The sequence below is a fragment of the Francisella sp. XLW-1 genome (genome assembly GCF_008711455.1).
In the GTDB taxonomy this organism is placed as follows: domain Bacteria; phylum Pseudomonadota; class Gammaproteobacteria; order Francisellales; family Francisellaceae; genus Francisella; species Francisella salimarina.
The window spans coordinates 1-57,671 of record NZ_VXKP01000002.1; the positions used below are offsets into that span (position 1 = coordinate 1).

The window sequence follows — 57,671 nt, forward strand, 5'->3', positions numbered from 1 at the left end:
GGCTCCGGCCAGGTGAAAGTAGGTAATCGCCATCTTATTCAAATATCAAAGACTTATCGTGATAAGCAATACAAAAAGCCTCATAAATATATGGGGCTTTGTGTTTTTATAACTAACAAATTTAAATTATCCTTATCAATTTGTTTATATACAAAATAGGGGCTATCCTAGATAACTTTACTTTAGACTCTCTCTAACCCAGTGTCTAATTAGCTTTAGTTGCTCTTTAGAATCACTGTGATTAAATCTCCACTCACACTCCTTTAAAAACAAGTGAAAATGCTCCCTAGGGATACCATTTATATGATTATGCTTCTTAGCGAATAACTTACTATGGTTAATTCTATAGTGTTTAAATTCTGAAACATCTAAGGATTATAGCTCCTAAACGTATCTGTGTAAACGATACTATCAGGCTTAACTTTTTCTCTAATTATAGGTAATAAAGTATCACTCTTAGCATCTGGAACGATTACAGTATATACCTTACCATTCCTTTTAAGTAAGCCAAATACAGGGACTTTACCACCAGCTCCTCTACCTCGTTTTCCTTTAAGAGTTCCTCCAAAGTAACTTTCATCTACTTCAATTTCTCCAGCAAACATTTCTAAATGCTCACTGTTTTGATAAATAAGTAATCTTAATCTATGAAAATAATAGCTGGCTGTAGTTTTATTTACTGATACTAATTCTGATGCAGTTCGTGCTGTACTTCCCGCTATAAATAACTCTATTAATTTGTCTTGTTTGTATGAACTTAATCTACTTTTTCTTATCAAAACCATCCTAACATAACTTAGTTATCTAGGATAGCCCTTCTTTATTAATAATAGTAGGAGATGCATATAGGTAGGTAGAATATGATATCAATAATATGTACATTAATAGTTTTTGCTACGTATAATTTTATTCTTTGCTTGCCAAAAAATATTCAAGAGCTAATTGGTATTAGTGAAGATATATTAAGTATAATGAAAATATAAATAGAATGTAAGTAATTGGAAATGCAAATCTAGAGAATATATCTAGTCTCTTTGCAAAGCTTTGTTTATCTAGTTTTATCAGCCAGTATACGATTAGACTTTCTAGGACTGTTGAAAATAGAATAGTAAAGGATAGTAATAAGAAGCCGTCTGTGAAGGTTAGATAGTCAATATCTGGCATTTCCCCCTCAATCAAAAACTGGTATGCGATAACGGATAAAATCCCTATAAACGCTATATTTAACCTGTCTGATAATGCTTTAGTGTCCATCCAGAATACGGCCCACATTGCTAATACTAATAGTGTCAATGGGATTAATACTTTTAAGAGAATATTGGTAGGCTTTCTTTCCAATGAAATACTAAACTCTAGCATTGACACTTTCTCTGACTTTCCATAATAGTATTTTGTAGGATTTGTATTTACTAAATTAAAGTTAGTAAGGTGCCATTCTGCTATATTTACATTTGGATGGTCTTTAACGTAATCTTTAACAGTAATCCTATGATTTGGTTCTACTACCAATTTTACTTCGTTAGAGTCGTATCCAAACGGTATTATGTATGCTTTTAAGGTCTGCTTATCAAATGGGAATTTCTCAAGTTGCATAGGTGTTTCAAGATGTAGTGTTCGTTGTTCTGTATATACAACATTTCCATCAGGATAAATTTTTATTTGTCTTGCTTTTATTTGAGGAGACCCAACTTCATTTATTATTGATATTTGAGGTTTCCAACCTTCAAAAATTTCATCATATTGAAAGTCTCCTTGATATAAAATGTAAGGAGTTTTTTCTTCATTTGCATTAAACTTTAATCTTGGATCATTCCATCTGAATTTGAAAATAACATCAATTTGTAATTGCTCATTAACTTCATCTAAGCTTTGTATATCAGTAATGAATGCAGAAGTCTTTACAATTGTAGGTTCTTGTGGAGGAATGCTGCCATATCCGAACATATTTTTATAATAAGCTAAAGATATAACTAGCAAAAAAAATAATTTTAAAAGATTATTGTTAAGCATGATTACTAATTAGTTTTTATTCTTTATAGATATTTTACTAAACTAGTATATTCAAACCAAATTTTGATCAATATTAATTACTAAATACATTTTTGTATTAAATTAGAATATGATTAATTGAATAATGTTGATTATTATATTGATAAAAGGCTTCATGATAGTAAACAATAAATTAGATCCGTTAAATGGGATTAAAACTAAAGCAAATAAAATATAAAAGCCATATTTTTGTAAATTACTATACTTATATGCTATGGCTTTAGGTAAAAAAGAAGCTACTATTTTACTACCATCAAGAGGAGGGATTGGTAGAAGATTTAGGATCATAAGCACAATATTAATCATTACGCCGTAAAAAGCCATTCCTTGTATATAGGGATATGAAGTTATATATTTTGCTATTATTGCCCATATTATTGCCATTAAAAAATTCGCTAGAGGGCCAGCAATGGCTACAAGAGCAATATCAAGTCTAGGATTTTTTAAGTTGCTGTGATTTATTGGGACTGGTTTAGCCCAACCAAAAATAAAAGGAAATCCGGAAGCTAAAGATCCTATCAGCATTAACCCTGGTACTATGATAGTGCCAATTAAATCTATATGAGAGACTGGGTTTAAACTAACTCTTCCCAATTTATATGCAGTATTATCACCTCTATATTTTGCAATATAACCATGCGCAGCTTCATGTATCGTTATTGCAAATATTAATGGGATTATAGCCATTAGAGATGTTATTAAAATATGGTTAAGATCCATACAACATGTTTTAGAAATTTTAATTTTGCAATTATAGTTACTAGACGTATAAATATAAAGCTAAATAATTAAATTAATAAAAAAATCTACAATGGTGCATATAAATACTTAATATTTAATATTTAGTGTGGTATAAATTTAAGTGTAGCTTAATTAATATTGAGTTTAATTAGATTTTATTAAATTTGTAAGGAGTGTTTCTATGAAAAAAATAATAACTGTAATTTTGGTATCTTGTGTACTAGCTTCATGTGTATCTACATATGAGCCTGTACCAGCAGATAAACAATCTCAACAATAAAATGAGGAGACTATTATGAGAAAAAATATTTTTAGAGTAGCAGTTATGACAGTACTTTCAATGATTTTGATGTCTTGTGTTGTCAAGCATGAGTGTCCAACTAAATTAGATGCAAATGGCAATAAGTATATGGACAGAAATGCCTGTGCACAAAATACATATTTACTAGGATTTATTCCGTTAGGTTAGATTCTTGGAGGCATAAAATGCTGATACTTAAATATTTTTTGACAGTATTTTCTTAAGATTTCTTTAAAAAGGTGTGTCCTATAAATTATAAGATTTTATCAATAAAATTAAACTTCTAAATTTGCTGTATAAAAGGCTTGTTGCAGATAATAAAGTAGGTAATATCCTACCTGTGGGGGTCGATTTGTGTTTCATTTTATTTATAGGAGACTCGTTATATGGCAAATCAATATTCGGGAAATTTTGAACAAATTGTAAAAAATAGATTCAACTGTTCAGCAAAAGAAGTTTTGTTAAAATGTCAAAGAGAAGGTTTAAGTTATCAGGAAGCTGAAAAGGTTCTGGGATTTAAGCACGTAACTATTAGAAAGTGGGCGAAGAGATTTGATATTAAGTTGCCAGCTAGGTTTAGATTTGATGAAGATCGTTTTGGTCAAAGCAAAGAGATTGCTTATGTGAATGAGTGTAAGTCAAATAACATTAATAAGGCTAATATCTTTAGTCGTTGTTGGATAAATATGAATCTCTATTCAGCAATCAAAGCTAAATCCTGATTAACTGAAATTTCTGTATTATTTTCGCTTTGGCAAAATGTTATGCTGTCATTAGGAGTTAAAATGATAACTGTTGAGCCAAAGTTAAACCAGCCAAGTGTATCTCCTTTTTTGAATTCTATATTAAAGTTGTCACTGTTGTAATCCCAAGTTTGTACATCTCTATAGTAGCTTGGGGCTACTTTGCCGTGCCAAACTGTTTCGATACCGGCAACAAGTAAAGCACCTACAAAAATCACTGCAACTTCACCAATTTCTGTATTGAAGTAACAAACTAATCTCTCATTTTTTGCAAATAAATTATCAACATTTTTTGCAGTGGTTTGGTTTACAGAAAAAAGCTTACCAGGTATATAAACCATTTTTGTGAGCTTGCCATCGATAGGCATATGGACTCTATGATAATCTTTGGGAGATAGGTATATAGTTGCAAATTTTGTGAAATTGGTTGTTGAACTATCAGCTATTAGAGCCTTTAGTGTAAAGGTTTTTCCCTTAGCTTGAATTAAACTGCCATTAGTAATATTTCCAAACTCACTTAGAACGCCATCTGCAGGAGAGGAGATAACTTTTTTATCTGAAGATATAGGTCTTAATCCATCTTTTAATTCTCTTATGAAGAAGTTGTTAAAAGAAGAGTATTTATTTATATCAGTCTCTTTAGCCTCATTTATATTGATTTTAAACTTTTTTATGGCTAAATTTATTAGATAATTTTTTAGATGTCTATTTTTTGATTCTGCTAATCTACTAACTAGTCTCGATGTTAAAGAATGAGGGATTATGTATTGCAGAAATATAAAAAGTTTATCTTTCATTGTTCTTTTACTCTTGAAGCTTTTATTATTATTAGTATAGCACTGTGTTATAATGTTTAGTTAATTTAATTAGCTAGTTACTATATATTTGTAGATGAAAAAAAGTTTCCAAATTTTCATTTTAGTGAGTCTTGGTTTATTGTTACAAAACTGTGCAACTAATGATGTAGATAATGATTTCACTGCTGAAAGTCTTTCTAATGAGAGCTTTAGCTGGGATATATTTAGAAATAGGAAGTATGAGTATGCTAAAGTTCAGGTTAAAGAAGAGCCTTCTTTGATAATTCCTACAGGTTTAAATGGTGAAAAAATCAAACCAGCTTTAAAGCTTCCTGATGGTGATGATAAGTACGCTAGGTCACAAGTTCCTAAAGCATATCAGCAGATGTTACCTCCAAATTATACAGTCAAGTTCGATATGGCTAAAATAATAAGTGATCAGATATCAAAAGTTTCCATAAGTGTTGTTTATGATGATTCTGGATCTTTGAAACTTGTATTTAGAGAGCCACTATCTATAACCATAAATTTACTAGATGACTATTTCAAAGATCATCCTAATAGTTATACCGTAACATCTGAGAAGGATGAAGTGTTATCGGGACATTTGATTACAGTTAAAGATGCTCAAAAAGATAGAATATTTGTTATTAAGGCACGTAAAATTGATGAGCTCTCTAGTTTGGTTAAAATAAATGCTGTCTTTACTGGAGATGGTCAGTCTCAAGCACCTGATCATATTTCAGAAGGTGTTAGATTACTAAGTGATATTCGTAAAGAATTAAATAATACCGAATTAAAAAGCGATAATAATCTAGAAATTGCTAAAAAAGCAGAGTTGGATATGGCGGCTTCTGAAGCTAATGCGAGTAAAGGGCAGTCAAGTTTAGGAGGATTGTTAGGTTCTGCTAAGAAGAGCAAGTTCGGTTTTGGTTCATATGATAGAACTATTGATAAATCTATACAGCAAGATGAGACAGACCAGATTCAAAATCAGATGAAAGATTATACTAAAATTACTGCGCCATCCGACAATAGTGTCTACGATAGTCAAGCACAAGCACAAGAGTTAAATACATAGGTGATAGAAGATGTATGATATTTCAGTTTTTATCGGAAGATTTCAGCCTTTTCATAGGGGGCATCTGCATAACATATTAGTAGCTTTGGAAAATAGTAAGAAAGTTATTATAAACGTAGGAAGTTCATTTAACGCTCCAAATATAAAAAATCCATTTTCATTTGAATTTAGAAGGCAGATGATTATAGAGGACTTAAAATTGGCTGGTATTGATTTATGTTTGATTGAAATTGAACCACTAGCAGATTATTTCTATCAAGAGCAAAAATGGGAAGAGTCTTTACGTCAAAATGTCTATAAGTACGCTAGGCTAGATGAAACTATAGCTATTGTTGGACATATTAAGGATGAATCTAGCTATTATATTAAGAGTTTTCCAGAGTGGGGATATATACCAGTAGATAATTATAAAAATTATAATGCCACAGAGTTTAGAAAATATTTTTATAAAGGCGAAATCCTTGATGAGTATATGTGTAGTCGAACACTAAATCAGGGAACATTTAAGTTATTAAATGCTTTTATGCAAAGCGTAACATATCAAGATCTGGTTGCTGAAAATAATTATGTTGTCGACTATAAGTATTCATGGAGAAATGCGCCGTATAAACCAAACTTAGTTACAGTGGATGCTCTAGTTATAGTAAATAATCATATTCTTCTAGTCCAAAGGAAAGGTTTTCCTGGTAAGGGTTTGTGGGCATTGCCAGGTGGATTCTTGGAGTGTGAAGAGACCATATCTCAAGCGATAGTAAGAGAGCTGTTTGAAGAAACAAATATAGATTTAAGTATTGAACAATTATCTTTAGCAAAAAGATTTGAAAAAGTTTTTGACTATCCTGATCGTTCTGTTAGAGGTCGAACTATTAGTCATGTTGGTGTTTTTGTGTTGGAAGAATGGCCGAGTTTACCAATAATAAATGCCGCAGACGATGCTAATAAAGTTCAGTGGGTTTCTATAGATTCAATTATAAATAGTATGTATGATAGAATGCTAGAAGATCATTATCAAATTATCACAGTTCTGCTAGAAGAGTGTGGTGTATAGGGATATAAGGAGTTTTTTGTTATGAGTTTATCAGTTGTTATTTTAGCCGCAGGAAAGGGTTCAAGAATGAACTCTAATAAGCCAAAAGTTTTACAAACTTTAGCAGGAGAAACCTTAATTAGGCATGTGATAAATAGAGTTGAACCTTTAAAGCCCAATAATATAATTGTTGTTACAGGTCATCTAAAAGAGATGGTTGAAGAAGAACTTACAGATAAAGGTGTTACCTTTGTAGAGCAAAAAGAACAGTTAGGAACAGGGCATGCAGTACTACAGGCCTTACCTCAGATTAAAGAGGATAAAGTCTTAATTCTATATGGTGATGTGCCTTTAATATCTACAGAAGTCTTGGCTAATTTGATTAAATCAGCAAGTAATGATCTAGCTGTTCTTACCGCTGTTGTAAATAATCCGACGGGACTCGGACGTATTGTAAGAGATAAGTTTGGTGCAGTAAGCCATATAGTCGAAGAGAAGGATGCTACAGATGGACAGCGCCAGATCAAAGAGATAAATACGGGTATATATTGTGTATCTAGAGATCACTTGGAAAAATGGCTGCCTAATCTAGGCAATACTAATGCACAAGGTGAGTATTATCTTACAGATATAGTAGCAATGGCAAGAGAGGATAACATCTCTATAACGGTAACTCACCCTGTTGAAGAATTTGAAATACAAGGTGTTAATGATAGAGTTCAACTTGCACAACTTGAAAGACAGTGGCAGAAGCATATTGCTGAAGTAATAATGTCAAAAGGTGTTAGTGTTGCGGATCCTAATAGAATAGATGTGCGCGGTAAACTTGAGGTTGGCAAAGATTGTTGGTTAGATGTTAATGTAATCATTAAAGGGCAAGTGAAGCTTGGCAATAATGTTGTAGTTGGAGCGAACTGTATTCTAAAAAACTGTACTATAGAAGATAATGTTAAAATAAAAGCTAATAGTATGGTTGATGGATCCATTATTCGTGAAGGAGCTATTGTTGGGCCTTTCGCTAGAGTTAGACCAGAATGTGATGTCAAGGAAGGTGCTGTTATTGGAAACTTTGTTGAAACAAAAAAAACTATTTTAGGAAAGGGATCAAAAGCATCACATTTGACATATTTAGGTGATAGTGAAATCGGAGCTAATTGTAATATTGGAGCAGGTGTAATAACTTGTAATTATGATGGAGTTAATAAGCATAAAACAACAGTAGGAGATTATGCGTTTATCGGATCTGATTCACAGTTAATTGCTCCAGTTAATATTGGTCCTGGTGCAACTATTGGTGCTGGATCAACTATTGCAAAAGATGTTCCAGCTGATAATCTTGCTATCTCAAGAGCAAGACAGCGTCATATTGATACTTGGCAGAGACCTGTCAAAAAAAGACGATAAGTAAAAAGTAAGGTATATAATGTTATGTGTGGGATAGTAGGTGCCAATTCTACAAGAAATGTTACAAATATTTTGATTGAGGGACTTAAAAAACTTGAATATCGTGGTTATGATTCTGCTGGCTTAGCAGTAGTTAATGATTATAATCAAATAGATATGTGTAAAGAAGTGGGTAAGGTTGTTGAGTTAGAAAATGCTGTTGATGACTTATCAGATTTCAAAGGTAATATAGGTATTGCCCATACTAGGTGGGCAACTCATGGTAAACCTTCAAAAGAAAATTCTCATCCGCATGCTTCGGAGAAATTTTGCATAGTACATAATGGTGTAATTGAGAATTTTGCTGAATTAAAAAGATCATTAATTAAAGAGGGCTATCATTTTAAATCAGACACTGATACTGAAGTTGTGGCTCATCTATTAGATAGAGAATGGGATGATTCTAAATCTATTATTGAGAATATCAAGCTTATAACTAAGCTTTTAAAAGGAGCATATGCCCTAGCAATAATTTCACAGAAGTTTTCTGATAAGATCGTTGCCGTTCGCTCAGGCTCTCCTCTAGTTATAGGAGTGGGTATTGATGAGAATTTTATTTCATCTGATACATTATCGTTATTGCCAGTTACTAATAGATTCTCTTATCTTGATGAGGGCGATATAGCTATTATATCTAAACAGGATGTTGAAGTCTTTGATAGTAAAGGAATACCTAAAAATTTAGAAGTTGAAGAATATAACTACTCATCTTCAAGTGCTACTAAAGATGGTTATAAGCACTATATGCTTAAAGAGATATATGAGCAACCAGAAGCTATATCAAATACTATCATGGCATCATTAAATGATGGTGAAATTAGTTTAGATAATTTTGATACAAAAGCTCAAGAGCTATTTGAGAAAACTAAACATATAAGTATAGTTGCATGTGGTACTAGTTATAATGCTGGTATGACTGCTAAATACTGGATAGAAAAGTATGTAAAAATTCCATGTAGTGTTGAGATAGCTAGTGAGATTAGATACAGAGATAATATAGTCGTCGATGGTTCATTATTTGTTAGTATCTCACAATCTGGAGAAACTGCGGATACTTTAGAATCTCTAAGAAAAAGTAAAAAGCAGAACTATATTGGTAGTATGTGTATTTGTAATGTACCAAATAGCTCTTTAGTACGAGAGTCTGATATTGCTTTTATGACAAAAGCAGGTGTTGAGATTGGTGTTGCATCAACAAAGGCGTTTACAACACAGTTAGTAGCATTAGCAATATTTACACTTGTAATGTCTAGATTGAAGGAAAGTTTATCAAATGGTGAGATTGTAAAATATACTAAAGAACTTAATAATATCCGTGCATTAGTTATGGGTGCATTGAAATTAGACCCTGAAATAGACGAGATAAGTGAATACTTCTCTGATAAAGAGCATACAATATTTTTAGGAAGAGGATTGTATTACCCAATAGCAGTAGAGGGCGCTTTAAAGCTCAAAGAAATATCATATATTCATGCTGAAGCTTATCCTTCAGGTGAGTTAAAACATGGACCACTAGCATTAGTAGATAAACATATGCCAATAGTTGCTATGGTACCTAATGATGATTTATTAGACAAAACTCTTTCTAATCTTCAAGAAGTTCACGCTAGAGGAGGAAAGCTAATTCTTTTTGTAGATAAGGCAATAAAAGATAAAGTTAGCTTTGATAATAGTATTGTCTTGGAATTAGATGGTGGACATGATTTTAGTGCGCCAATAGTATTTACAATACCACTCCAGCTTTTATCGTATCATGTAGCTATTATCAAAGGGACAGATGTCGATCAACCTCGAAACCTAGCTAAGTCAGTTACTGTAGAATAGTGATGCTGTAAATTCTGATAGCATTCCCTAAATTATTTTATATAAAAGGTATTCATTATGGATTTTAATAAATCTTTGTCATCTGAAAATATTAGACTTGAAATAATGACTAGAGGAGATTTTGATAGGTTATACAATATAGCTAAAGATCCTGAAATATGGGCTCAGCATAATGATAAATCACGTAGTCAAGTAGATGGGTTTAAAAAGTATTTTGATGATGGTTTAAAAAATCCTCAAAATTGTTATCTGATTTTTCATAATAAAGAACTTGTTGGTTCTACTAGATACTATGAGTATGACTGTATTAAAAAATCAATAAAAGTAGGTTATACATTCTATGCTAAAAAATATTGGGGTACAGAGCTTAATAAAAAAGTTAAAAAACTAATGTTAGACTATGCCTTTGAATCAGTCGAAAATGTACTTTTTGATGTTTGGTATAAAAACATTCGTTCGCAAAAAGCTGTGTCCAAATTAGGAGCTAAACTTTGTGAGAATGATACTTCTCGTGAAAGACTAGTTTTTATATTAAATAAAAAAGATTGGGAAAATTTAAGAAATGATTAGATGTAAGCTCTTCTTTGAGCTATTCTAGCTCTTTTGATAGCTTGACGTTTTGCTATCTTTCTTTTTTCAGTTGGCTTTACGTAGTGCTGTCTATCTCTAAGCTCTTGCTTGATACCAGCTTTTTCGCAAGCACGTTTGAAGTTTCTTAGGCTTATGTCAAATGGTTTGCGCTCGTCTACTCTAATACTTGGCATTATAGTACCTCAATATTTATAGCTTCAGGGCCTTTTCTACCTTCTTGAGTTTCAAAAGTAACTTGTTGACCTTCAGCAAGTGTTTCACCATTAAGTTTTGAAATATGTACAAATACATCTTTACCACCATTCTCAGGAGTGATGAAGCCAAATCCTTTTTGATCGTTGAAAAACTTTACTGTACCTTGTGATTTATTATCCATTTTTATTCTCTTTAGTTATTTGTTTAGTTAGTTCTAGCACATTACTGCTAATTATTGTATGGATTTATGAAATGACAATTTAAGAGATTAAGCAAAAACTGAAATTAAATACTCAGAGAAACTTACTCATAAAGATTCCCTGGTTCCTTACTGTATAGATTGTATTATAAAATAGTGCCAAAAGATACAATTTAGAATAAAATATTTAAAACTCACTAAGTACATCTGAAGTAGTATTTAGTCTAGCTTAGACCTTTTAGCTTGCAGAAGATCTTTTGCACTTGACCATTGCTGTACTCGAGGTTCTAGATTTTTGATTTTTTTATCAAATTCTGCCTCAAGATTTATATTGTATAGATTAGCAATTTCAAGAACACATACCAAAACATCAGTTAATTCTGATTTGATTTTTTCATTATCTAAAGTTTCTTCGTAGATTTCTTTCTGCATTATTTCATTAGCTAGCTCTCCAACTTCTTCTGTAAGAGCAATAAAGCTAGCTAATCTTGGGTGAGAAATATCTTTAAAAAGCCTATCTATAATTTGTTGAGCTTCTTTGATTTGCATGAGATTTTTTAAGAGTTAATTTCTGTTATTATTTATTCTACAACACTTATGTCTACAGAAGGACGTAAAGTTGAGCAAACAGCTAAAGCTTCGTGTACTGGATGATCAGCGAACTTTTCAAAAGGAGCATTTGCGCCTGCCTTAGTGTTGATGCATGGGATAGTCTGTTGCATCAAGTTGTAGTCAAATCTAGGCGCCCATTTACGAGATCCAAGTCTAGCTGTAGTTGAACAGTTATCAACCATATGAGCAACACCTTTGAAGTGCATATATGGATTTAGTGAATCTACAGCTTCAATGATAGACTCATTGACAATCTCAGAGTATGCATGACCTTTTTGAGCTAAAACATCAGATTGAGCCATTATACAAGCTATATATACCCCTGCTGTAATTGGATCAATAGGAGTTGTGTGCTGGTCACGTTCAGCTCTTACCTTTTCACCAACTTTCCATAGTTCAGTTTTGTCAATTTTGCCCATTGGTAGACGATCATGACGAGCACCAGCCATTACAACTGAGCGAATTTCATTACCGCTTTCAACATCTTCATAACACTCAATTAAGATATCAAATAGAGGAGTGTAAGCAGCATTGTAAGCATTTTCAAACTTTTGCTTGTCTTCGGCAGATTCTAAGCTTTCATACACTTTTTTCATTCCTTGCGTAGAGATAATCTTAGAAATAGGTCCAGTGATTGCTTCAGCAGTACGTCTGAAAGCTTCTTCTTTGTCCATACCATTATCAGTGAAGTAGCGATAAAGCACTTCGATGATGCCATGTACACCACCAAGTAAAACACCTCTTTCACCAAAGATATCAGAACGATATTCCATTTCCATAGTTGTTGGGAATACAAATGGTGCACCACAAGCTATAGCCCAAGCTAGAGCCTGTTCAGTTGCTCTACCGTTAACATCTTGATATACACCAATACTGCTGTTGATACCGGCACCATTTACTATCTTACCTTGCTCGTATAGGCGGCGAACGGAAGGCCCCATACCCTTTGGACACATTGCAACGATATTTATATCATCTCTAACCTTGTAGTTAATGCTCTCAATAAAGCCAATTAAGAAACCATGAGAGAAACCTAGAGTTGCTCCAGGTTTAACAGCTGCAAAAATCTTATCGTAAAGTTTAGCTTGAGCGGCATCAGAGATTAGGATAATAGCCATATCTGATTCTTTAATAACATCAAACATTTCGCCTAAGGTACCATTTTCTTTAGTGAAACCTACAGCTTCAGCTTGTTTTTCTGAGTTTGAACCAGCACGTAAGCCAACCTTAACTTTGATGTCTGTTCCCTCTAAAGAATCACGTAAATTCTGTGCTTGAGCTGGACCTTGAGATCCCCAACCGATTACACCAATCTGCTTAATTCCCTCAAATGCTTGAGGAAGTTTTTCAAATAGATGACGACCACCAGCAACGATAGTCTCATTTTGTCCACCTAAGTTATATTCTTTAACTTCAAAAATATTGCTTTGAATCTTCATTTTATTCTCCAGTATTAAGCTTTTTTATTATTAGTCTAACTACAAAGTTATACAAAGACTTGCTTGAAATAAAGTGAAAAATTTGCAACTATTTATTGCAGATAGTGCAATAAAACATAAGTATGATTGACAAAAAAGAATTAAAGGCCTTTAAAATTTTGGCTGAAACTCTGCATTTTAGTAAGGCAAGCGAGAAGTGTTTTTTAACACCGTCAGCATTAACCCGCCTTATCCAACGTATTGAACAAGAGATGGAAGTGGTACTTTTTGAGAGAGATAATAGAAATATTAGACTAACAGATGCTGGTAAGATTTATTATCAATTTGCTAAAGATATGCTACAAAAATATGAAGATCTAAACTGTATATTACACCCTAAAAAAGGTCAGGTAATAGGCGATATTAGGCTATCTTGTACCGTAACGGCATCATATGTGGTTTTACCAAATATCATTAAAAAGTTACATATCAATTATCCAGGCATAAAAATACAGCTAACTACAGGTTCAATAAAAAACTGTACTAGCCAGCTTGAAGAGGATGCAACAGATGTAATTATAGCTATTTTGTCAAAAGATATTCCTAGTAATCTTTGTGTTAAAGAAGTGTTGACTACAAAAATGGTAATGATCGCTCCTGCTGTAAAGAAAGTTAATAATTTAAAGCAAGCAATTAAAAATATACCTTTTATAAAGCCAGCCCATTATATTGGTGGTAGTAATTTAGATGAGTGGTTTAAAAAGCAAGATTTAAAACCTGAAATATATGGTGATGTGGATGGTAATGAGGCTATCTTGTCACTGGTATCATCAGGTATTGGAACTTCTATTGTGCCAGAGGTGATATTAAGACACAGTCATCTATCTAAATCTGTAAATATAATAAAAACTCAAGGTTTACCAAGTATATCTGTTGGAGTGGTAATGAGAAAAGAAGCTTTATCATCGCCTGTTAAGAAGATGTTTTGGGAGCTTGTTGAAAGTTTGGGTGTCATTGAAATTTAAATTTCTTATGCGTTAAACAATTTTTTAACATCCTTTTGCTGTATCTATATATTCACTTGTTGATAGTTTATAATGTATATCTAAATTTTTTGATAAAAGTAGTTGTATTACATGAGTGAAATAATAATAAAAACTCCAGAAGAAATAAAGAAAATGAAAGTAGCTGGTAAATTAGCAGCAGAAGTTTTAGAAATGATAACTCCTTATGTAAAAGAAGGTGTGACAACAGCAGAGCTAGATCAAAGGTGTCATGATTATATAGTCACGGAGCAAGATGCTTATCCAGCACCATTGAATTATCATGGTTTTCCAAAATCTATTTGTACATCTATAAATCACGTAGTTTGTCATGGAATACCTGCCGATAAAAAACTTAAGAAAGGCGATATCTTAAATATAGATGTTACTGTAAAAAAGGATGGCTATCATGGTGATACTAGTAAAATGTTCATGATTGGTGAACCATCAGTTATGGCTAAAAAATTAGTTGAGGTTACTCATGAATGTCTTTGGAAAGGTATAGAAGTAGTAAAACCGGGTAATCATTTTGGTGATATAGGTGCAGTAATAGAAAAACATGCTAAGAAATTTGGATACTCTATAGTTGATGCTTTTTGCGGTCATGGAATAGGCGCAAACTTTCATGAGCCACCGCATGTTATGCATCATGGTAAAGCTGGAACGGGTGCTAAGTTTGAAGAGGGTATGATTTTCACAATTGAACCGATGATAAATGTTGGTAAAAGAGCTGTATCTGTTTTAAAAGATGGTTGGACAGCTGTAACAAAAGATAGATCTCTTTCAGCTCAGTGGGAGCATACAATCTTAGTTACGAAAGACGGTTGTGAGGTCTTAACATTAAGAGAAGAAGAAAGAAGCTAAAATGACAAAACAAGTAACTCAAAAGCTCGTAAATCAGAAATGTGAACTTTTACGTTCGCAGAATGAAGAAATCACAGTCAATAAAGTTAGAAAGCTTATTGGAGAGGGTGTTTCTATTATTGATTTGGTTGAGAAGGTTACTTTATACAAAGACAATAGAAAACAAGCTATTGCAACTGGAGATTGTGAGCAGGAACTAACAATAAATACAGTTGCTAAAGATGAGTTACTAGAAGCTATTAAATCCACACTTAAAGAGTCAGATATTAAAGAAGATAAGCTCGCTTATGCTTTGCGTAGCAATATAAAGCAGTATATTGATAAAGAGATATCTAAAAGCATAAATAAAATAAAGCAAAAACAAGTAGAGCTATCTAATAAAAATGATAGTTTAGAAATAGCAAATCTTACTTTAGATAGGTGCTATAAAGAGTTACTAGAGAAATACAATGAATTAAAAGAAGAGTCATATAGTTTGAAACAGAGCTACAACTCTAAGTCTATAAAATATATGGAGAAAGAAGCTAGTGAGAAGATGATGCTGGCTTGGGAAGACTTTAAAGGAGTTAAGGAGCAGTTATCAAGTCTTGGTGCGTATGCTAAAGTAGCTGTCTATGACAAAAGGGGAGTGATTGTTATAAAATTCCCTGCTACAGATTTTCTCACACAGGAATGTCGAGCAGGTGTTAGTAGATATTTAAAAGCAAAAACTGTCTTTGACTATAATATTCAGGCTTGGGTTCTTTCTGGATTTAAAGATATACTTAAAACATTGGATTTTTTACAAAGAAATAAGTTCGTGTTCTCAAAAGAGCTAGAAACAATAGCTTATCTGAGAAGACAAAAAAGCTAAGAAACTATTTCTTTGTATACCAATATCTACTTATCTAGTATAGAACGTCTTGTTGATATATAATTTATTGATAAATATTTATATTTTTCTGTAAAAAATGGATTTATTCTCAAGCTTAGAAAGTACTCAGTCTGTAGGAGAGTTTTCTGAACAAGCATATTTAAATTATTCGATGTATGTAATATTAGATCGAGCACTACCTCATATTTCTGATGGGCTTAAGCCCGTTCAAAGACGCATTATTTACGCGATGAGTGAAATTGGTTTAAGCCATTTGTCAAAATATAAGAAATCTGCTCGTACTGTTGGTGATGTACTAGGTAAGTATCATCCACATGGTGACAGTGCTTGTTATGAAGCAATGGTGTTGATGGCGCAGAATTTCTCATATCGCTATCCATTTATTGATGGGCAAGGTAACTGGGGCTCAATTGATGATCCAAAATCATTTGCTGCAATGAGGTATACTGAGTCGCGTTTATCTAAGTATGCAGTATTATTGTTAGATGAGTTGAAAAAAGGTACTGTTGATTGGGTCAAAAACTTTGATGGTACAATGGATGAACCAAAACTTTTACCAGCACAAGTACCAAATATCCTCCTAAATGGAGCAGTGGGAATTGCGGTGGGGATGTCAACATATATACCTCCTCATAATATTACAGAAGTAATAAATGCTTGCTTGCATTTGTTGTCTAATCCCAAAGCTAGTATTGAAGAAGTATTAGAAATAATTGAGGCTCCTGATTATCCCGGTGGGGCTAATATTATCAGTAGCAAAGAAGAGATTGCTGAAGTATATAAGTCTGGTAATGGGTCTATACGTCAGCAAGCTGTATATGAGTATGATAATCATGGTAACGTGATAATTACTCGATTACCTCATCAAGTTTCAAGTGCTTCGGTAATGGAGCAAATTGCTAATCAGCTTAAGCAACAAAAGATCACATGGATTAAAAACATCCAAGATGAATCAGATGATAAAGAGCCTGTCAAAATAGTTCTGTATTCAGCATCGACAAAGAAAAATATCCAAAAAATTATGGGGCATCTATTAGCGACTACTGATCTTGAAAAAAGTTTCCGTGTAAATATGAATATGATTGGTCTGGATAATAGACCTCAGGTTAAAAATCTCTTAGATATACTTAATGAATGGTTAGAATATCGTAAGCGTACATTACGCAGAAGAATACAAACTAGTTTGGATAAGGTTTTAGATAGGCTACATATCTTAGAAGGTTTGTTAATAGCTTTTTTAAATATTGATGAAGTTATTGATATTATCAGAAATTATGATGATCCAAGTTTAGAACTCCAGAGTAGATTTGCACTTTCTGAAATTCAGGCTGAAGCAATTTTGAATATTAGACTACGTAAATTAGCGAAAATTGAAGAAATTGAAATTAAAAAAGAGCAAAAAGAGTTACAAAAAGAGAAAGAGTTGCTTGAAGGGTATCTAAACAGTGAAGTTAAGTTTAGAAACCTAATGAAAAAAGAACTAAAGCAAATTCTTGCTGACTTTGGTGATAGTAGACGCTCTAAAATAATTCAAGCTGATAAAGCACAAGCTCTAGAAGAGAAAGATCTTATGCCTAGTGAGAGAGTAACGGTTATCTTATCAAAAGCTGGCTGGGTAAGATGTGCTAAAGGTGATAATATTGATCCTAAAGGTCTAAGCTATAAGCCTGAAGATAAGCCATACCTATCTACTTCAGGTAATAGTAATATTAGGCTAATTTTCTTTACTAAACTTGGCAAAGCATATTCGATGTATGTTGATAAATTTCCATCAGCTAGAGGGTATGGCGAGCATATAACCACATATATTCCTTTAGATAGAGAAGATGAAATTATCAGTATGGAGTTTGTTAATGTTTCTACGTATTTCTTAATTGTTAGTACTAGCGGAAAAGGTTTCGTGATACCAGCTGAAGATCTGATAGCAAATAAAGTTACAGGTAAGAATATATTTGATGCTGATGATGTCTTTAAGTTTATACCGTATGATAAAGGTTTGAAAATGCTTGCAGTTAGCTCACAAGGTAGAACTATTATTCGTGATTTTGAAAGTTTTGCAGTACTTAAAAAAGGTAAAGGTAAAGCTATAATTAAACTAGATAAAAAAGATAAACTTAAATTTATAGAATTATTCAAACCAGAGCAAGAGCTTACTCTTAGTGCGGGTAAGAGGTTTATTCGTATTGATAATAAAAACTTTGAAACATACTATACAGATAAGCCATCAGGTGGAGGTGTATTATTACCTCAAGGATTTAGAAAGATAACAAAAATAGATATAGAGAGTGTAGAATGAAAAAAATAGCAATATTAGGGGCTATGGAGATAGAAATCCAGCCGATATTACAAAAGTTAGAAAAATACGAAACTGTAGAATATGCAAATAATAAATATTATGTTGCTAACCATAATGGTATAGAGCTTGTTGTAGCTTATAGCAAGATTGGTAAAGTTTTCTCAAGTTTAACTGCAACAATAATGATAGAACATTTTGGCGCTGAAGCAGTTTTATTCACAGGTGTTGCTGGAGGGCTTCAAGATTTACAAGTGGGTGATATGATTGCTGCAACTGCTACAGTTCAACATGATGTTGATATTACAGCTTTTGGTTACCCTTATGGCAAGATTCCAATTTCTGAAGTTGAGATTGAAACATCAGTAGAACTATTAGAGCAAGCTAAAATTACTGCAAAAGAGCTTGATCTGAATCTACATACGGGTGTGATTGCTACTGGGGATCAGTTTGTTCATTCAGCTGAAAGAAAAGCGTTTGTAGTAAAAGAGTTTGATGCGAAAGCTATAGAGATGGAAGGAGCTAGTGTTAACCTTATTTGTAATGAGATGAATGTTCCTAGTCTTATATTAAGAAGTATATCAGATACGGCTGATGGCGATGCTCCTGATAATTTTGATGAGTTTGCAAAAATGGCAGCAAACCGATCAGCAGAGTTTGTAATGAAATTGGTTGATAAAATAAGATAGTAATATGGTTTTTAAGTTAGGGGAAAAACTTTTAATATTGTTGCTAGTATTAGTATCGACCTATAGTTATAGCTTGACAGATAAGCAAATTAAAAATGTTCAACAGGCTATAGATCAGCTACAGCAAAGAAACTATCAAGATTATTTGATAGCTAAAAGTGAAAGTAAAATCTCTGATAAAAAAACAAAAACTTACCTAAAGTACAAAGAGATATCTCTGTATCCTGATAAATTCTCTCAACAGCAAATCCAAGATTTTTTTAAAACTCATAAAGATGAGTATTGGGCATCTGAGTTATGTGATGATTTAGCAATATACTATGCTAAAACTAAAAATTGGAAGATGTTTGAGAAATACTATGATGGCGATTTGCAAACCGTAGGGCAGTGTTGGGTTGCAGATAATCAGAATAAAATAAATAAAAAGAAAGCAATAAAGCAGTTTGCAAAATATTGGCAAAAAAATAAGTTTAATGCTCCTGAGTGTGTTGGACTAGATAAAGATGTAAAAAAATACACTAAAAAAGAAAAGCAATGTATATTAGATAAAGCATATAACCTTGCGTTGAGTAATGATTTTGGCGATTCTTCTAAACTTTTATCAAAGTATGTAAAACAAGATCAAGAGTATGCTGAGTATATAAATCAATGGAAATATGTTAACTATAATCTTAGTGTTAGTACGTTAGATAAATTCATAAGAATATATCATATGTATCCAAAGTTTACAGAAGTGATTTTAGATATTGCTAGTGATAATGTAAAAACTGATGCTTTGAAATATGCTAAGGTTTGGCAAAAGTTAAAGTATAGAAAGTTTCTGAGCTATAAGATACAACAACAAATAGATGAGAAAATAGCAATTGCTCTTGCACAAAAGCATGATAGTAATGCTAAACAATGGCTATTAAAAATTGATAAAAAGCATATCTCTAGAATTGCAGAGCACTGGATCTTAAGAATTGACTTGTATAATTCTAACTACAGTGGTTATGTTGAAGATTATCTTGGTAGTTCGAAACAAGTACAGCAAGGAGTAATATGGAAGTATTGGTTAGCTTATAGTTATCAAAAACTTGGTATGCTCAAAAAAGCTAGACCAATATATACTGAATTAGCTAAGGCTCCTTATAACTACTATGCATACCTATCAGCAGACGCTATGGGACTAGGTTATAACTACGGTGATAATAACTATAGTGCTATATCCTATTCTGAAATCCAGAAACTTGAATTAGATCCAGATGTCAAACATGCTATTGAACTACACAAACTAGGTCAGTTTGAAGACTCCGTAAAACTTTGGAAGTGGCTGAATCGTAACAAGTTCTCGAGTGGACATAGAGATGAAATTCCTCTTTTGGCACAACTAGCTTGGCTTTATGAGATGTATTATCAAGCAATATTTAGTATGCAAATTATGGGCATTGATAGTCATGTGCACTTATTATATCCAGATGCATTTGATGATATAGTACAAGAGCAATCAACTAAATATGATTTAACTCAATCGTTAATTTATTCAATAATGAGAAAGGAGTCATTATTTGAAATTGAAGCAAAGTCATATATTGGTGCAAAAGGTTTGATGCAAGTCACGATACCTACAGTTAATTTTATATCTAATAAGTATAAATTAGGATATAACATCAGTAACTCATCTGATGAAGTATTTGATCCTTATATAAATATCAAAATTGGCTCAGCGAATTTAGATTTTTTAGATAGTTTATTTAAGAACAATTTAGTTCTAGCTATTGCTGCTTATAATGCTGGACCTGGTAATGTGAATAAGTGGCTCACAAATAAACAAGTGCCTGTAAAACAATGGATTGAGAATATACCATTTGGAGAAACTCGCCACTATGTGAGAAAAGTATTAGTTAATATGGTTGTTTACAATAATGTTATTTTGAAGGATAGTAAAAAGATAAAGTTGAGCAATCTACTAAATACAGAAGTATCTAATAAATATAATTTTAAAAACTGATTTCGTATAGTAGTGTTGGGCTTTTATCATTAATAATGTTAGTATTTCTATCTAAATGATTCCTTATATTATTAAATTTCAATGAAAAAAGTTATTATAGGTAGTTTAGCACTTTTGTCTATCAGTGCCGGCTATACTCTCACAAGCCAACAAGAAAAATATTCTCAGCAAGCAATTAAAGCCTTAGATAAAGAAGATTATAAATCTTATTATTACTTAAAATCAAAACTGAAAGAAACAAGTATATATCCATACCTTCAATACAAAGAAATAATCGCAGATCCAGCTATTTTTGAGCCGGCGACAATTGATGATTATTTAAGAACACATCAAGATAGCTATTGGAATAATCAAATCAAAGAAGATCTTGCTAGTTATTACGCTAATAAAAAAGATTGGCAAGACTTTAAAAAGTATTACGCTGGTGGTTTAGGGATATCAGGGAAGTGTTGGTCAATGCAGGCTGAATATGAGTTAGGCAATAAGTCTAAAGCTATAGATGAGTACGGACAGCTTTGGCAAAATCGTGTCTATATGCCATCAGCGTGTAATGATATGCAAAAGTATTGGGATAATTCTGAAGATAAGTCAAGAGACTATCTAACTACAAAGGCATATACTCTAGCTTTTGCTAATAAGTTTGATGATAGTTTATGGTTACTAAACACTTATGTTAAAGATAATAAAGATTATGTGAACTATATATCAGCATGGCGAAATGCGATAAAAAATCCTAATAATCTAGACGATTTTATAAGTAAATTTCACAATTATAGAAATTTTGACAAAATATTCGTTGATATATCGAAAGATTTAGTTAGAAAAAATCCTGAGAAATATGCAAAAATATGGGATAGTTTAAGAAATAAAAGGTATCTTAGTAATCAGACCAAGCAGCAGTGTATTTCAGCTATAGCAGTTAGTTTTGCTAGGTCACAATCACCTCAAGCTAAACATTGGCTAGCGAGGGTTGATAAAAAATATCTTGATACCACTGCATGGGAATGGTTATTGAGAGTTGATTTATATAATCAAAGTTTCAAAGACTATATAAAAACATATAATCAATTACCTAAAAAGTCTCAACAGGATGAAGCATGGAGATATTGGTTAGCATATAGTTACGAACAAACAGGGCAAAAAGCAAAAGCTAATGAAGTGTTTGAAAATTTAACTAAGACCCCTCTGGATTACTATTCATTCCTAGCATCTGACAAGCTTGGTAAGCCATATAACTTTGGTAATGATAATGCTGATAAATTAGATAGTCGCGAAGCCAAGAAGCTTGAATCAGAAGAAGCTATTCAACAAGCGATAGATTTATATCAGATTGAGCAATTTAAGGATTCTACAAGCCTTTGGAAATGGACAATACGTAATAAACTTAAGAATAAAGATATTACACAGATCAAAGAGCTAGCTAGATTAGCAGAAGATAATAAAATGTACTATGCTGCAATATTTAATATGGCTGTAATTGGTAAATACAATAATATTGATATGTTGTTCCCAAAAGCATTTTTGGCTACAGTTGAGAAGAATGCTAAAAAATTTGGCATAGACCAAGATCTTGTATTATCAATAATGAGTAAAGAGTCATTATTTGATGTTGAAGCCGGATCATGGGCAGGAGCAAAGGGGCTAATGCAAGTAACAGAGCCTACAGCCAAATTTATTGCAAAGAAATATAAATTACCTCTTGTTGGTAATAAATCTGAAGGCATGGCTAGCCAGATATTTATACCGGAGAATAATATTAAGCTTGGTACAGCTAATTTATATTTCTTGGAAAAGCTCTTTGATAAAAATCCTGTATTGGGAATAGCTGCTTATAATGCTGGTCCAGGAAATGTTGCTAAATGGTTGAATAACAAAGAAGTTCCGGCAACCATTTGGATAGAGAATATTCCATTTGGTGAAACTCGTCATTATGTTAGAAAGGTTCTAATGTATATGATTGTATATAATAATTTTGTATTTAAAGACAAAAAGAATCATATTAGTAATTTCTTGGACTATAAAATATCTGATAAACAGAGCTTTAGAAAATAAACTCTTAAAAATCTAAATAGTATATTATAATCAATGGTAATTATTTCGTTACAGTATAAAGCTAATGCGTGTAATAAGTGGTGTTAAAAGAGAGAATTTATTAGCATACTTTCTGACATACGTTGGGTATATGACTCTAACAATCTCAATGACCTTAACACCATCGTTAGCATCTAATTTGAATTTATCTAATTATGTAACTCAGATAGCTATGAGTCTATCATTTTTTATGTTTAGTGTTTCTGCGATTTTATTTGCGACTTTATCAGATGTTTTTACAGCAAAGAGAGTACTATTTTTTTCACAGAGCTTTTCTATATTTGGTTTAGTTTGTATAGGACTATCAGATAGTATCTATACTGTATATATTGGTTTTGTGAGTTTGGGGCTTGGTACAGGATGTTACTCGTCTATCGCTAGAGCATTGATATCACGTAATGCTGACAATAATAGCCAAATGAAAAAAGCATATTCGGTTTTATCAGTAATGATAATAGTTGCACCTATAGTTAGTACATATTTAGCTTTATTATTGATTCCGATTTCTTGGCGAGCAGCTTATTTTTGTATGGCAACAATTGAAGTGGTATTATTTATTTTTTCAATAAAGATATTAACTGCTGATGCTCAAAGACAAATCGTAATTCCAGCATCTAAAATATTCTCTGGCTTTGCTCATGCACTATCTCAGCCTAGATATTTGTTAAATGTAATGATTGTAGCGATACTCTTTTCTTTTTATTTAGGTGTCTTGATGAGCTCATTTAAAGGTTTGTTAGTTGATGAATTAAATATGTCGATGGATGTCTTTACTATAGTATTTTTGGTAACATCTTTACTATATATTCTTGGGATATTTAGTTATCGCATTAAGGCAGATAGTAGTCATAAGAAACGCTATAATCTAGGTATTTTGGCTATTATATTTATCTTTATAGCTCTATATAGTTTTTTAGAAATATCATCATATAGTACTGTGATAACCTTGCATTTAATATGTTATTTTTTAGGCTTTTTTATACCAATGGCTACAGGTGCTGCTATGAGTAATATTACTAAAGGGCATGGTACAGCAGCAGCGATGATAACATTCTCAGTGGCACTGTGTATGTCAATATGGGGATTTCTAAAAGCACACTTTAATATGTCAAATTATCATTTTATACTATTGGCTTTGTGGATTAGTTTTAGTTTAGCACTATTGCTTAAGATTATTATAGTTTTCATCTTGGATAGAAATCAAAAATAAAATCGTAAATTTTATTTCTGGCCTTAATCAATACTAGATTCAAGCTGAATTTTTTGTGTCGGAGCAAACTTGATTCCCATATCACTGCCAATTTTCAAAACTTCTGAGATTAGGAACAACAAAATAAAAGCAATTTTCAAGAACCCATGAAATAATGAGTATTTTAAGTTTTTTGACATACTTATGTACTCAATAAAAGGTGTTCTTCCGGTGATTCCAAATTGACAGTATCTCATATGCAATTTATTTAGCTAGGTATTCTTTTTTAGAAAGAATATTGTAAGCCTGATGTTACAAAATTCTGAGAGTCTCCAGAGAATGAAATGGTATATGTATATGTTACTTTTAGACTAAGGTTGTCGATATACTTGATAGGGAACATTACACCTACTGGGAAGACTGCAAATCCTCCCCATGTATTATTTGTATCTAAATAGCCACTAGGGGCGTTACGTTGGTTGTCTATACCGTTAATATTAGTATGTCCTATTCCAAGTCCAGCGGCAGTATAGGCGGTTATATAGTTATTTATTTTGTAATAGTATTTTGCAGCCCCAGCAAAGTAGTTATTAACTTGGGTTGTATTATATTGGCTAACAAGAAAGTTTTGGTATACAAACTCTACAGCATAAGATTCGCTAAATCTATATCCTAAGTTAGCAACTACAGTTCCACCACCTTTAGACATGTTGGTTTGTTGTCCCCAACCACCATTAATTGCTACATATATTGATGGTTTAAATGTTTTCTTAGTTATATCGTCAAGATCATTAATGTTATAGTAATTTGGAGGTAGGTTGATAAAGGCCTCTAGTATCTTTTTCAAGCTTACTGGAGTCTGATTTAATATTAGTATCAAGTTCAGTATTTGCTAACGCTTGGTTTGCTATCAAAAAAAGAATTATACTAAATAAGAGGCTTTTTGTTTTCATACCTATCAATAAAGTTTTTAGGGTATGAGTTACTCTGAATAATTAGCATCAAACTGAATTTTTTGTGATGGTGCCAACTTGATACCGATTTCTTCAGCCAAATCTAGTACGCTCATAATAAATTGTTCCCTCTGTTCTAGCTCTTCTCCCCAATTTGTAGATACAAAGAAAACATAGACCAATATTTTGATAGATGCAGGTTTTAAATCATTTACACGTATATAGTATCCCTCTTTTCTCATATGAGGGGTATTTAATACTAGTTCATTAATACCATCAACATAAGATCTAAGTTTAGAGGTAGGTGTTGATTCGTCAATTTCAAGAGTAGTCATATATCTTCTATATATTCTCTCACCCATATTATTAATTTGTGAAGTTGCAAAAGCATAGTTCGGTATAATAAGAACAGAGTCCTCGAAAGTTCTAATAGTTGTACTTCTTAGTCCTATTTTTTCAACTATACCTTCTTTGTCTTTTATGATTACCCAGTCCCCAATTTTTATAGGTCTTTCCATAGCTAGGATTATTGAGCCAAAGAGATTTTCAATTGTATCTTTACCAGCTAATGCAATAGCAACACCACCGATTCCAAGAGCTGTTAAGAAGTGAATCATATCAACCCCTAGCTCTTCGATTATGATTCCGGCAATTATTAATATAATAATAAGATTAATTACTTTATTAGCTATTACTATGGCAAATGCAAATCTTGCAGATCTATTTTGGTCCTTAACTTTTTTGTAAGAAGAGATTATGAATGAGCATAGTACATTCATAATCTCTGTACATAAGAACATTATTACAATTCTATATACAATTTTAAAAATTATATTGAAATAGTTGGAAGCATTTGTGAATATGATTAATGAGTTAAAAAAGAAAAAATATGCAGCATACATTGATACTATTAGTGATGTCGCAATATTTAATTTCCTCACTGTTTTATAATCTTTATTTTCAAAAAGACTACGTGTGATTCTAAATATAGGTTTTAAAATTATAAATAATACTTTAAAAACTACATAAAATATCATTAGTGAGATTATTGATATAATACTAATATACAGATTTGGTCCATACTCTTTTAGAAGGCTAGGAATATTTTCCCAGATAGAGTTACGTAGATTAGATCCAAAAGGAGCTCTTATATTGCTATCTAAATCATCTAAAAATATACTTACCCCATCTATCTGAGCATTTTTAGGGAAAATCCAGTTTTTAGTCTTGCTATCCTTATTTGTAATATTTTCTAAATATATACTTTTGCCTGAAATAGGTGAGGTGTAGACCATTACTAAATTACTACCTGGAAGAACTTCTCCAGGTATCTTTCGTATAGTGATTTTAGCAGTTTTGAAGACTCTATCCATACTGAAAGCTATAAATGAAGCAAAATCTTTTCTAATATTTTCACTAATCCAGCTAGTATCCATTATGTTTAAAGCATCTGCCATTTTGAACTTATATGCATCATTAGCTCCAAATATGAACTGCATGTATGATAATACTGGCATTGATATATTTCTTATATTATCTTCGCCTAGGCTCTTTTCTTTTTTGAAGTCGGCAAATTTCTTGAGTGTATTAGTGTCTGTGAAATTTTCTTTTGTAAAATACCAATTTCCATGACTATTTTTTGCTAAATAAAATGTTTGTTTGTCATTACCTTTACCTAGCGTTAAATCTAGTTTATTTCCTGTGGTATTAATAGGTACATCACTTATTTTAAAATCGGTTTTTAGTATGGCTACTAGCATGGTATCAATATCTATATCTTTTTCACTGCTAGTATAATCATTAACTTTTACAGGTTCAGGAGAGATAGTGTTTATCACATCATAATAGTAATTATGGTATCCCATCCATAGACTCAAAGCTTTGTATGTGAAATTAGTAAATAAATTTTGAGGTGTTTTATTATTGAATTTATCCATTTCACTCTTACTCAAGAACCCGAATGCCCCATCTTCTAGAGCTTTATACTGAGTCTCTGATAAATATGTAGCATTAGTTATTGGTTTAATATATGCATATGCGGATAATATAAACAAGATGAGAAAAACTATTTTTAAAAATAGTAGGGCTTTAGACAGATTCTTTTTTTTATTCATATTTTATAAACTTTAAGATAAGTAACTAAGTGATTTTAGATTAATGAAAAAAGCTATGCAATTTATTTTTAGCCTTGTGTATTGATAAGGGTAGGAGATATTAACTAAGTTATCATACGTAAAGAGATATGATTTTAAATATTATTTATAGTAATATTTGTAGCTAAGTTTATAAATGATAAGTAACTAAGATGTTTTCTCACCTTCGTATCCATACTGGATTTTCTGTTGTCGATAGTACTGTTCGCTTGGGTGATCTCTTTGCCAGAGCAAAAGATAAGAATATCCCTGCAGTAGCACTGACGGACGTATGTAATTTATTTGCTGCAGTTAAGTTTTATAAACAAGCTTTGTCAAATGGAGTTAAGCCTATCTTTGGTGTAGAGCTAAAGATTGATACTGAGTTTGGTGTTTGTGATCTGGTTTTATTGGCAGAGAATAATCAAGGCTATCAAAATATTGTTGATTTAGTTTCAAAAGCATATCAAGAAGCTGAGAGGTTTGGCTCAATTCCACTAATTCCCAAAAGTTGGTTGAAAGATACTAAATTAGATAATGTTATTTGTTTAAATGGTGGTCAATATGGCGAATTTGGACAAGCTGTATTGGCTAAAGATATTGAAAAAGCAGAGCAAGTAATAGCTGAAAATATCGCAATATTTGGTGCTGATAACTATATCGTAGAGATTCATAAGCTGGGATATGAAAATGAGGGCTTATATAACGAGAAAGCGCTTGAACTTGCAAGTAAGCATAATCTCATAGCAGTAGCGACAAATTTGACAGTGTTTATGGAGTCAGATGATTATGATATCCATGAAATCAGAGCTTGTATCAATGAAAAAACAACAATTCTTGATGAGTCGCGTAAATCTAAATTTACAAGAGAACAATATCTAAAATCAGCTGATGAAATGTATCAAACTTTCTCAGAGTTACCAGTATTGTTAGAGAATACTTTAGCAATAGCAAAACGCTGTAATGTAACATTTGATTTGGGTAAACCATGTTTGCCAACGGTAGATATTCCAGATGGTTTGACAGAAAGAGAGTACTTTTCAAAGCTATGCTATCAAGGTTTAGATAAACGTTTAGCAAAAATTTTAGAAAATAGACCAGCTGATAAGCATGAGCATATTATAAAAGTTTACAAAGATAGACTACAACGCGAGATCGATATTATCTGCGATATGGGCTTTCCTGGTTATTTCTTGATAGTTGAAGATTTCATTAGATGGTCAAAAGAGAATGATATACCAGTAGGTCCAGGGCGTGGTTCTGGTGCTGGCTCATTAGTAGCTTATTCATTGCTTATTACCGATATTGATCCTTTACCGTATGGTTTACTTTTTGAGAGATTTCTAAATCCTGAAAGGGTATCTATGCCTGATTTTGATATTGATTTCTGTATCCAAGGTAGAGATAGAGTTATCAAATATGTAGAGCAGAAATATGGTAAGCAAAGTGTTGGGCAAATTATCACCTATGGCACTATGGCTGCTAAAGGTGTGGTGCGAGATGTAGTGCGTGTGATGGGGCAGAGTTTTGGTTTTGGAGATAGGATTGCTAAGCTAATACCAGAAACACCAGGTACTACATTTAAAAAAATCTTGCATGAAGGTGAACCTCTATATGATGAAATGCAAGCAGATGAAGAGGTAGCAGAGATTGTTGAAAAAGCTCAAAAATTAGAAGGTTTACCACGAAGCTTGGGTAAGCATGCCGCGGGTATTGTGATATCGCCAACTGTGATATCAGATTTTGCACCTGTATATTGTGAAGATAAAGGTGGAGATATAGTTACCCAATTTGATAAGGGCGATGTGGAAGATGTTGGTCTTGTTAAGTTTGACTTCTTGGGTCTGAAAAACTTAACAATTATCAAAAATGCTATTGCAAGCATCAATGCTAAGAGATCAGCTAATGAAACGCCTCTAGATATTTCTGATATTCCTCTTGATGATGGAAAGACATTTAAACTGCTTCAAGCTGGTAAAACTATCGGTATATTTCAGCTAGAGTCACAAGGTATGCAACAGATTGTCAAAGATCTAGGTACATCAAACTTTGAGGAGATTATCGCCTTAGTAGCACTATATCGTCCTGGTCCGATGGAGAATATCCCAACATTCGTAGATCGCAAACATGGCAGAAAGCAAACTACTTACTTGCATCCATTACTAGAAGAAGTGCTTAGAGAGACTTATGGTATCCCAGTTTATCAAGAGCAGGTAATGCAAATGGCGCAGAAGCTAGCTGGTTACACTCTTGGTGGAGCAGACTTGTTGCGTCGTGCGATGGGTAAGAAAAAGCCAGAAGAGATGGAGCAACAGCGTAAAATCTTCAAAGAGGGTGCCGCTAAATATCATAATATCGAAGCTGGACTTGCTGATGAAATATTTGACCAAATGGAAGCCTTTGCTGGTTATGGTTTCAACAAATCTCATGCTGCGGCTTACGCGTTAATTGCTTATCAAACTGCTTGGTTAAAAGCTCATTATCCTGATGAATATATGGCTGCTCTTATGTCAGGAGATATGGGTAATACAGATCAGTTGGTTAAATTTATTTTAGATGCTAAGAATATGGGTATAACAGTCTTAGCACCAAATGTAAATAAGAGTGTCTATGACTGTATTGCAGCTTCAAAAGGAACAATCTTATTGGGTCTAGGTGCTATCAAAGGTCTTGGTGGTGAAGCAATTAAAAGTATACTTAATGAGCGTGAGGTAGGTGGTGAGTTTAGTTCTATTTTTGACTTAACTCGTAGAGTGGACTTGCGTAAGGTTAATAAAAAAGCACTCGAAGCCTTATGTTTTGCAGGAGCTATCAAGGATATATCTAAAAATAGAGCAACAGCTTTTAACTCTATCGAAAAAGCTATCAAAAACGCTGGTTATGTGAATGAAATGGCTGCTGCTGGGCAAAATGATTTATTCGGTTTCACAGAACAAGAGAGTGATACTGATACAGAGCTTGAAAGAGAATGTATTGTAGAGGAGTGGAATCTTAGAGAGCTTTTGATTAATGAGAAAAAAGCATTAGGAATGTATTTCTCAGGGCATATTATTGATGGTGAAAGTCATTGGCGTAATCATGTTAGCTTTAGTGATCTTGAGAAAATCCAAAAACCAAATATGGATGGTAATTCAGTCAGAATAATCGCAAGTATGATAACACCTCCAGCTAGACGAAAAACTAAGACTGGTAGAGTTCTGTATATTATTAATATTGATGATGAATTTGATAGAGCAGATTGTCTAGTTGGTGAAGATGTGTTTGCTGCAGTTAAGGATAATATCCAAGTTGATGATGTGGTTGTAGTAGAGGGTAAAGTTAGCTATGATAAACAACGAGAGTGCAATAAACTAAGTGTTGATAAGGTACAACCGATATCACAGTATATTGATGAGAATTTTAGTAAAGTTGAGCTGAATCTTAGAAGTCAAAATGTAAACCCTACAAACCTAAAAAAAGTATTAGATAACCTCAAGAAAAATATAGCTACTACTGATATTCAAAGAGAAAATGTCTTAGAGATAAAAGTATCTCTAGATGATGTTGATGCTAAGTTTGAATATTTTCGAAAGCCATTCTCGGTGTATGAGTTTGTTAATGATATTAGTAGGTTAATAGCTGAGGGTACTACTGTTAGTTTGAGTGGGCTTTAAAACATATAAAGTCATTCTATGGCTTGAGCATAGAATCTAAAGAAAGGTTTAGCAATGGCATTTGTGTATATTCTTGCGAGTAAATGTAATGGAACGCTACATGGGCGCGGAACACTTGGGCAAATAATATAAAAAATTACAGAGGTAAAAAATGCGATATGTAGTGATACTGATAATATTGGTTATTCTAGCTTTACTTTTTTTGTAGAGGAGTAGATAGATGTCTAAATTTTTAAAGTATATCTTTATTATTGCAATACTAATAATCACAGTGTCATTTGTTATAAGTAAGAAAGATAATGAGATAGTTCCGACAGTTGTTAGCGTTCAAAAAATCGGTGAATTATCTACATTAAGAGTCATAGTCAGTGGTAATTCTTTATATGTCTCTGATAATGGTACATTAGTAGAAAATACTGCTAAATATAGCTACAAAGCATCTGCTACTTTATCAACGAATATTGATGAATCTGATATCAAAATTGATGCTAAAGATAAAACTATAACACTAAGAGTTAAACCACCCAAAGTAACATCCGTTACAATAGATTTTGATAAAACTAGGCAATTAAGTAGGCAAGCATATACATTTAAGGTATTGCCTAGATTAGGTGTTATAAATACAGATCCTGATAATCATCTGGCAAATATCGCATATAAAGAAGTTCAAAAACTTACAGATAATGAAGCTTCATCAAAAGAGCATATCAAAGAGGCGAAAAATAAGTTTGTTAGTTTGATGAATAAACAGTATCAACCATTAGGTTGGAAAGTAGTAGAGGATTGGGTAGGGTAATTTTTGAAACTTTCTTTGGCTGATATGTGAAGTATTAAAAATGTGCTAGTATTTTAAAATAGTAGGCTTGATTTTATATTTTAGTTTTGGATACTACGGTCAAGTCGTAGTATGACGACTGGTGGATATATGTTAGGTTTTAGTAAAAAAGCTGTCATTCTACAATCGGTTGCTGAGTGGAGTCGAAGTATGATCGTAGAATCTAAAGATAGAGAGACTTTCTAGTAAGTTTGTTTGATAATGGGATGAGATAAAAAATGAAGTATTGGTTGGTTGGTGCGGACTTAGGATATGATAATACCGACGATTATTTGGAAAATAAGTATTGGGCAGATGGATATTATAGTTCTGGGGATAATAGAAATGAAGCTATACTAAGGGAAATTAAGAAAGGTGATAGAATTGCTATTAAATCTTCATTTACTCAAAAAAATAACCTTCCGTTTGAAAACAATAACAAATTTTGTTCAGTTCTTAGAGTAAAAGCTAGAGGAGTTGCTCAAGATGATTTTAGTTTAGTAGATAAGAAAGTTATTGTTGTTTGGGAACATGATTTTAAACCTATTGATTTATATGGTGTATCGTATCGTAAGACAATAGCAGAATTAAATAATAGAGAGCATATAGGATTTATCTTTGAAGGTAAAAAGCAAAATATAGATGAAATGAAAGTTTCTGATTTACAGAATATATATGAGGGCTTTAATGATATGTTAGAAAACGCTAAAACAATTTTAACTGACAAAAAACAAATAATCCTATACGGTCCAGCTGGTACAGGTAAGACTTATAATACAAAAAATATTATTGTGAATCATGCCTTTGATAATGTAGATGAAGATAAAATAGATGAAAGATATAAAGAGCTACAAGATCAAGGCAGAGTAGAATTTGTAACTTTTCATCAATCTTTTGCTTATGAGGATTTTATCGAGGGGATAAAACCAAATTTAAACGAAGAAGTTGAGGGTAATATTTCTTACAAGGTTGAAAATGGTATATTTAAAGAACTTTGTGAAAAAGCAAAAGAAAACTATATAAATAGTTTTAAAAGTACTCAACAAGTTAACCATGAACAACAAATAAAGCAAAAGTTTATATCTTTTGTAAATGACTCTATAGAAAATGAAAGAGAATTTTCTAAAACACAGAAAAATAAAACTTTCACAATAATATCTATAGATAGTCAAAGTTTAGTTATTAATTCTGATGATAGTAAATATAATAATCATCGAATAGAAATTAAGTTAAATGATTTTTATACAGCTTTAGGCTATGAAGAAAGAGAAAAATTATCGACATCTAAAGAGTATGCCTTAAAAATCTTTAAAAGGACTACTCAATGGCAAGTAGATACTTATATCTTAAATATTTTAAAAGAATTTGATAAAGAATCTAAAAGTTTTAAAGATATTACAGAGACAAAAGAGGATAATAAGCTTAGAAACTACTACCTAATTATCGATGAAATAAATCGTGGTAATATCTCAAAAATCTTTGGTGAGCTAATTACTCTTTTAGAATCCAGCAAACGACTTGGTGAAGATAATGAGCTAACTACAACACTCCCATATTCAAAAGATGAGTTTGGTATACCACCAAATCTATATATTATTGGCACAATGAACACATCTGATAAAAGTATCGCTCATTTAGATATTGCTTTGCGACGTCGTTTTGGTTTTGTTGAGATGTTGCCAAAATATGACCTTAAAGATGGTAATGGAGAAAATTTATTAGATGATTCTTGTGCAAAATTATTAGAAGAGTTAAATCAAAGAATAGAAATACTTTTAGATAAAGATCATCTAATAGGGCATAGTTTTTTCTGTGGTATTTCAGAAAACGAAAGTAATTTAGATAATAAAATATCGACAATTATGCAAAATGAAATAGTGCCTTTGCTAGAAGAGTATTTTTATGGTGATTATGAGAAGATACAGTTGGTTTTGGGTTCTAAAAATATAAATAAAGAAGTCAAAAAGCTTGGAGACTACGAAAAAGAAATCTATAAATATTGGTTTGATTCAGAATCAAATTTAGAAAGTTTTGATATCGATTTAGGAGATGTAAAAGAAAGTAAAACTAAAGATGACTAAGTTAAACTGTTTGTCATTCTACGACTTGATCGTAGAATCCATCTTTAGTTGTAGAGATTTTTGTTTGATTGCGAATGGATCCTATGGTCAAGCCATAGGATGACTTTTTAGTGGTAATGATTGGAACTACTAACCGCTTATGTGAATGTATGAGAATTTTGTCATTCCCGCGAAGGCGGGAATATCAGATAGCCATAAGATCCCAGTGTCAAGCACGAGGATGACGATGAATATAGATAGTAAAAATTGGTAATGGTTTATGAGTTTGAAAAATGCTAAAACTATATTTGAACATCAAGAGTTAGAGTGGTCTAAGGTTTCTAATAAATCTAAAGCTATAAAAACTCTCGAATGGTTAGAGAAACAGCAAAACTTCAAACCATTTAAATACACTGCAAAAGGCATCAAGGCTAGGCAGTTTGTAGGAGTTATTTCTCTAGGTGGTCAGTTAGTCCAAGTTTTACCAAAAGTTTTTTCATCAGATAGGTCACTGAGCGGAGTCGAAGTTCCGAGTAATAATTCTATAGATGATAATGTCACAGGCTTAATGTACCTTTTAAAACTGACTAAAAAGCTAAAGATTAATGAAGTTGAGCTAGCTAAATTATGTATGCATACGGATAGCATGCTAGAAATTTTTATTAGGCTTTTTGCTGATAATTTATTAGAGTTGCTGCAAAATGATTATCGTAGAAACTATGTGTCACAAGAGGATAATCTTAAATTTGTAAAAGGCAAAATCAACTTTACAAAACATCTTCGCCATAACTATATAGATAAATCAAAATTCTATTGTAACTATGATGAGTACGAGTCAAATATTCTTTTAAATCAGCTCCTGAAAGCAACTATCAAAAAATGTATATCATCTACAAAATCTAGCTTTGCAATATTGCAAAAATGCGATCAACTTTTGACAGATGTTGATGATAAAAGATTTACAAATCCTAATATTTGTAACAGAGTTAAATTCACTCGTCTAAATCAAAAATATGAATATGTTTTTAACTTAGCTAAACTTTTGCTTTTTGGAAATTCTCCAAAGTTGACAACTAACGATAATTATACATTTTCAATAATGTTTGATATGAACGCATTATTTGAAGAAGCAATTTTTGAGATTTTAGATAGTAACAAAAGTGATTTTGACATAACCAATATTAAAGCACAAAGCCCACAGAAGAAAATCTTTGATGAGGGTTGTTTGGCTAACTTTACAATGAAGCCAGATATTTACATCAAGAAAAAAGATGGTTCGATAATAGTGCTAGATACTAAGTATAAGCTTATAGAGAGTATTAGATCAGACTATAACTCATCTCAAAAGCAAGTTTCTCAAAGTGATGTATATCAGATGTTTGCCTATAGTCAGTATTATAAAGCTGATAGATGTATTTTGTTATATCCACGATTTGAAAAAGAAATTGAAAATAGTGAGTTAAAAACTCTTAAAACAATGCTTCCTGATTTTACGCTAAGAATATCAACAATAGATCTACATTTAGCAGATAATGTTAGTTACAAGGGATTTGTTGAGTTATTAAAAGAAAAACTTCAAAAGATTTTAAAAGCCGAAAACCTAAGCGAATAGTGATTCTTTAAAATCTAACTAAAAGCCTTTGAGTATTGATGACTAAATAAAGATTTATCTTTTATTTTGCTAGAAGCTTTATAATAATTTCTAACACCTAAAATCGGTACAAATACCTCAATATAGAATGTTAATATTCCAGCTAATGACATTGCAATTAAAAACATATTTTGAGAAAGACTCATTAAAACTAGTGGTGGCAAATAAGTGCATATTAAGACCTTACTGTAAGCATTTTGTCCAAAAGCATCTTTTAGCGCATCGATTACACCTATTGAGATACAACAGAAAGAGCCTATCATAGATATTAATTGAAAAGCGCTTAACATATTGTTAATAGTGTATGACTGAGTAAAAAAGCTAATACTATTATTAAAAGCTATAAGCTGATTTTTACTATTATAAATACTCATCATTCCATGGTTTCCGTCAGCAGGTATTGTCAAAAAAATTGCCAAAATCCATGCTATATAAATCAGCGCTATGACTGTCGTACTAAAGATAAGTAACGCAACAAAAGATTTAAAAGAAATACGATTATCATAAAACTTTACTAAACTTGGGATAATAAAGTGATAACCAAAAGCATTAAATAATACAAATAAGAATGAAAATGCTCCTATTGATTGAATAGGATAGTTATCAATGCTAAGACTAATTTTGCTTGTAGAATAAAAAATTAGAAATATAGCTATAATAATAAGCGAGAGTTTAGCTGCGACAAATACAACATTACTCTTGATTATAATTCTAGAGTTATAAGTTGTAATTCCACCTAGTATAAATACTAGAATCACACCAGACAATAAGTAACTTAAATTACTGTTTTGTGCAAAGTATAAGCTTACGGATGAACTAATGCCAGATATGTAAGTGGTCAGTGTTAAATATAGTATTAATAGATAACCTCCAAAAACAGTAACCTTAGCTCCTTTAAAGTTTAAGAATTTGGTAGATAGTGAGAAATATGTATTGTGCTTAACTGGGAGGTTATAAGATATTTTTAATATACATAATCCTGTAAATGTCATTATTAGCCATACTAAACATATTGCCAATAAGCTTCCCACAAATCCTAAGTTAACAGCAGCTATAGGTAAACCTATGATGCCACCACCTATAGTCGAACCAATAATCAAAAATACACCTATAAACCGCTTCATATTTCATTATTTTGAATAATTATTCATATATGATAGTTTAAAAACATCTCTTTTGGAATATTTTTTATCATGGAAGTGAGATTTTTATTATTTTCTTGAATAAAAATTCACAAATTAGTTAAGCTTATTAGATACTACCTACCGTGATAATATAATCTTATAGACTATTGTAAATTTGTCCTAAAATGCAAAATACTCTCCAAGTGGGTTGGTTCAAAGTTATTACTTTGATTGGATTTTTGTACTATACTTATTAGCAAGATTAAAAGTAGATTTTTATAATGAAGTATTATAAGCATATAGATGGTCTTAGAGCACTAGCAGTGTTAGCTGTAGTGTTATTCCATTTAAATATTAGTTGGATTAAGTCAGGCTTTCTTGGAGTTGACATATTTTTTGTTATTTCAGGGTTTCTAATAACTAGTATTATTATTCGTGATCTAGAAAATAAAACTTTTTCTATCAAGAACTTTTATCTAAGAAGAATGAGGCGTATTTTGCCTGCATTAATTGTGGTGCTTATATTTTCGACAATTTTTGCATGGTTAATTTTATTACCTCAAGATTTAAGAGATTATTCTAAGTCGTTAGTTAGTGCTTTAGGATCATTTTCAAATTTATATTTCTTTCATTCACTAAGTTTTGGCTACTTTAGTACCGACTCAGAATTGATACCTCTATTGCATACTTGGTCACTAGGGATTGAAGAGCAGTTTTATATTTTTTGGCCATTGTTTTTGATAGCCGCTTTTAGTATTCCTGTTAAGCTAAAAAACCAAGTTGAGATGTCTATACATCATAAACTATTGTATGGTTGTATAATTTTGACCATTTTGTCATTGGTTTCTTTGATATTTTTAAATGGCTCAGCGTATTACTACTTTCCGGTCACAAGAGCCTTTGAGTTATTGTTTGGCTGCTTTTTGGCGATATATTCAGTTAACAAAGAAATTACTCTAAGCAAGTTGACAGCAAATGCCCTAGGATTAATATCTGTTGTATTGATGCTAGTACCTATACTTTTTGTAAAAGTATTTTATCCAGGTTTGGGTATGATAGAAGCTTGTCTTGGGGCTGCTTTATTTATATATGTAGGCTTGAATAATAATACCTCTTTCATACATAGAATTTTCTCACTTAAACCATTGGTTGCAATTGGTTTAATATCATATTCATTATATTTATGGCATTGGCCGATAATTGCTTATGTCAATTATCTGAGTATTGATAGTACTTACCTTATCAAGGCTATTATTCTTATCGCTAGTTTTGGCTTAGCTACACTGACTTATTTCTTAGTAGAGAAACCTTTTAGATATAAGTTTAAGATGCCATTTTCTAAAACATTAATTGTATTATGGATAATCCCAGTATTACTAGCATCTTCATTTGCCTTATGTACTAGATATATCAAAAACTTTGCTGTTAATATTCCACCACCAATTGTAGATCTTCGTAAATTAAATGGTATTTATGGTTTTGAGAGAGTTGATGAGAATAAATGTTTTTTACAAAACTCATCTCCAGAGTTTACATCAAAAATGCTGCCTCCTGAAAGTAAATGTTTAATAGGTGATGCTTCACAAGATAAAGATACAAATATACTATTTATTGGTGATTCTCACGCTCGTGCAGAGTTTCCGATGTTGGGGGTATGGTTATCAAATATTCATAAAAGTGCCTACTTAGTATCTCAAAGAAGTACTCCTTTTATAGAAAATCTTCCTAATACAGAATTAGGAGTATCAATGATTGATAGAAACAATGCGTTGAAAGACTTAATAAGAAAGCAGTCTTTTAAATATGTTGTTTTGGGTGGTGATTGGTCTGAGAAAAGTAATCAACCTTACATCTCAGGCATTGAAGAATCTATAAAATTGATAATAAAAAATCATGCCGTTCCAGTAGTAATACTGGATACACCAAAACTACCAAAAGGTTTTAATAACTATTGTATTGTTTCAACAGCTAAGTTTATTTTATTGTTTGATCCTCATCATTGTGAACTACCTTTGGAGTATGTGCAAAAGCAACAAGAAAGGTTTATTAAACTGATTTATAAGCTTAAAGCCAAGTATCCTGAAATGGTGTTGATAAATCCTAAAAAGGTCTTATGTAATGATAGTTATTGTAAGACCTCTCTAAATGGTATACCTGTATATTTAGATGGTCACCACCTAAATTACTTAGGTTCTCAAGAGATAGCTAAAGAGTATCTTAAAAAGTATGGTAATCCTTTAGCGCCTATAATTAAGTAAAGTTAGGAAATGTAGTTTTTAGTATGAAATCACAATTTATACAATACAATGACTCAAATAATGAGGTGCTATATCAAAGGTGCAAACCTGTAAATGATATTCAAAGTTCTGAAATACAAAATATCATAGCTGAAATGTATGAAAAAATGCAAGGCAATGGTATAGGACTTGCAGCTAATCAAATTGGCTATCCTTATCAAATATTTATGATAGAGTTTGATAGTTCTAATGCAAGATATCCATTAAGTTTTGATAGTGTACCTTTTCAAGTTTTTATAAATCCTAAAATTACAAAAGTGTCTGAGGAACGAGTTAGTTTTTGGCATGGCTGTTTAAGTGCTTTAGGAGAAAAAAGAGGTAAGCTAGCAACATATAAAGAGATTGAGTATGAAGCATATAACCAGCATAGTAAGAAAATTACAGGTAAGTTAGATTCCATAGCTGCAGTAATATTTCAACATGAGTTCAATCATCTGCTTGGTTCTGTGTATGTTGATTTTGATACTGAATATATGGATAACGAAGAGCTTCAATCAAGATTTGCTAGCGGAGAAATCAACGCTTATGAAGACTGTGGTGATGAAATACCATTGATCATAGATGATTATGTTATCGGTAACGATATTTAGGAAGTGCCTGTTTTTTGACAAAACTCTTAAATATAGAGTTGACATAATAATTAATGAGAGTATTATATCACGCATTGACGATAATAGCAGTCTGGAACCACCTGACCCCATTCCGAACTCAGAAGTGAAACGGTCTTACGCCAATGATAGTCTGGCAATGCCCAGGTGAAAGTAGGTAATCGTCAAATCTTTTTCAACTTTTTATCTTTTTTTCAAAATATTTTAAGTTTTTTTTCGAAGGAAGTTTAAATATAGCTGACCGAAGTTAGTTTTCAAGTTAGTTATGTATAGACTCGTTATATAGCTTTATGTGTCCAGTTGTGTGGGGCGGATCAACATAAACCTTCTAAATCAAAACCTAACTAAGCCAGCCATATTTAGAACAACAAATTAGATATTATTGATGCTGTTACTATGTAAGCTATAGTTAGTCCACCTAAATATATTGGTAAAGCACAAAACTGAGATTTCAAATTTCTTCTCATATTTATCCACTTACATGTCTTTTTGTCAATGAGGCATATAATATAGCAATATAAATATTTCAACAATTAGTAAAAATTAACAAGGCTAATCAAATTTTGATAATTAGATATTTTTTGAAAAATTCAGCTAAGTTTATTTGAAATGTTTTTAGCCCCTTAATATGTTATTATACATGGTAATTTTATTTGCAAAACAAAGCTTAAATGTTTAGAAGTCTTCCTCTTTTTATAGGGTTAAGGTATATCCGTGCTAAGAAGCGTAATCGGTTTATATCTATTATTTCTGCTATATCTTTTTTGGGTATATCTTTGGGAGTCGCTGTATTAATTACAGTAATGTCTGTAATGAATGGTTTTGATCAGCAAATCAAAAATAGAATTTTGATGATGGTACCACCTTTGAAAGTATATCAGATGGGTGGGCAAGTTACTGATTGGCCAAAATTAGCAAAAAATGTTGAGAAAAGTGCGCCAAGTGTTACAGCAGCAGCTCCTATCGTGGAGTCTCAAGGATTGTTAAGTGCAAATAATGGTGGTAGTACAACTGCTTTTGTACAGATACAAGGTATAGAACCAAAATATCAAACTAAGGTTTTACCAATTGGTGATCATATCATAGAAGGTAAGTTATCATCACTAGATGATAATGAGGGGTATAATATCGTTTTAGGTAGTGCTTTAGCAAATAGCTTAGGTGTTACCGTAGGAGATAAAGTTACTTTAATAGTCCCTAAAGTAAGCTTAACACCTGCAGGGATGATTCCTAGAATCAAGCAATTTAAAGTATCTGGTATATTCTCAGTAAGCTATCAATACGATGCTTATTATGCGATGATTAATATCAAAAATGCTCAAAAAGTATTTGAGACTGGTAATTCAGTATCATCTCTTCAATTAGGCCTAAAAAATATCTACGATGCACCTCTCGTGAAAAATAAACTTAATGATGGCGCTATACCTCCGTATTATTTCACTCGTGATTGGACTGATGAAAACAAATCTTTCTTTGATGCTTTAAAAATGGAAAAGACAATGATGTTCTTTATCCTGTTGCTAATAATTACAGTTGCTGTATTTAATTTATTATCATCTTTAGTGATGGTTGTGACTGATAAGCGAAGTGATATAGCTATTCTTAGAACAATGGGTATGTCATCAAGACAAATTATAACTGTGTTTATCTACCAAGGATTTATAATTGGTTTAATTGGTACAGTTATAGGAGTTCTATTGGGGATTTTACTGTCGACTTATGCTACAGAGATTGTTAATTTCATCCAGCATGTTACAGGGAAACAATTCTTGAGTGCTAGCGTATATCTGATTAATTATATCCCATCGGAACTTATGTGGTCAGATGTATTTAAGGTTACTTTAGTTTCTATGTTTTTAAGTTTCTTAGCGACACTTTATCCTGCTTGGAGTGCTTCTAAGGTTCAACCAGTGGAGGCACTTAGATATGAGTAATGTAGTTTTAAGTTGTAAGAATGTCTCAAAAAGCTACACAGAATTTAAGACAGATATAGCTATACTAAAAAATGTAAACCTTGAAATTAATAAAGGAGAAAAGGTCGCTATATTGGGTCTATCAGGATCAGGTAAGACAACATTGCTAAATGTTTTGGGTGGACTAGATAAATGTAGCTCAGGTGAAGTAATGCTTATGGGCGAGAGATTTGATAATCAGTCTGTTAATAAGCGTGCAAAGATGCGAAATAAGCATTTAGGCTTTATCTATCAGTTACATCATTTATTGCCAGAGTTTACAGCTATTGAGAATGTAATGATTCCATTAGCTATTACCAAAAAATATACTAAAAAAGAGTCAATAAAGCTTGCTAATGAAATTCTAACAAAAGTTGGTTTAGAGCATAGGGCACATCACAAACCTGCCGAGCTTTCTGGTGGTGAGCGCCAAAGAGTTGCTATTGCGAGAGCTTTAGTTACCAATCCTAACTGTATCTTAGCAGATGAACCTACAGGAAACTTAGATAGCCAAAGATCTGAAAGTATATTTGCTTTGATGCAGCAGCTTAGTGATGATTTTGGAACTAGCTTTGTAATTGTTACGCATGATGAGAGACTAGCTAGTCGTATGAATAAAATCTATAGATTAGTAGATGGTGAATTAGAATTAGTTGAACATACTAACTAATTTATTATTTACTGATTTTCATTAGCAAAAAATATTTTTATCTGACTCACTTTTAGTATACTGCATAAGTATATAGTCTATAAGTGGTAAAGCTAATGAAGACAATTGTATTTGTATATAAAGACTCTTTAAAATCCTATAAAGAAAAATTTTTACTAAAGATTGAAAAAGATCTACAAAGTTATGAATATCATACTTTAACAGTAGATGATTTATCTGAGGTTGTAGAGATTCTCGAAGATAATTCAAGAATATGTTGTATAGTCCTTGATAGAACTAGTTTTAGTATTGAAGCATTTCATAATATTGCCCATCTTAATACTAAGTTACCAGTATTTGTGGTTTCTGATTATAGCCAAAGTATCAAACTCAATTTACGCGATTTTAATTTAAATATTAACTTCTTACAGTATGATGCTTTAGCTGGTGAGGATTCTGATTTTATCCATAGAACTATCACAAACTACTTCAATGATATTTTGCCACCTTTAACTTATGAGCTGTTTAAATATTCCAAATCTTTTAACTCATCTTTCTGTACACCAGGACATCAAGGAGGTTATGGCTTTCAGCGTTCGGCAGTGGGCGCTTTATTCTATGACTTTTATGGTGAGAATCTTTTTAAGACTGATTTATCTATTTCAATGAAAGAGCTAGGAAGTTTATTAGATCATTCGGAAGCTCACAAAGATGCAGAAGAGTATATTGCAAAAGTTTTCCAAGCTGATAGATCGTTGATTGTTACCAATGGGACATCAACAGCTAATAAGATAGTTGGTATGTATAGTGTTGCTGATGGCGATACAATTCTTGTAGATAGAAATTGCCATAAATCAGTTACACACCTAATGATGATGGTAGATGTTAATCCAATATATCTAAAACCAACAAGAAATGCTTATGGCATAATTGGAGGTATACCTAAAAAAGAATTTCAGCGCCAAACTATCCAAGAAAAAATTGATAATAGTAGCATTGCAGATAAATGGCCTGAATATGCTGTTGTCACAAATTCAACTTATGATGGTATTCTCTATAATACAGATACTATTCATCATGAACTAGATGTTAAAAAATTACATTTTGATAGTGCTTGGATACCTTATGCGATATTTCATCCAATCTATAAACATAAGTCTGCAATGCAGATTGAACCAAAGCCAGAGCATATAATTTTTGAGACACAATCTACTCACAAACTTCTAGCAGCTTTCAGCCAATCATCAATGTTGCACATAAAAGGTGATTATAACGATGAAGTTTTGAATGAAGCATATATGATGCATACTTCAACATCTCCTTTTTATCCAATAGTTGCTAGTGTTGAGACAGCAGCAGCAATGATGGAGGGCGAGCAGGGCTATAATCTTATTGACAAAACTATCAATCTAGCGATAGATTTTAGACGAGAGCTAGTTAAGCTTAGATCAGAAGCTGGTGATTGGTTCTTTGATGTTTGGCAACCTGATAATATTGCTAATAAAGAGGCTTGGCTACTAAGAAATGCTGATAAATGGCATGGATTTAAAAATATAGATGGTGATTTTTTATCACTAGATCCTATTAAGATAACAATCTTAACCCCAGGCATAAAAGATAACAATGTTGAGGACTGGGGCGTGCCAGCAGATATAGTAGCTAAGTTTTTAGACGAGCATGATATTGTAGTTGAGAAGTCTGGACCTTATTCATTGTTATTTATCTTTAGTTTAGGCACTACAAAGGCAAAATCAGTAAGGCTAATATCGGTACTTAATAAATTCAAACAAATGTATGATGAAAATACATTAGTTGAGAAAATGCTACCAACATTATATGCTGAAGACCCTAAATTCTATGAAGATATGAGAGTTCAAGAAGTTAGTGAAAGGTTGCATCAGTATATGAAAGAGGCTAATCTTCCTAATCTTATGTATCATGCTTTTAATATACTACCAGAGCAGCGACTTAATCCTCATAGGGCATTTCAGAAGTTGCTAAAAGGTATGGTCAAAAAAGTTCCTCTAGCAGAGCTATATGGACAGACTTCAGCTGTGATGATATTACCATATCCCCCAGGTATACCAGTGATATTCCCTGGAGAAAAAGTAACAGAAGATTCTAAGGTAATATTAGACTTCTTATTGATGTTAGAAAAGATAGGATCAATGTTGCCAGGATTCGATACAGATATACATGGTCCAGAGAGAGCAAAAGATGGTAAATTATATATCAAAGTGATTGAAGAATAATATTAGATTTTTTTGAAATAAAACGCTTATATTCAGCTAAAAAAAAATGTATAGTGTTGCTTATCGAGTCTAATTTTAGGTGGAAAAATGCTTAAAACTCCTCTTTATGAATCGCACATAGCAGCAAATGCTAAAATGGTAGACTTCTCTGGATGGTCAATGCCAATTAATTATGGTTCACAAATTCAAGAGCACAATAATGTTAGAGAAAACTGTGGTGTATTTGATGTATCACATATGCTAGCAGTTGATATCCAAGGTAAAGATGCTGAAAAGTTTTTACGTCATATCTTAGCTAATGATGTTGCTAAACTAGAAGCGGGTAAAGCGCAGTATGGCTGTATGTTAAATCATGACGCAGGTATCGTTGACGATCTTATTACTTATAAAATAGATTCTGAAAATTTCAGAATTGTTGTCAATGCTGGTAATAGAGAGTCGGATGTAGCATGGTTTAAAGAAAACTCTCAGGACTTAGATGTTGCTATAACTCCACAACAAAGTTTAGCTATCGTTGCTGTACAAGGTCCAAAAGCAGTAGAGGTTGTTAAGCATACTGTGACTACTGAGATTGCAGAAGAAATAGCTAAATTGAAGCCTTTTACATTTAAGTTTTTTAGTAACTGGATGTTCGCTCGAACTGGTTATACTGGTGAAGATGGTTTTGAAATAATGCTGCCAGCAGATCAAGTAGCAGATTTTTGGGATAATTTATTAGAAAATGGTGCCGAACCAGTAGGTTTAGGTGCTCGAGATACTTTACGCTTAGAGGCAGGGATGCACTTATATGGGTCAGATATGAATACAACCACAACTCCTTTAGAGAGAGGGCTTGGTTGGAGTGTTGATCTCTCTGATGAGAGTAGAGATTTCATTGGTAAAAAAGCATATCTTGCGAAAAAATCACAGGGTATAGCTACCAAATGGACAGGGGTTGTTTTGAAGTCGAAAGGCGTGCTTAGAGCAGGTCAGGAAATTGATTTTGATAATGGTGAGAAAGGTTATATAACAAGTGGTAGCTTTTCACCTACTCTTAAAGTTGCAGTAGCATTAGCTTATGTACCTAAAGAGGGCGCTAATCCAGTCGTAAATATACGTGGTAAACAATTAGAAGTAGAATTAGTTAAGGCAAAGTTTGTCAAAAATGGACAATCTTTGATTTAAAATAAATATTTTCACAACAATAATTAATCGTAGTCAATACGGAGGTATAAAATGTCGAATATTCCTAATGAATTAAAATACACAAAATCTCATGAGTGGGTTAAAGTAGATGGTGAGGAAGTTACAGTAGGTGTTACCGAACATGCTCAATCTTTATTAGGTGATTTAGTATATGTTGAGCTACCAGATGTTGGAGAAGAATTCTCAGCTGGAGATGATACTTGTGTAGTTGAATCTGTGAAAGCAGCTTCTGATGTGTATGCTCCTCTTGATGGCGAGGTTATTGATGTGAATGAATCATTAAGTGATGATCCTTCTCAAGTAAACCATGCACCATATAGAGATGGATGGTTATTTAAACTCAGAATTTCTGATGAATCTCAACTGGCAAATCTATTGTCTGCTGATGCTTATGCAAAAACTTTAGAAGACTAATTAGTATAAACCTTTAGAATTTCTATTTAGTCTTTATAAAATTCTATATGCAAAGACATGGAGGAAATATGTCTTTTATTCCACATAAACCAGAACAAATCAAAAAAATGCTTGATACTATTGGAGCTAACTCCGTAGATCAACTCTTTGATGAAATTCCAGCTCAGTTAAGAGCCGATACTCTACAAATTCCTGATGGAATCAATGAGATGGAGCTAGCTAGAGTAGCTAGAAAAAGAGCAAATAAGAATCATCATAATACAAATTTTATAGGTGCTGGTGCTTATAGTCATCATATACCTGCTGCTATATGGGATATAGTAGCTCGAGGAGAGTTCTATACAGCATATACTCCATATCAGGCAGAGGCGTCTCAAGGTGGCTTACAAGTTATATACGAGTTCCAAACTATGATGGCTGGCTTAACAGGCATGGATGCTTCAAATGCTTCGATGTATGATGGGGCAACTGCTTTGGCAGAGTCAGTACTAATGGCGATTCGTTCAAATAAAAAAGCCAAGTCACAAAAAGTCTTAATAGCAGAAGCTCTACATCCAACTTATTTAAATGTACTTGAAACTATTACAAAGCATCAAGGTATCGAAGTTGATGTTGTAAATTTGGATTCTAAAAATGGTAAGACTGATGTTGATAGATTAGATAGTTTTGCCGATACTCAATATGCTGCTGTAGTTATCCAGAGTCCTAACTTCTTAGGGCAGCTTGCAGATGTTGATGCTTTGACTAACTGGGCACATAAGCATGGTGCTTTGGCAATTGCCGTGACTAATCCTATGTCACTTGCGCTATTAAAATCACCTGCGGAATGGGGTGATAATGGTGCTGATATAGTATGTGGTGAGGGTCAACCTATGGGTGTACCTTTAGCTTCAGGCGGACCATATTTTGGTTTTATGACTTGTAAGATGCCTCATATTCGCCAAATGCCTGGTCGTATTGTAGGTAGAACAGTAGATTTAGATGGTAACGAAGGTTTTTGTTTGACGCTACAAGCTAGAGAGCAACACATACGTCGTGCTAAAGCTACTTCAAATATTTGTACTAATCAGGGCTTAATGGTAACAGCTGCAACTATTTACATGAGTCTATTAGGTGCCGAAGGTTTAGAAAGAGTAGCAAGTGTATCTCATGAAAATACTACTAAGCTAGCAAATGAATTATCTAAACTAGATGGAGTAAATGCTAGGTTTAATGATTTATTCTTTAATGAAGCAGTGATCGATTTACCTGTAAATGCGCAAGATTTTGTAACTGAGATGGAAGAAGAAGGTATAGATGCTGGTTATTTCTTAGGTGAGTATCATACTGATTTAGCTAACTCTATTATGGTTTGTGCTACAGAGATTCATACATCTGAAGATATCAAAGAGTATATAGAAGCTACCAAAAAAGTTTTAGCTAGGATAGGAGGTTAATTTAAATGGTTATTTTTGAAAAAACTAGAGGTAAAAACTCGCCATCTGTAATGCCTAGCAAAAAAGGAGATGTTTCAAATATCCCTGCAAATATGCTTCGTTCTAAAAAACCAATACTTCCAGAGCAAGCTGAGCTTGATGTTGTCAGGCACTATACACAACTATCACGCAAGAACTTTTGTATAGATACGAACTTCTATCCGTTAGGTTCTTGTACTATGAAATACAATCCGCGAGCGGCGCATAAGTATGCTTCATTAGCAGGATTTTTAGAAAGGCATCCTTATGCAAGTGTCCAGAGTGTTCAAGGTACTCTTGAGTGCTTGTATGATTTACAAGACCTAATCAAAGAGCTAACTGGTATGACAGGTGTATCATTAGCTCCTATGGCTGGTGCGCAAGGAGAATTTGCTGGTGTTTCTATGATTAAAGCATATCATCACAAGCGAGGGGATTTTGAACGTAATGAGATTATTGTACCTGATGCTGCTCATGGTACTAATCCAGCTACTGCAAAAGTTTGTGGTCTGAAGGTTATCGAGATTCCAACTAAAAAATGTGGTGATATTGATATCGAAGCCCTAGATAAAGTACTCGGGCCCAAGACTGCTGGTATTATGTTGACTAATCCATCTACAGTTGGTGTGTTTGAGAGAAGTATTGCTGTGATCGCCAAGAAAGTTCATGAAGCTGGTGGCTTACTGTACTATGATGGTGCGAACTTAAACGCAATCATGGGTAAAGCTCGTCCTGGTGATATGGGATTTGATGTTTTACACATGAATCTTCATAAGACTTTTGCTACTCCTCATGGTGGTGGTGGTCCAGGTGCTGGTCCCGTAGCTGTTAATGATAAACTGAAAGAGTTTTTACCTGTACCGATGGTTGGTAAAAAAGATGATAGATTTGTATGGCTAGAAGAAAAAGATGTACCAAATACTATCGGTAGATTATCAGCATTTAATGGTAATGTTGGTGTGTTAATTAGAGCATATATCTATGGAGCAATGCTTGGTGGCAATGGTCTAACAGAGGCCTCTGAAATAGCTACTCTAAACGCTAACTATATGATGGCTCGCTTAAAACAAGAAGGCTTCACGATAGCATATCCTGAGAGAAGAGCCTCTCATGAGTTCATTGTAACTTTGAAGCCTGAGTTCCAAAATTATGGTGTAACAGCTACTGATTTTGCTAAGTGCTTGATAGATAGAGGTGTACATGCTCCTACTATGTATTTCCCACTATTGGTACCAGAATGTCTACTGATAGAACCTACTGAAACTGAAAATGTTGATAGTATGGAGCAGTTTATCGAAGCAATGGTAGAAATCAGAGATATTGCTAAGAAAGATCATCAGTATCTAAAAGGAGCTCCTTATAATCTACCAGCGCGTCGTCTTGATGATGTCAAAGCAGCTAAAGAGCTTGATATTGTTTGGCAGCCTAAATAAAAATTTTATCTAAACTAAAACATGAAACTTTGTTTTTCGTTGCTTACTTCGTAAGCTATATACTAAATCACTAGTTGTTTGTATTAACTCGCATTGGAATTAGTACAAATTTCTTTATAATACTTGTAGATTTATCAAAAAAATATATACATGCCTACAAATCTTAATCTAGTCAAAACTATATTTGTAATAAATATAGTTTTTATAACTTTATCTTTTTATTTTCAGAGTGAATTATTTAGTAATCTTGCAGTACTATGTGCAGCTATATCACTTATGACAAGTGTGATTTTTGATAAGAAGATTTTCAATTCAAATCTATTTTTATTTTTATCGACCTTGCCAATTTATTTGATAATACCTCTTTATCAAAATCCAATGCTTGCAACATTATTAATCACACTATTAATATCTGCACTAGTATACAAAAAGCAGATTTTTGGGCTATTTGATTTTGGAGAAATAAAAGATATTAAAATCTGGTTAGCAGTAGCGCTTGTATCTGTAGTAGCTTCAATCAGCTTGATAGTTTGGGGGATATTAACAAGTGAGCTAACTGGAGTTGGAGAGGCAACTTCTCAAGAGCTTGCGAAGCTTAGTACTATTGTAATTTTAATGCTAATACCTGTTGGAGCATTATTAAATGCAACTGTTGAAGAGGTTATTTTTAGAGGAATTATCCAAACTGAATTGACTAAAGTTTTTAGTATTTCCGTAGCAATATTCATACAAGCATTTTTATTTGCGGGATTTCATTATGCCGGAGGGTTCCCTAATGGATTAACTGGTTTTGCGATGACTTTTATCTATGCTTGTGCTTTGGGTGTGGTGAGATATAAAGTCAAAGGGCTACTTGCTCCTATCATTACTCATACTTTTGCAGATATGACAATTTTAATATTTTTGTGGGTGTATTTTTAGAGCTAAAGTTTTTATGCTCATTAGTGTATAATTTTCGTTATATGCTAATCCTTTCAAACTATTAGATGCGTATCATTTTATTAAAAATATCTAGTATTCTTTTATTAGCCTCTTTATCTATAAATTATACTTTTGGATATGCTCATACCAAACTAATGCTCGAGAATAACTGTAGTACAGATGCTGTATTTACCATCAAAGATAAAAATAACAAATCAACTTTTACAATGACACTAAAACCACACCAATACTATATAACGAAAGAGCTAGCAAATGACAACTTCATGGATTCAACAACATCGTATTATGATATTGGCTTCAAATCTAAAGATTCATCAGGTTCTGTAGAATACGAGTTATCAAATGGCTTTTTTTATTTTGGTAAAAAGGGTGCAAATAGAGCTTTATTCAAAGATCCAAAAGGTAATATAGAAATAAATCATCAGTTTGACAATGATGGTTATGAGTACTACTGGACTAACTATTCAGTGAACCTCAAAACATTGATAAGTGGCAGTTTAATAACACCAACTTTTACAGTTTCTGCATGCCATCAAGAGCTAGATATATTCGATAGTTTATTATTTGGTGTCAAAAGAATAATGATATTTGGTGATAGCTTAAGTGATAAAGGCAACCTATATAAGTACTCATTACAGCTCTTACCAAAATCAACACCATACTATAGAGGAATGTTTTCTAATGGAGAGGTATGGTCAGAACAGTTTGCAAATAGACTTTATTTAAATAATATCCCTGTGAGTAATTATGCGGTAGGCGGTAGTTCGGTTATAGTTTTTCCTGAATGGGCTGATAATAGTACTCCATACGTTTTAGATAATCAGGTCAACTTGTATCTAGACTTAGAAACTAATGATGATATAAAAGACAATTTAGCAATATTTTTTGTCGGAGGTAATGACTATTTAACTACTAATCCAGAGATGACTGATATTGATGGAGCAGTCAAACAAGTGACCGATGGTATTTTCAATGCTATTGAAAAAGTATCAGCAAAACAGACAGTTATTGTTGGACTACCGGATCTAAGTATCACAGGAGAATCTAAATCACTTAGCAATGAAAAAATTCTCAAAAAAATATACAAACAGCATAATAAAATTTTAAGAGAATATGCAGATAAACATAAAATGAAGTTTATAGATATTGCTATAGTATTTGAGGAAATGGTAAATAATACTAAGAGCTTTAATAAAAAATATAATGCAACTATAAGCTTGGATCATATCAAAGATTCTTGTTGGTTGGGAGGGTATCTTTTATCTGAGAAATCTAATATTGATAATGCATATAATAGCCTAGAGGCTAACGCCAAAACAGACTCTAAAGTCAAAATGAATGATCTATTAGATCAGCCATCAATGCAAAGTGTTATAGATGCAGGATATGCTGGTAGTATGTGTGATAATCCCCAAGATTATGCGTTTTGGGATCATGTTCATCCAACCTATCAAGTGCATAGGGCATTATATGATTATATACTTTCAGAATTAGGTGTTAGGCCTGTCACAAGAGATAAATGATAGTAATTTTTCAAAATTTTGTTAAATAATTATTTGACAAAGATAATTCTAAGTAATATGCTGAAAGATATGGACTTTGTTCCATATGAATTATAAGCATAGTCTTATAAACGTGTTGATTTGATAACTCAGCTTGCGGACACGAAAAATAATCTGCTAAAAGGTGTTTTGGATTATTCCATCTTTCCCTCTCAGATTTCTCCCAAGCTAAAGAGTTTTATAAGTAGGAGAAAACTATGAGTAAATATTCTTTAGAAACATTAGCCGTACATCGCTCTATACCAGAAAAGAGCGGGTCGGTACAAACACCTATACATCAAACTTCTAGTTTTGTATTTGAAAGTACAGAGCATGCTGCAAATCTTTTTGCATTAAAAGAGTTCGGTAGTATATATTCACGATTAACTAACCCAACAGTAGATGAGTATGCTTCTAGGTTAGCTAATCTTCATGGAGCTGCTGGAGGATTTGCCTGCTCATCAGGACATGCAGCACAACTTTTGATTTTCTTAAATCTACTTCAAAGTGGAGATCATATAGTTGCTTCTAAATATTTGTATGGTGGTTCAGTAACACAACTGACACATACATTTCCAAGGCAATTTGGGTGGCAGTCAACTCTAGTTGATATAAATAAATTAGATGAGGTCAAAAATGCTATTCAAGAGAACACCAAAGCACTATTTATAGAGTCTCAATCTAATCCTTCCGGAGTTATTGCCGATATCAAAGCACTTGCAAAAATTGCTCATGAAGCTGGTATTCCATTGATAGTTGATAATACTGTTGCAACACCTTATTTATTAAATCCATTAGAACATGGCGCAGATATTGTCTCTTATTCTTTGACAAAATATTTAAGTGGTAATGGTTCTATAGTAGGTGGTGCAGTTGTCGATGGAGGAACTTTTGATTGGTCAGCGAATGATAAATTTCCTTTATTAGCAAAACCTGATAGATCCTATAATAATATTTCATTTCATGAAACTTTTGGCAAGTTGGCTTTTACCGTTAGGGGGCTTGCAGTTGGTTTGCGAGATATAGGTGCCACTCTTAGTCCACATACTGCTTTTTTGGCTATACAAGGTCTTGAAACATTGGGAGCAAGGTTAGACAGGCATATCAAAAATGCTGAAAAAGTAGCAAAATTTTTAAATGCTCATCCAAAAATTAGAAAAGTTAATTATGCTGGTCTTGTTAATTCCCCATATAATCTTTTGGCTAATAAATATTTTCCAAAAGGTGTCGCTGGATTGCTAACCATAGAGTTAAATGAAGGATTTGAGGCTGGTAAGAATTTGGTTGAGCAAACAAAGCTATTCACACACTGTGCTAATATCGGTGATGCTAGAAGCTTGATTATACATCCAGCTTCAACCACACATTCACAGTTAACAGAACAAGAGCGCATACAATCAGGAGTATCTGATGGTTTGGTAAGATTATCAATAGGCTTAGAAGATGCTAATGATCTAATAGAGGACTTAAAGCAGGCTTTGGATTATTCGGAGGTGCAGTATGACGATCAATGCAAAAAAGCCATTTGAGTTTTTTAGAGACTTACAGCTTAATTATCAAACTGAAATTAGTATCAAAAATAGCTCTAGTATCAAAAGATTAAAAGTTGCTATTGTAAATTTAATGCCAACTGTCAAAGAAACTGAAAAGCACTGGGCAGATGTACTTTCTCATAATAACTCTACAATTGTTGAGTTAGTGTTTTTTCATTCATTAGTACGTCCTAGTACAAGAGTTAGCGAGAGTTACTTACAAGAAAATTATGCTAATTGGCAGGATTATGATTTTGCTGATTTAGATGGAATTATTATCACAGGGGCTCCTGTTGAGTTATTAGAGTTTGAGAGCGTTGATTTCTATCCAGAAGTTTGTGAGATAATTTCAAAAAGTCTTGAGTATGAATTATCTGTGATGTTAGTTTGCTGGGCTGCTCAGGCTGGTCTAAATTATTTATATGATATAAATAAACAATGTCTAGAAAATAAGTTATTTGGTGTATATGAACATAAACCTATTAAACATGATCATCCACTATTAAAAGGTATAGATGGTGAACTTAAAGCTTGTATATCTCGACAAACAAAAATTACAGATCAGAAAGTATTGGAATATACAGACGTTATCCTAGCATCTGCAATAGATGGCTTAGATTGTTTAGCTGATAAAAAGTATGATATTACCTATATGTTTAATCATCTTGAGTATACTCAAGATACTCTAGAAGCAGAGTATTTAAGGGATAAAGCAACTATCGATAATATAGCTAAGCCATATAACTACTATGACAGCCAAAATAATATTGATTATTCATGGCAAAATGATAGAAAGACTTTTTATTCTAATTGGTTGGATATTATTAAAGATATTAAATAGCAGAATTATAAATTCCAAGCTTTTATTATATCTTCCTCAGTGATTTTCTTTTGATTGAGATTCTCAAAGTAGATCATATATTGTTTAATGAGCTGGTTAATATACATATCCTCACCAGATATATAGAAAATATCATTTTTGTTACAATACTCAAATAGATAGTTTTTCTTATTATCTTTTTCAGGCATAGCGTGACAAAATACAATTTTTGCATTCTTAACTAAATCTATAAATTGAGTATTTTGCTCTAGCTCTGGTGATGATGATATTGGTGTAGCATCTACTACTAGGTCATACGGGCCTTCAAAATGAGGGATGTTTTCTATACCTAGTTCTTTTCTTTTTTGAGCTACTTTCTCAGCATCTCTACCGACGATAGTTACTTTTATTCCTAAATCTTGTAGTACCTTAAAAGCCACACCAGATACGCCACCATTACCGTATATTACTGCGGTTTTTATAGTTTTGTTTGATGCCTTTATACCTTTTTTAAGAGCTGTTTTTAAGCCATGACAGTCTGTATTGTAACCATAAAGTTTGCCATCTTTATTGATAATTGTATTAACTGCTAAAGTCTCTTTAGCTAGTGGTTCTATGTAATCTAAAAATGGTATTACTTTTGATTTTAGGCCATTGTGAGCCGTTACTGTACCACCATTGACAAAGGGTGCTCTAATAGCATCAGTATAAGTCTTAGCAGTTATATCACCAGAAAATGTAAAATAACAAAGGTTTAAGCCTAGCTTCTGTATAGCAGTATTATGTCTTGATACAGATGAGTTACTACCAGAAGTAGAAAATAAAAACTTAGTCTCAGTATTAAGAGGAGCTTTAAAATTATCAGACATCTTATTTCCTTAGCTATGAATAATTAACATTGAGTATGCTCTAAGAGGAGGGAGCTTGCCTTTAGTTGTTTTTTCTATAGTCTCCGTACCAGCTCTTTCATGATTTGCGACAACATGCCACTCATTAGTTTCGGTAATAGGGACAATATCATTGATATCGTAATTTTCTATAGCTGTCGCATTATACACTACAACTATATTTTTCCACATATCTCCATTGGCATTATCCTTGAGATGAGATACGATAACTCCAGAATGAAGATCATGGTATGCTGCTGAAACAATTAGGTGTTTACTAATATCCTCAGGGCTAGTCATTCTAAAAGCAGGGTGTTCTTTTCTTATCTTTATAAGTCCTTTTACATAATCAAAAAAAGGCTTGTATTGTAATTTATCTTGCCAGTGAAAAGCATTAATATCATCACCACTCTTATAACTGTTATGATCACCTTGCTTTGTTCTCAAAAACTCACAACCACCATGCAAGAATGGTACCCCTTGAGATGTTAATAAAATACCAAGGGCTAAACCGTTTTGGCGAACTCTACGACTTTCAAAGATATTTTCGGGAATATTTTTTCGATAATCTCCAGCTTGAATGTTCCTTTGCAGGCTTTTTTCAATTTGATCCCAAAGTGTATAGTTATCGTGAGCATCTACATAGTTGATAGTCTCTTTAGGGTTAGCAGTTAGATCATGTATAGAGCCTCTAAGACCTTCCATAACCTTGCCGATATTGGCTGGATTATGAGCATCTCCATTGATGTAACCATTACCTGGACTATTATTGCCTCTAATCGCATCCCTAAATGTATCATTAAATACACAGAAGTCTTGGTTTCTTTGAGTGCCCCTATATGTACCATTTCTTAGAGGTGAGTCACCAGCTTTCCATGGTTCTCCATAGACTATAATACCTGGATCTATTTGTTTTACTTCTTCAGTAATTTCTTTGATAGTATCCAAATCGATTAGTTCCATTAAGTCAAATCTTAGACCATTGACTTTATAGTTTTTGACCCAGTGCAGAACGGAGTCTTTGATAAACTTGCGCACCATTGGTTTTTCGGTATCAAGTTCATTACCACACCCAGAACCATTGGTAAAGTGGCCTTGGATATCAGTCCTGAAATAATATTTTGGCACAATATTGTCAAAGTTCGATGTATCAGTCATATGGTTATATACCATATCCATAACGACACCAATACCTTTGTTATGGAATCCGGCAATCATTTCTCTAGCACCTTTGATTCTTTGAGTTGGATCAAAAGGATTAATAGAGTAGCTTCCATCTGGAGCATTGTAGTTTTGTGGATCATATCCCCAGTTTCTATTATCTTTGATATTGGCATTTGACTCATCAACTGATGAAAAATCAAATATGGGTAATAGATGTACATGAGTGACACCAAGTTCATGAAGACTATCTATACCCGTTGAAACGGATAGTTCACTATTTGGAGTAGTTATTTCAGATCCTTCATATACTGTACCTAAAAACTTGCCTTTAATGTTCTCTGGTATTCCACTATCGGAGCCGATACAGAAATCTCTAACATGTAATTCATAGATAACAGCATCCTGAGGGTTTTGAGGTGTATGGAAGTAGCTGTTTTTCCAGCTTTCAGGAGATAGCTCATCTGAGTTAAGGTCTAGTATGAATCCTTTTCTACCATTGGCACCAAGTCCAACTGCATAAGGATCTATAGCATAAGTTATTTTTGTATACTTATTACCACGATAGTCTATATCATCAAAGTAAAGTCGATATATATAGAATTTGTTTTCACAGAGATCTCTAGGTATACAGGCACTATGTGTACCATATTCTAATTCTGGAATTAAATTAAATGCATCATCAGGCATCTCGTGTTTGTCATTATCATCTTCATGATATATCAAAAGCTCAACGTGTTTTGCTGTCGGAGCCCATATCCTAAATGATACTGTGTCATTAGAGAAGACAACACCCATATCATCATTTGGATAGTAGTATTTATCCAAAAAGTTACCGAATAATACTTTCGTTGGCATAAAGGTATTATTTGCACGTATTTCTATTAAATCGCTTGGCTTAAGCTCAGAAGGCAAATTGGTAAATATAACTTTTTTAGACTTATACTTAACGATATTTACAGCGTTTGTAACTTTTTTCGAATTTATCCATAGTTCAAATATAGTACCTATCAGAGGAGTATCTGATAAATAAGCCTCTATTTTATTTGGCTCATCAAGTACAGCATAATTTATTCTGGCATTAGTTCTGTTGACAACATCACTTAGAGAAGTATAAATATCATGATCTCCATAAACTATATAATAGTTATCATGATCTTCATCTATTTTGAATGAGCTTGTTTGTTCAGCCCAATCGTTCTGCCAGTAAGTGCTCCATGTTCTTTTGCGTGCTATTATGTTTTTATTTACACAATCAGCATATAGTCCAAAGTCGCTCTTTTTAGAAAGTGATTTTGGGCGTGTTTTTCCTTTTTCATCATATGTCCATAAATCCCAGCTAAAGTCCTGCCCTAGATATTGTTCATCTTTTTTTATAAAGTGAATAAGTTGACCTTTACGAGGTTCCCTAGCTACTCTAAAAATTCTTTCTGCTTTATGGTTAGGATTGTTTTTGCTACTACAATATACTTTGACTTCACTTATATCTGTTACAGAAGGGTCAACACTCAATTTATTATCTTTGACTTCAATAAGCTTTGATTTTGGCTCTACTCGCCATGTAACATCAACAATACTTCTTTTTTTTGTTAAAGACTCTGTTATCGCTATCAGGTCAACTTTATATCCAGGAACTATGTAATCTTCTGATGCTTTTATTGAAAGTATCTGAGGATTTACAAGCCAGTTGAAAGTCAGTGGTTCAAAAACTCTATTGCTTTCAGAAAGTCTTCTTTCATTGCCCTCTAGATCTATCAAAATAAAAGTATATTGATTTGAGCCATTGATAAGCCCAGAGATCTTAAGAATATTTTTTGTCAGCCATAAGCTACCATCATCAGGGTCAGCTTCCCATATTAGCCTATATCTATCTTCTTTTTTCCATTGATTAAATTGCCCTGTAACATAACCGTATGAGAAGCCATGTGCATTTATTCTAAATCTAATACTGTTTGTATCTGGGTCTTGGTCTAGAGAGTATTCAGCATCGAACTTTTCGAAGATGCTGTCTTTTTCTATCCATATATTATTTAATGACTGCATATTTACAACTTTTGCTTAATAATTTATATATTTTTTAAAAAAATTAGTTAAGCTATTATA

At 32.6% G+C, this 57,671-nt stretch carries 45 protein-coding genes, 1 rRNA gene, 1 pseudogene and 1 riboswitch; of the genes and pseudogenes, 33 read left to right on the forward strand and 14 right to left on the reverse strand.

What is annotated here, in order from left to right; all coding sequences use genetic code 11:
- Positions 1-177: 177 nt before the first annotated feature.
- The 3 genes and pseudogenes from F3D59_RS02620 to F3D59_RS02630 form a co-directional block, all read right to left on the reverse strand.
- Positions 178-776 (reverse strand): annotated as a pseudogene (locus F3D59_RS02620) (IS1595 family transposase).
- A 172-nt stretch (positions 777-948) separates the two neighbouring features.
- Positions 949-1,944 (reverse strand): ligand-gated ion channel, encoded by a 996-nt coding sequence (locus F3D59_RS02625; protein WP_394367474.1) that lies wholly within the window; start codon positions 1,942-1,944, stop codon positions 949-951.
- A 168-nt stretch (positions 1,945-2,112) separates the two neighbouring features.
- A complete protein-coding gene (locus F3D59_RS02630) occupies positions 2,113-2,769 on the reverse strand; it encodes a site-2 protease family protein (protein WP_150463687.1) in 657 nt (218 codons plus the stop codon).
- Positions 2,770-3,085: 316 nt separating this feature from the next.
- Between F3D59_RS02630 and F3D59_RS09940 the strand changes: the two genes are divergently transcribed.
- Together F3D59_RS09940 and F3D59_RS02640 are read left to right on the forward strand one after the other, a co-directional pair.
- Positions 3,086-3,259, forward strand: a complete 174-nt coding sequence (locus F3D59_RS09940) for a hypothetical protein (protein WP_191092422.1) — start codon at positions 3,086-3,088, stop codon at positions 3,257-3,259.
- A 218-nt stretch (positions 3,260-3,477) separates the two neighbouring features.
- Positions 3,478-3,813 carry a hypothetical protein gene (locus F3D59_RS02640; RefSeq protein WP_013923617.1) on the forward strand — a complete coding sequence of 112 codons (336 nt, stop codon included), beginning with the start codon at positions 3,478-3,480 and terminating at the stop codon, positions 3,811-3,813.
- On the opposite strand, the gene asd is transcribed toward F3D59_RS02640, so the two are convergent.
- Positions 3,786-4,631: an archaetidylserine decarboxylase gene (gene asd, locus F3D59_RS02645; protein WP_150463688.1), complete on the reverse strand. Its 846-nt coding sequence runs from the start codon at positions 4,629-4,631 to the stop codon at positions 3,786-3,788. The genes F3D59_RS02640 and asd overlap by 28 nt on opposite strands.
- Positions 4,632-4,725: 94 nt before the next feature.
- On the opposite strand from asd, the gene F3D59_RS02650 reads away from it, so the two are divergent.
- From F3D59_RS02650 to F3D59_RS02670, 5 genes are read left to right on the forward strand one after another with little or no spacing between them, the layout of a single operon-like run.
- Entirely contained in the window at positions 4,726-5,712 is a 987-nt protein-coding gene (locus tag F3D59_RS02650) for a hypothetical protein (RefSeq protein ID WP_041263841.1), read from the forward strand.
- A 10-nt stretch (positions 5,713-5,722) separates the two neighbouring features.
- Entirely contained in the window at positions 5,723-6,760 is a 1,038-nt protein-coding gene (locus F3D59_RS02655; protein WP_150463689.1) for a bifunctional nicotinamide-nucleotide adenylyltransferase/Nudix hydroxylase, read from the forward strand.
- Positions 6,761-6,781: 21 nt separating this feature from the next.
- Positions 6,782-8,143 (forward strand): bifunctional UDP-N-acetylglucosamine diphosphorylase/glucosamine-1-phosphate N-acetyltransferase GlmU, encoded by a 1,362-nt coding sequence (gene glmU / locus F3D59_RS02660; protein WP_150463690.1) that lies wholly within the window; start codon positions 6,782-6,784, stop codon positions 8,141-8,143.
- Positions 8,144-8,167: 24 nt separating this feature from the next.
- A complete protein-coding gene (gene glmS, locus F3D59_RS02665; RefSeq protein ID WP_150463691.1) occupies positions 8,168-10,006 on the forward strand; it encodes a glutamine--fructose-6-phosphate transaminase (isomerizing) in 1,839 nt (612 codons plus the stop codon).
- A gap of 57 nt (positions 10,007-10,063) precedes the next feature.
- Positions 10,064-10,576, forward strand: coding sequence for a GNAT family N-acetyltransferase (locus F3D59_RS02670; RefSeq protein WP_150463692.1), 513 nt, complete (start codon positions 10,064-10,066; stop codon positions 10,574-10,576).
- Here F3D59_RS02670 and rpsU read toward each other — a convergent pair.
- The 4 genes from rpsU to F3D59_RS02690 all read right to left on the reverse strand — a co-directional run bounded on the left by rpsU (position 10,573) and on the right by F3D59_RS02690 (position 13,042).
- Positions 10,573-10,770 carry a 30S ribosomal protein S21 gene (gene rpsU, locus F3D59_RS02675; protein WP_013923610.1) on the reverse strand — a complete coding sequence of 66 codons (198 nt, stop codon included), beginning with the start codon at positions 10,768-10,770 and terminating at the stop codon, positions 10,573-10,575. The genes F3D59_RS02670 and rpsU overlap by 4 nt on opposite strands.
- Positions 10,770-10,973 carry a cold-shock protein gene (locus F3D59_RS02680; protein ID WP_004286368.1) on the reverse strand — a complete coding sequence of 68 codons (204 nt, stop codon included), beginning with the start codon at positions 10,971-10,973 and terminating at the stop codon, positions 10,770-10,772. Before F3D59_RS02680 ends, rpsU begins: the two co-directional genes overlap by 1 nt.
- A 237-nt stretch (positions 10,974-11,210) precedes the next feature.
- The gene (locus F3D59_RS02685; RefSeq protein ID WP_150463693.1) at positions 11,211-11,540 is read right to left on the reverse strand and encodes a MazG nucleotide pyrophosphohydrolase domain-containing protein; all 330 of its coding nucleotides are present in this window, start codon (positions 11,538-11,540) and stop codon (positions 11,211-11,213) included.
- A gap of 32 nt (positions 11,541-11,572) precedes the next feature.
- A complete protein-coding gene (locus F3D59_RS02690; RefSeq protein WP_150463694.1) occupies positions 11,573-13,042 on the reverse strand; it encodes a ketol-acid reductoisomerase in 1,470 nt (489 codons plus the stop codon).
- 122 nt (positions 13,043-13,164) lie between these two features.
- On the opposite strand from F3D59_RS02690, the gene ilvY reads away from it, so the two are divergent.
- The 8 genes from ilvY (at position 13,165) to F3D59_RS02730 (ending at position 24,075) form a co-directional block, all read left to right on the forward strand.
- Entirely contained in the window at positions 13,165-14,046 is an 882-nt protein-coding gene (gene ilvY, locus F3D59_RS02695; RefSeq protein ID WP_150463695.1) for an HTH-type transcriptional activator IlvY, read from the forward strand.
- 111 nt (positions 14,047-14,157) lie between these two features.
- Positions 14,158-14,928, forward strand: a complete 771-nt coding sequence (map, locus tag F3D59_RS02700) for a type I methionyl aminopeptidase (RefSeq protein WP_150463696.1) — start codon at positions 14,158-14,160, stop codon at positions 14,926-14,928.
- A 1-nt stretch (position 14,929) separates the two neighbouring features.
- Positions 14,930-15,781 (forward strand): hypothetical protein, encoded by an 852-nt coding sequence (locus F3D59_RS02705; RefSeq protein WP_150463697.1) that lies wholly within the window; start codon positions 14,930-14,932, stop codon positions 15,779-15,781.
- A 97-nt stretch (positions 15,782-15,878) separates the two neighbouring features.
- The gene (gene parC / locus F3D59_RS02710) at positions 15,879-18,098 is read left to right on the forward strand and encodes a DNA topoisomerase IV subunit A (protein ID WP_150463698.1); all 2,220 of its coding nucleotides are present in this window, start codon (positions 15,879-15,881) and stop codon (positions 18,096-18,098) included.
- On the forward strand, positions 18,095-18,784 hold the full coding sequence (locus tag F3D59_RS02715) for a 5'-methylthioadenosine/adenosylhomocysteine nucleosidase (RefSeq protein WP_150463699.1): 690 nt from the start codon (positions 18,095-18,097) through the stop codon (positions 18,782-18,784). Before parC ends, F3D59_RS02715 begins: the two co-directional genes overlap by 4 nt.
- A 4-nt stretch (positions 18,785-18,788) precedes the next feature.
- Entirely contained in the window at positions 18,789-20,774 is a 1,986-nt protein-coding gene (locus tag F3D59_RS02720; protein WP_150463700.1) for a lytic transglycosylase domain-containing protein, read from the forward strand.
- Between the two features lie 75 nt (positions 20,775-20,849).
- Positions 20,850-22,826: a transglycosylase SLT domain-containing protein gene (locus tag F3D59_RS02725; protein ID WP_411961533.1), complete on the forward strand. Its 1,977-nt coding sequence runs from the start codon at positions 20,850-20,852 to the stop codon at positions 22,824-22,826.
- 64 nt (positions 22,827-22,890) lie between these two features.
- The gene (locus tag F3D59_RS02730; RefSeq protein WP_150463702.1) at positions 22,891-24,075 is read left to right on the forward strand and encodes an MFS transporter; all 1,185 of its coding nucleotides are present in this window, start codon (positions 22,891-22,893) and stop codon (positions 24,073-24,075) included.
- Positions 24,076-24,098: 23 nt separating this feature from the next.
- Here F3D59_RS02730 and F3D59_RS09945 read toward each other — a convergent pair whose 3' ends face one another.
- The 3 genes from F3D59_RS09945 to F3D59_RS02740 all read right to left on the reverse strand — a co-directional run bounded on the left by F3D59_RS09945 (position 24,099) and on the right by F3D59_RS02740 (position 27,121).
- Positions 24,099-24,254 carry a hypothetical protein gene (locus tag F3D59_RS09945; RefSeq protein WP_191092423.1) on the reverse strand — a complete coding sequence of 52 codons (156 nt, stop codon included), beginning with the start codon at positions 24,252-24,254 and terminating at the stop codon, positions 24,099-24,101.
- A gap of 86 nt (positions 24,255-24,340) precedes the next feature.
- Positions 24,341-24,901, reverse strand: a complete 561-nt coding sequence (locus F3D59_RS09950) for an outer membrane protein (protein WP_224721143.1) — start codon at positions 24,899-24,901, stop codon at positions 24,341-24,343.
- A 135-nt stretch (positions 24,902-25,036) separates the two neighbouring features.
- A complete protein-coding gene (locus F3D59_RS02740; RefSeq protein ID WP_150463703.1) occupies positions 25,037-27,121 on the reverse strand; it encodes a mechanosensitive ion channel family protein in 2,085 nt (694 codons plus the stop codon).
- Between the two features lie 191 nt (positions 27,122-27,312).
- Between F3D59_RS02740 and dnaE the strand changes: the two genes are divergently transcribed.
- The 4 genes from dnaE (at position 27,313) to F3D59_RS02760 (ending at position 35,278) form a co-directional block, all read left to right on the forward strand.
- Complete coding sequence (gene dnaE / locus F3D59_RS02745; RefSeq protein WP_150463704.1) at positions 27,313-30,792, forward strand: DNA polymerase III subunit alpha; 3,480 nt, start codon at positions 27,313-27,315, stop codon at positions 30,790-30,792.
- A 220-nt stretch (positions 30,793-31,012) separates the two neighbouring features.
- Positions 31,013-31,588 carry a DUF4230 domain-containing protein gene (locus tag F3D59_RS02750; RefSeq protein ID WP_150463705.1) on the forward strand — a complete coding sequence of 192 codons (576 nt, stop codon included), beginning with the start codon at positions 31,013-31,015 and terminating at the stop codon, positions 31,586-31,588.
- 257 nt (positions 31,589-31,845) lie between these two features.
- A complete protein-coding gene (locus F3D59_RS02755) occupies positions 31,846-33,687 on the forward strand; it encodes an McrB family protein (protein ID WP_150463706.1) in 1,842 nt (613 codons plus the stop codon).
- A gap of 259 nt (positions 33,688-33,946) precedes the next feature.
- A complete protein-coding gene (locus F3D59_RS02760; RefSeq protein ID WP_150463707.1) occupies positions 33,947-35,278 on the forward strand; it encodes an McrC family protein in 1,332 nt (443 codons plus the stop codon).
- Between the two features lie 14 nt (positions 35,279-35,292).
- On the opposite strand, the gene F3D59_RS02765 is transcribed toward F3D59_RS02760, so the two are convergent.
- The gene (locus F3D59_RS02765; protein ID WP_150463708.1) at positions 35,293-36,441 is read right to left on the reverse strand and encodes an aromatic amino acid transport family protein; all 1,149 of its coding nucleotides are present in this window, start codon (positions 36,439-36,441) and stop codon (positions 35,293-35,295) included.
- Positions 36,442-36,722: 281 nt separating this feature from the next.
- Here F3D59_RS02765 and F3D59_RS02770 point away from each other — a divergent pair, with 281 nt between their 5' ends.
- The 14 genes from F3D59_RS02770 to F3D59_RS02835 all read left to right on the forward strand — a co-directional run bounded on the left by F3D59_RS02770 (position 36,723) and on the right by F3D59_RS02835 (position 53,541).
- The gene (locus tag F3D59_RS02770) at positions 36,723-38,699 is read left to right on the forward strand and encodes an acyltransferase family protein (RefSeq protein WP_150463709.1); all 1,977 of its coding nucleotides are present in this window, start codon (positions 36,723-36,725) and stop codon (positions 38,697-38,699) included.
- Between the two features lie 23 nt (positions 38,700-38,722).
- On the forward strand, positions 38,723-39,328 hold the full coding sequence (locus F3D59_RS02775; RefSeq protein WP_150463710.1) for a peptide deformylase: 606 nt from the start codon (positions 38,723-38,725) through the stop codon (positions 39,326-39,328).
- 73 nt (positions 39,329-39,401) lie between these two features.
- Positions 39,402-39,516 (forward strand): 5S ribosomal RNA (gene rrf, locus F3D59_RS02780).
- Positions 39,517-40,017: 501 nt separating this feature from the next.
- Positions 40,018-41,280 carry a lipoprotein-releasing ABC transporter permease subunit gene (locus tag F3D59_RS02785; RefSeq protein ID WP_150463711.1) on the forward strand — a complete coding sequence of 421 codons (1,263 nt, stop codon included), beginning with the start codon at positions 40,018-40,020 and terminating at the stop codon, positions 41,278-41,280.
- Positions 41,273-41,968 carry a lipoprotein-releasing ABC transporter ATP-binding protein LolD gene (gene lolD, locus F3D59_RS02790; RefSeq protein ID WP_146421004.1) on the forward strand — a complete coding sequence of 232 codons (696 nt, stop codon included), beginning with the start codon at positions 41,273-41,275 and terminating at the stop codon, positions 41,966-41,968. Before F3D59_RS02785 ends, lolD begins: the two co-directional genes overlap by 8 nt.
- A 95-nt stretch (positions 41,969-42,063) precedes the next feature.
- Positions 42,064-44,199, forward strand: a complete 2,136-nt coding sequence (locus F3D59_RS02795; RefSeq protein ID WP_150463712.1) for a lysine decarboxylase LdcC — start codon at positions 42,064-42,066, stop codon at positions 44,197-44,199.
- 87 nt (positions 44,200-44,286) lie between these two features.
- Positions 44,287-45,363 (forward strand): glycine cleavage system aminomethyltransferase GcvT, encoded by a 1,077-nt coding sequence (gcvT, locus tag F3D59_RS02800; protein ID WP_149367933.1) that lies wholly within the window; start codon positions 44,287-44,289, stop codon positions 45,361-45,363.
- A gap of 51 nt (positions 45,364-45,414) precedes the next feature.
- Positions 45,415-45,798, forward strand: coding sequence for a glycine cleavage system protein GcvH (gene gcvH / locus F3D59_RS02805; RefSeq protein WP_150463713.1), 384 nt, complete (start codon positions 45,415-45,417; stop codon positions 45,796-45,798).
- A 68-nt stretch (positions 45,799-45,866) separates the two neighbouring features.
- A complete protein-coding gene (gene gcvPA / locus F3D59_RS02810; RefSeq protein WP_150463714.1) occupies positions 45,867-47,234 on the forward strand; it encodes an aminomethyl-transferring glycine dehydrogenase subunit GcvPA in 1,368 nt (455 codons plus the stop codon).
- Between the two features lie 5 nt (positions 47,235-47,239).
- Positions 47,240-48,685: an aminomethyl-transferring glycine dehydrogenase subunit GcvPB gene (gene gcvPB, locus F3D59_RS02815; RefSeq protein WP_150463715.1), complete on the forward strand. Its 1,446-nt coding sequence runs from the start codon at positions 47,240-47,242 to the stop codon at positions 48,683-48,685.
- Between the two features lie 150 nt (positions 48,686-48,835).
- Positions 48,836-49,606, forward strand: coding sequence for a CPBP family intramembrane glutamic endopeptidase (locus F3D59_RS02820; RefSeq protein WP_150463716.1), 771 nt, complete (start codon positions 48,836-48,838; stop codon positions 49,604-49,606).
- A gap of 65 nt (positions 49,607-49,671) precedes the next feature.
- The gene (locus F3D59_RS02825) at positions 49,672-51,150 is read left to right on the forward strand and encodes an SGNH/GDSL hydrolase family protein (protein ID WP_150463717.1); all 1,479 of its coding nucleotides are present in this window, start codon (positions 49,672-49,674) and stop codon (positions 51,148-51,150) included.
- A 102-nt stretch (positions 51,151-51,252) separates the two neighbouring features.
- Positions 51,253-51,330: riboswitch (SAM riboswitch) on the forward strand.
- Positions 51,331-51,386: 56 nt separating this feature from the next.
- Positions 51,387-52,697, forward strand: a complete 1,311-nt coding sequence (locus F3D59_RS02830; protein WP_150463718.1) for an O-acetylhomoserine aminocarboxypropyltransferase/cysteine synthase family protein — start codon at positions 51,387-51,389, stop codon at positions 52,695-52,697.
- Complete coding sequence (locus F3D59_RS02835) at positions 52,669-53,541, forward strand: homoserine O-acetyltransferase/O-succinyltransferase family protein (protein ID WP_150463719.1); 873 nt, start codon at positions 52,669-52,671, stop codon at positions 53,539-53,541. Before F3D59_RS02830 ends, F3D59_RS02835 begins: the two co-directional genes overlap by 29 nt.
- A gap of 5 nt (positions 53,542-53,546) precedes the next feature.
- On the opposite strand, the gene F3D59_RS02840 is transcribed toward F3D59_RS02835, so the two are convergent.
- Complete coding sequence (locus F3D59_RS02840; RefSeq protein WP_150463720.1) at positions 53,547-54,389, reverse strand: shikimate dehydrogenase family protein; 843 nt, start codon at positions 54,387-54,389, stop codon at positions 53,547-53,549.
- 9 nt (positions 54,390-54,398) lie between these two features.
- Complete coding sequence (pulA, locus tag F3D59_RS02845) at positions 54,399-57,611, reverse strand: type I pullulanase (protein WP_150463721.1); 3,213 nt, start codon at positions 57,609-57,611, stop codon at positions 54,399-54,401.
- Positions 57,612-57,671 lie beyond the last annotated feature (60 nt).

Bases quoted from the DNA above. Each gene is read 5' to 3' on its own strand.
- F3D59_RS02625 (WP_394367474.1), bottom strand. From the start codon at position 1,944: ATGTTCGGATATGGCAGCATTCCTCCACAAGAACCTACAATTGTAAAG.
- F3D59_RS02630 (WP_150463687.1), bottom strand. From the start codon at position 2,769: ATGGATCTTAACCATATTTTAATAACATCTCTAATGGCTATAATCCCA.
- F3D59_RS09940 (WP_191092422.1), top strand. From the start codon at position 3,086: ATGAGAAAAAATATTTTTAGAGTAGCAGTTATGACAGTACTTTCAATG.
- F3D59_RS02640 (WP_013923617.1), top strand. From the start codon at position 3,478: ATGGCAAATCAATATTCGGGAAATTTTGAACAAATTGTAAAAAATAGA.
- asd (WP_150463688.1), bottom strand. From the start codon at position 4,631: ATGAAAGATAAACTTTTTATATTTCTGCAATACATAATCCCTCATTCT.
- F3D59_RS02650 (WP_041263841.1), top strand. From the start codon at position 4,726: ATGAAAAAAAGTTTCCAAATTTTCATTTTAGTGAGTCTTGGTTTATTG.
- F3D59_RS02655 (WP_150463689.1), top strand. From the start codon at position 5,723: ATGTATGATATTTCAGTTTTTATCGGAAGATTTCAGCCTTTTCATAGG.
- glmU (WP_150463690.1), top strand. From the start codon at position 6,782: ATGAGTTTATCAGTTGTTATTTTAGCCGCAGGAAAGGGTTCAAGAATG.
- glmS (WP_150463691.1), top strand. From the start codon at position 8,168: ATGTGTGGGATAGTAGGTGCCAATTCTACAAGAAATGTTACAAATATT.
- F3D59_RS02670 (WP_150463692.1), top strand. From the start codon at position 10,064: ATGGATTTTAATAAATCTTTGTCATCTGAAAATATTAGACTTGAAATA.
- rpsU (WP_013923610.1), bottom strand. From the start codon at position 10,770: ATGCCAAGTATTAGAGTAGACGAGCGCAAACCATTTGACATAAGCCTA.
- F3D59_RS02680 (WP_004286368.1), bottom strand. From the start codon at position 10,973: ATGGATAATAAATCACAAGGTACAGTAAAGTTTTTCAACGATCAAAAA.
- F3D59_RS02685 (WP_150463693.1), bottom strand. From the start codon at position 11,540: ATGCAAATCAAAGAAGCTCAACAAATTATAGATAGGCTTTTTAAAGAT.
- F3D59_RS02690 (WP_150463694.1), bottom strand. From the start codon at position 13,042: ATGAAGATTCAAAGCAATATTTTTGAAGTTAAAGAATATAACTTAGGT.
- ilvY (WP_150463695.1), top strand. From the start codon at position 13,165: ATGATTGACAAAAAAGAATTAAAGGCCTTTAAAATTTTGGCTGAAACT.
- map (WP_150463696.1), top strand. From the start codon at position 14,158: ATGAGTGAAATAATAATAAAAACTCCAGAAGAAATAAAGAAAATGAAA.
- F3D59_RS02705 (WP_150463697.1), top strand. From the start codon at position 14,930: ATGACAAAACAAGTAACTCAAAAGCTCGTAAATCAGAAATGTGAACTT.
- parC (WP_150463698.1), top strand. From the start codon at position 15,879: ATGGATTTATTCTCAAGCTTAGAAAGTACTCAGTCTGTAGGAGAGTTT.
- F3D59_RS02715 (WP_150463699.1), top strand. From the start codon at position 18,095: ATGAAAAAAATAGCAATATTAGGGGCTATGGAGATAGAAATCCAGCCG.
- F3D59_RS02720 (WP_150463700.1), top strand. From the start codon at position 18,789: ATGGTTTTTAAGTTAGGGGAAAAACTTTTAATATTGTTGCTAGTATTA.
- F3D59_RS02730 (WP_150463702.1), top strand. From the start codon at position 22,891: ATGCGTGTAATAAGTGGTGTTAAAAGAGAGAATTTATTAGCATACTTT.
- F3D59_RS09945 (WP_191092423.1), bottom strand. From the start codon at position 24,254: ATGTCAAAAAACTTAAAATACTCATTATTTCATGGGTTCTTGAAAATT.
- F3D59_RS02740 (WP_150463703.1), bottom strand. From the start codon at position 27,121: ATGAATAAAAAAAAGAATCTGTCTAAAGCCCTACTATTTTTAAAAATA.
- dnaE (WP_150463704.1), top strand. From the start codon at position 27,313: ATGTTTTCTCACCTTCGTATCCATACTGGATTTTCTGTTGTCGATAGT.
- F3D59_RS02750 (WP_150463705.1), top strand. From the start codon at position 31,013: ATGTCTAAATTTTTAAAGTATATCTTTATTATTGCAATACTAATAATC.
- F3D59_RS02755 (WP_150463706.1), top strand. From the start codon at position 31,846: ATGAAGTATTGGTTGGTTGGTGCGGACTTAGGATATGATAATACCGAC.
- F3D59_RS02760 (WP_150463707.1), top strand. From the start codon at position 33,947: ATGAGTTTGAAAAATGCTAAAACTATATTTGAACATCAAGAGTTAGAG.
- F3D59_RS02765 (WP_150463708.1), bottom strand. From the start codon at position 36,441: ATGAAGCGGTTTATAGGTGTATTTTTGATTATTGGTTCGACTATAGGT.
- F3D59_RS02770 (WP_150463709.1), top strand. From the start codon at position 36,723: ATGAAGTATTATAAGCATATAGATGGTCTTAGAGCACTAGCAGTGTTA.
- F3D59_RS02775 (WP_150463710.1), top strand. From the start codon at position 38,723: ATGAAATCACAATTTATACAATACAATGACTCAAATAATGAGGTGCTA.
- F3D59_RS02785 (WP_150463711.1), top strand. From the start codon at position 40,018: ATGTTTAGAAGTCTTCCTCTTTTTATAGGGTTAAGGTATATCCGTGCT.
- lolD (WP_146421004.1), top strand. From the start codon at position 41,273: ATGAGTAATGTAGTTTTAAGTTGTAAGAATGTCTCAAAAAGCTACACA.
- F3D59_RS02795 (WP_150463712.1), top strand. From the start codon at position 42,064: ATGAAGACAATTGTATTTGTATATAAAGACTCTTTAAAATCCTATAAA.
- gcvT (WP_149367933.1), top strand. From the start codon at position 44,287: ATGCTTAAAACTCCTCTTTATGAATCGCACATAGCAGCAAATGCTAAA.
- gcvH (WP_150463713.1), top strand. From the start codon at position 45,415: ATGTCGAATATTCCTAATGAATTAAAATACACAAAATCTCATGAGTGG.
- gcvPA (WP_150463714.1), top strand. From the start codon at position 45,867: ATGTCTTTTATTCCACATAAACCAGAACAAATCAAAAAAATGCTTGAT.
- gcvPB (WP_150463715.1), top strand. From the start codon at position 47,240: ATGGTTATTTTTGAAAAAACTAGAGGTAAAAACTCGCCATCTGTAATG.
- F3D59_RS02820 (WP_150463716.1), top strand. From the start codon at position 48,836: ATGCCTACAAATCTTAATCTAGTCAAAACTATATTTGTAATAAATATA.
- F3D59_RS02825 (WP_150463717.1), top strand. From the start codon at position 49,672: ATGCGTATCATTTTATTAAAAATATCTAGTATTCTTTTATTAGCCTCT.
- F3D59_RS02830 (WP_150463718.1), top strand. From the start codon at position 51,387: ATGAGTAAATATTCTTTAGAAACATTAGCCGTACATCGCTCTATACCA.
- F3D59_RS02835 (WP_150463719.1), top strand. From the start codon at position 52,669: ATGACGATCAATGCAAAAAAGCCATTTGAGTTTTTTAGAGACTTACAG.
- F3D59_RS02840 (WP_150463720.1), bottom strand. From the start codon at position 54,389: ATGTCTGATAATTTTAAAGCTCCTCTTAATACTGAGACTAAGTTTTTA.
- pulA (WP_150463721.1), bottom strand. From the start codon at position 57,611: ATGCAGTCATTAAATAATATATGGATAGAAAAAGACAGCATCTTCGAA.